At 34.2% G+C, this 56623-nt stretch carries 60 protein-coding genes and 2 tRNA genes (1 of these 62 cut by a window edge); 29 read left to right on the top strand and 33 right to left on the bottom strand.

Annotation, left to right across the window (positions count from 1 at the left end; all coding sequences use genetic code 11):
* From PHR76_RS06580 to PHR76_RS06560, 5 genes are all read right to left on the bottom strand, one after another.
* On the bottom strand, positions 1-745 hold the 5' portion of the coding sequence (locus PHR76_RS06580) for a tail fiber domain-containing protein (RefSeq protein ID WP_300059892.1). It extends 632 nt beyond the left edge of the window; 745 of the gene's 1377 nt are visible here — the first part of the coding sequence; the start codon lies at positions 743-745; its stop codon lies beyond the left edge, outside the window.
* Positions 746-749: 4 nt separating this feature from the next.
* Positions 750-1226, bottom strand: a complete 477-nt coding sequence (locus PHR76_RS06575) for a T9SS type A sorting domain-containing protein (RefSeq protein ID WP_300059890.1) — start codon at positions 1224-1226, stop codon at positions 750-752.
* Positions 1227-1295: 69 nt separating this feature from the next.
* On the bottom strand, positions 1296-2939 hold the full coding sequence (locus PHR76_RS06570; RefSeq protein ID WP_300059887.1) for an ELWxxDGT repeat protein: 1644 nt from the start codon (positions 2937-2939) through the stop codon (positions 1296-1298).
* 38 nt (positions 2940-2977) lie between these two features.
* Positions 2978-3484: a hypothetical protein gene (locus PHR76_RS06565; protein ID WP_300059884.1), complete on the bottom strand. Its 507-nt coding sequence runs from the start codon at positions 3482-3484 to the stop codon at positions 2978-2980.
* 39 nt (positions 3485-3523) lie between these two features.
* Positions 3524-4366 carry a DUF4412 domain-containing protein gene (locus PHR76_RS06560; RefSeq protein WP_300059881.1) on the bottom strand — a complete coding sequence of 281 codons (843 nt, stop codon included), beginning with the start codon at positions 4364-4366 and terminating at the stop codon, positions 3524-3526.
* A 67-nt stretch (positions 4367-4433) separates the two neighbouring features.
* Here PHR76_RS06560 and PHR76_RS06555 point away from each other — a divergent pair, with 67 nt between their 5' ends.
* Positions 4434-4988 carry a sigma-70 family RNA polymerase sigma factor gene (locus PHR76_RS06555; protein WP_300059879.1) on the top strand — a complete coding sequence of 185 codons (555 nt, stop codon included), beginning with the start codon at positions 4434-4436 and terminating at the stop codon, positions 4986-4988.
* Between the two features lies 1 nt (position 4989).
* Positions 4990-5724, top strand: coding sequence for a CDC27 family protein (locus tag PHR76_RS06550; protein WP_300059876.1), 735 nt, complete (start codon positions 4990-4992; stop codon positions 5722-5724).
* Here PHR76_RS06550 and PHR76_RS06545 read toward each other — a convergent pair.
* Both PHR76_RS06545 and PHR76_RS06540 read right to left on the bottom strand, forming a co-directional pair.
* Positions 5704-8766, bottom strand: a complete 3063-nt coding sequence (locus tag PHR76_RS06545; protein ID WP_300059873.1) for a CHAT domain-containing tetratricopeptide repeat protein — start codon at positions 8764-8766, stop codon at positions 5704-5706. The genes PHR76_RS06550 and PHR76_RS06545 overlap by 21 nt on opposite strands.
* Positions 8767-8941: 175 nt before the next feature.
* Positions 8942-9514: a DUF3109 family protein gene (locus PHR76_RS06540; protein ID WP_300059871.1), complete on the bottom strand. Its 573-nt coding sequence runs from the start codon at positions 9512-9514 to the stop codon at positions 8942-8944.
* Positions 9515-9639: 125 nt separating this feature from the next.
* On the opposite strand from PHR76_RS06540, the gene PHR76_RS06535 reads away from it, so the two are divergent.
* The 3 genes from PHR76_RS06535 to PHR76_RS06525 are packed head-to-tail and all read left to right on the top strand — an operon-like array spanning position 9640 to position 11064.
* A complete protein-coding gene (locus PHR76_RS06535; protein WP_300059869.1) occupies positions 9640-10215 on the top strand; it encodes a MarC family protein in 576 nt (191 codons plus the stop codon).
* Positions 10216-10253: 38 nt separating this feature from the next.
* Positions 10254-10451: a hypothetical protein gene (locus PHR76_RS06530; protein WP_300059867.1), complete on the top strand. Its 198-nt coding sequence runs from the start codon at positions 10254-10256 to the stop codon at positions 10449-10451.
* Positions 10452-10455: 4 nt separating this feature from the next.
* Complete coding sequence (locus PHR76_RS06525; RefSeq protein ID WP_300059864.1) at positions 10456-11064, top strand: NAD(P)/FAD-dependent oxidoreductase; 609 nt, start codon at positions 10456-10458, stop codon at positions 11062-11064.
* Positions 11065-11075: 11 nt separating this feature from the next.
* On the opposite strand, the gene PHR76_RS06520 is transcribed toward PHR76_RS06525, so the two are convergent.
* The 3 genes from PHR76_RS06520 to PHR76_RS06510 are packed head-to-tail and all read right to left on the bottom strand — an operon-like array spanning position 11076 to position 13731.
* A complete protein-coding gene (locus tag PHR76_RS06520) occupies positions 11076-12653 on the bottom strand; it encodes a S41 family peptidase (protein ID WP_300059929.1) in 1578 nt (525 codons plus the stop codon).
* A 37-nt stretch (positions 12654-12690) separates the two neighbouring features.
* Positions 12691-13119, bottom strand: coding sequence for a dCMP deaminase family protein (locus tag PHR76_RS06515; protein ID WP_300059861.1), 429 nt, complete (start codon positions 13117-13119; stop codon positions 12691-12693).
* Positions 13120-13137: 18 nt separating this feature from the next.
* Entirely contained in the window at positions 13138-13731 is a 594-nt protein-coding gene (locus tag PHR76_RS06510; RefSeq protein WP_300059858.1) for a HupE/UreJ family protein, read from the bottom strand.
* A gap of 174 nt (positions 13732-13905) precedes the next feature.
* Between PHR76_RS06510 and PHR76_RS06505 the strand changes: the two genes are divergently transcribed.
* A complete protein-coding gene (locus tag PHR76_RS06505) occupies positions 13906-14337 on the top strand; it encodes a TerB family tellurite resistance protein (protein ID WP_300059855.1) in 432 nt (143 codons plus the stop codon).
* A gap of 39 nt (positions 14338-14376) precedes the next feature.
* Here the strand turns inward: PHR76_RS06505 and fbp are convergent, their stop codons facing one another.
* On the bottom strand, positions 14377-15381 hold the full coding sequence (fbp, locus tag PHR76_RS06500; protein WP_300059852.1) for a class 1 fructose-bisphosphatase: 1005 nt from the start codon (positions 15379-15381) through the stop codon (positions 14377-14379).
* Between the two features lie 113 nt (positions 15382-15494).
* Between fbp and PHR76_RS06495 the strand changes: the two genes are divergently transcribed.
* From PHR76_RS06495 to PHR76_RS06480, 4 genes are all read left to right on the top strand, one after another.
* Positions 15495-15971: a GNAT family N-acetyltransferase gene (locus PHR76_RS06495; protein ID WP_300059849.1), complete on the top strand. Its 477-nt coding sequence runs from the start codon at positions 15495-15497 to the stop codon at positions 15969-15971.
* A 27-nt stretch (positions 15972-15998) separates the two neighbouring features.
* The gene (locus PHR76_RS06490) at positions 15999-17252 is read left to right on the top strand and encodes an aspartate kinase (protein ID WP_300059846.1); all 1254 of its coding nucleotides are present in this window, start codon (positions 15999-16001) and stop codon (positions 17250-17252) included.
* Positions 17253-17384: 132 nt separating this feature from the next.
* Positions 17385-20792 carry a hypothetical protein gene (locus PHR76_RS06485; RefSeq protein WP_300059791.1) on the top strand — a complete coding sequence of 1136 codons (3408 nt, stop codon included), beginning with the start codon at positions 17385-17387 and terminating at the stop codon, positions 20790-20792.
* A gap of 72 nt (positions 20793-20864) precedes the next feature.
* Positions 20865-21395: a hypothetical protein gene (locus PHR76_RS06480; RefSeq protein ID WP_300059788.1), complete on the top strand. Its 531-nt coding sequence runs from the start codon at positions 20865-20867 to the stop codon at positions 21393-21395.
* A 102-nt stretch (positions 21396-21497) separates the two neighbouring features.
* Here PHR76_RS06480 and PHR76_RS06475 read toward each other — a convergent pair whose 3' ends face one another.
* The 3 genes from PHR76_RS06475 to PHR76_RS06465 form a co-directional block, all read right to left on the bottom strand.
* Positions 21498-21854 (bottom strand): hypothetical protein, encoded by a 357-nt coding sequence (locus tag PHR76_RS06475; RefSeq protein WP_300059785.1) that lies wholly within the window; start codon positions 21852-21854, stop codon positions 21498-21500.
* Positions 21855-22013: 159 nt separating this feature from the next.
* Positions 22014-22571: a hypothetical protein gene (locus PHR76_RS06470; protein ID WP_300059783.1), complete on the bottom strand. Its 558-nt coding sequence runs from the start codon at positions 22569-22571 to the stop codon at positions 22014-22016.
* A 378-nt stretch (positions 22572-22949) separates the two neighbouring features.
* Positions 22950-23023, bottom strand: a tRNA-Ala gene (locus tag PHR76_RS06465).
* Between the two features lie 180 nt (positions 23024-23203).
* On the opposite strand from PHR76_RS06465, the gene PHR76_RS06460 reads away from it, so the two are divergent.
* Genes PHR76_RS06460 through PHR76_RS06450 form a run of 3 tightly spaced genes read left to right on the top strand, consistent with a single transcriptional unit; the run spans position 23204 to position 24628 of the window.
* The gene (locus PHR76_RS06460) at positions 23204-23380 is read left to right on the top strand and encodes a hypothetical protein (RefSeq protein WP_300059780.1); all 177 of its coding nucleotides are present in this window, start codon (positions 23204-23206) and stop codon (positions 23378-23380) included.
* 33 nt (positions 23381-23413) lie between these two features.
* Complete coding sequence (locus PHR76_RS06455; protein ID WP_300059777.1) at positions 23414-23863, top strand: 6-carboxytetrahydropterin synthase; 450 nt, start codon at positions 23414-23416, stop codon at positions 23861-23863.
* Positions 23864-23872: 9 nt separating this feature from the next.
* Complete coding sequence (locus PHR76_RS06450; RefSeq protein ID WP_300059774.1) at positions 23873-24628, top strand: UDP-2,3-diacylglucosamine diphosphatase; 756 nt, start codon at positions 23873-23875, stop codon at positions 24626-24628.
* On the opposite strand, the gene recJ is transcribed toward PHR76_RS06450, so the two are convergent.
* The 4 genes from recJ to PHR76_RS06430 form a co-directional block, all read right to left on the bottom strand.
* A complete protein-coding gene (recJ, locus tag PHR76_RS06445) occupies positions 24629-26326 on the bottom strand; it encodes a single-stranded-DNA-specific exonuclease RecJ (RefSeq protein WP_300059772.1) in 1698 nt (565 codons plus the stop codon).
* A gap of 93 nt (positions 26327-26419) precedes the next feature.
* Positions 26420-26845 carry an OsmC family protein gene (locus PHR76_RS06440; RefSeq protein WP_300059770.1) on the bottom strand — a complete coding sequence of 142 codons (426 nt, stop codon included), beginning with the start codon at positions 26843-26845 and terminating at the stop codon, positions 26420-26422.
* 32 nt (positions 26846-26877) lie between these two features.
* Positions 26878-27555 (bottom strand): 16S rRNA (cytidine(1402)-2'-O)-methyltransferase, encoded by a 678-nt coding sequence (rsmI, locus tag PHR76_RS06435; protein WP_300059767.1) that lies wholly within the window; start codon positions 27553-27555, stop codon positions 26878-26880.
* Complete coding sequence (locus tag PHR76_RS06430; RefSeq protein WP_300059764.1) at positions 27556-28479, bottom strand: hypothetical protein; 924 nt, start codon at positions 28477-28479, stop codon at positions 27556-27558. It lies immediately after the preceding gene.
* Between the two features lie 102 nt (positions 28480-28581).
* On the opposite strand from PHR76_RS06430, the gene PHR76_RS06425 reads away from it, so the two are divergent.
* From PHR76_RS06425 to PHR76_RS06410, 4 genes are all read left to right on the top strand, one after another.
* The gene (locus PHR76_RS06425; RefSeq protein ID WP_300059761.1) at positions 28582-29199 is read left to right on the top strand and encodes a thymidine kinase; all 618 of its coding nucleotides are present in this window, start codon (positions 28582-28584) and stop codon (positions 29197-29199) included.
* A gap of 4 nt (positions 29200-29203) precedes the next feature.
* Positions 29204-31648, top strand: coding sequence for a bifunctional UDP-N-acetylmuramoyl-tripeptide:D-alanyl-D-alanine ligase/alanine racemase (locus PHR76_RS06420; RefSeq protein ID WP_300059758.1), 2445 nt, complete (start codon positions 29204-29206; stop codon positions 31646-31648).
* A 67-nt stretch (positions 31649-31715) separates the two neighbouring features.
* Positions 31716-32123: a large conductance mechanosensitive channel protein MscL gene (mscL, locus tag PHR76_RS06415; protein WP_300059755.1), complete on the top strand. Its 408-nt coding sequence runs from the start codon at positions 31716-31718 to the stop codon at positions 32121-32123.
* Positions 32124-32255: 132 nt separating this feature from the next.
* Positions 32256-33245 (top strand): aspartate-semialdehyde dehydrogenase, encoded by a 990-nt coding sequence (locus tag PHR76_RS06410; protein ID WP_300059752.1) that lies wholly within the window; start codon positions 32256-32258, stop codon positions 33243-33245.
* 176 nt (positions 33246-33421) lie between these two features.
* Here the strand turns inward: PHR76_RS06410 and PHR76_RS06405 are convergent, their stop codons facing one another.
* Together PHR76_RS06405 and PHR76_RS13135 are read right to left on the bottom strand one after the other, a co-directional pair.
* A complete protein-coding gene (locus PHR76_RS06405; RefSeq protein ID WP_300059749.1) occupies positions 33422-33712 on the bottom strand; it encodes a helix-turn-helix transcriptional regulator in 291 nt (96 codons plus the stop codon).
* 2 nt (positions 33713-33714) lie between these two features.
* Positions 33715-33912, bottom strand: coding sequence for a type II toxin-antitoxin system RelE/ParE family toxin (locus PHR76_RS13135; RefSeq protein WP_366143574.1), 198 nt, complete (start codon positions 33910-33912; stop codon positions 33715-33717).
* 681 nt (positions 33913-34593) lie between these two features.
* Here PHR76_RS13135 and PHR76_RS06395 point away from each other — a divergent pair.
* Both PHR76_RS06395 and PHR76_RS06390 read left to right on the top strand, forming a co-directional pair.
* Positions 34594-34968 (top strand): DoxX family membrane protein, encoded by a 375-nt coding sequence (locus PHR76_RS06395; protein ID WP_300059746.1) that lies wholly within the window; start codon positions 34594-34596, stop codon positions 34966-34968.
* A 48-nt stretch (positions 34969-35016) separates the two neighbouring features.
* Positions 35017-37125: a prolyl oligopeptidase family serine peptidase gene (locus PHR76_RS06390; RefSeq protein WP_300059743.1), complete on the top strand. Its 2109-nt coding sequence runs from the start codon at positions 35017-35019 to the stop codon at positions 37123-37125.
* An 80-nt stretch (positions 37126-37205) separates the two neighbouring features.
* On the opposite strand, the gene mtgA is transcribed toward PHR76_RS06390, so the two are convergent.
* Positions 37206-37886, bottom strand: a complete 681-nt coding sequence (gene mtgA / locus PHR76_RS06385) for a monofunctional biosynthetic peptidoglycan transglycosylase (protein WP_300059740.1) — start codon at positions 37884-37886, stop codon at positions 37206-37208.
* Positions 37887-37990: 104 nt separating this feature from the next.
* Complete coding sequence (locus tag PHR76_RS06380) at positions 37991-39103, bottom strand: FAD-dependent oxidoreductase (RefSeq protein WP_300059737.1); 1113 nt, start codon at positions 39101-39103, stop codon at positions 37991-37993.
* Positions 39104-39208: 105 nt separating this feature from the next.
* On the opposite strand from PHR76_RS06380, the gene PHR76_RS06375 reads away from it, so the two are divergent.
* Positions 39209-41113, top strand: a complete 1905-nt coding sequence (locus PHR76_RS06375; RefSeq protein WP_300059734.1) for a S9 family peptidase — start codon at positions 39209-39211, stop codon at positions 41111-41113.
* A gap of 62 nt (positions 41114-41175) precedes the next feature.
* Here the strand turns inward: PHR76_RS06375 and accC are convergent, their stop codons facing one another.
* From accC to pdxA, 6 genes are all read right to left on the bottom strand, one after another.
* The gene (accC, locus tag PHR76_RS06370) at positions 41176-42522 is read right to left on the bottom strand and encodes an acetyl-CoA carboxylase biotin carboxylase subunit (protein ID WP_300059731.1); all 1347 of its coding nucleotides are present in this window, start codon (positions 42520-42522) and stop codon (positions 41176-41178) included.
* 86 nt (positions 42523-42608) lie between these two features.
* On the bottom strand, positions 42609-43100 hold the full coding sequence (gene accB / locus PHR76_RS06365) for an acetyl-CoA carboxylase biotin carboxyl carrier protein (RefSeq protein ID WP_300059728.1): 492 nt from the start codon (positions 43098-43100) through the stop codon (positions 42609-42611).
* A gap of 22 nt (positions 43101-43122) precedes the next feature.
* Entirely contained in the window at positions 43123-44121 is a 999-nt protein-coding gene (locus PHR76_RS06360; RefSeq protein WP_300059726.1) for a beta-ketoacyl-ACP synthase III, read from the bottom strand.
* 162 nt (positions 44122-44283) lie between these two features.
* On the bottom strand, positions 44284-44478 hold the full coding sequence (gene rpmF, locus PHR76_RS06355) for a 50S ribosomal protein L32 (RefSeq protein WP_290857986.1): 195 nt from the start codon (positions 44476-44478) through the stop codon (positions 44284-44286).
* Between the two features lie 9 nt (positions 44479-44487).
* Positions 44488-45027: a DUF177 domain-containing protein gene (locus tag PHR76_RS06350; protein WP_300059720.1), complete on the bottom strand. Its 540-nt coding sequence runs from the start codon at positions 45025-45027 to the stop codon at positions 44488-44490.
* Positions 45028-45111: 84 nt separating this feature from the next.
* Positions 45112-46161 carry a 4-hydroxythreonine-4-phosphate dehydrogenase PdxA gene (gene pdxA, locus PHR76_RS06345; protein WP_300059718.1) on the bottom strand — a complete coding sequence of 350 codons (1050 nt, stop codon included), beginning with the start codon at positions 46159-46161 and terminating at the stop codon, positions 45112-45114.
* 57 nt (positions 46162-46218) lie between these two features.
* Here pdxA and PHR76_RS06340 point away from each other — a divergent pair, with 57 nt between their 5' ends.
* The gene (locus PHR76_RS06340) at positions 46219-46809 is read left to right on the top strand and encodes a riboflavin synthase (protein WP_300059716.1); all 591 of its coding nucleotides are present in this window, start codon (positions 46219-46221) and stop codon (positions 46807-46809) included.
* 17 nt (positions 46810-46826) lie between these two features.
* Here the strand turns inward: PHR76_RS06340 and PHR76_RS06335 are convergent, their stop codons facing one another.
* The 3 genes from PHR76_RS06335 to PHR76_RS06325 all read right to left on the bottom strand — a co-directional run bounded on the left by PHR76_RS06335 (position 46827) and on the right by PHR76_RS06325 (position 49262).
* Positions 46827-47090: a hypothetical protein gene (locus PHR76_RS06335; RefSeq protein ID WP_300059713.1), complete on the bottom strand. Its 264-nt coding sequence runs from the start codon at positions 47088-47090 to the stop codon at positions 46827-46829.
* A gap of 226 nt (positions 47091-47316) precedes the next feature.
* The gene (locus tag PHR76_RS06330) at positions 47317-48585 is read right to left on the bottom strand and encodes a HAMP domain-containing sensor histidine kinase (protein ID WP_300059710.1); all 1269 of its coding nucleotides are present in this window, start codon (positions 48583-48585) and stop codon (positions 47317-47319) included.
* Positions 48582-49262 (bottom strand): response regulator transcription factor, encoded by a 681-nt coding sequence (locus PHR76_RS06325; protein WP_300059707.1) that lies wholly within the window; start codon positions 49260-49262, stop codon positions 48582-48584. The genes PHR76_RS06330 and PHR76_RS06325 overlap by 4 nt, the downstream gene beginning before the upstream one ends.
* A 131-nt stretch (positions 49263-49393) precedes the next feature.
* Here PHR76_RS06325 and PHR76_RS06320 point away from each other — a divergent pair, with 131 nt between their 5' ends.
* Together PHR76_RS06320 and PHR76_RS06315 are read left to right on the top strand one after the other, a co-directional pair.
* Positions 49394-51352, top strand: coding sequence for a sulfatase-like hydrolase/transferase (locus PHR76_RS06320; protein WP_300059704.1), 1959 nt, complete (start codon positions 49394-49396; stop codon positions 51350-51352).
* Between the two features lie 63 nt (positions 51353-51415).
* Positions 51416-52153: a phosphatase PAP2 family protein gene (locus PHR76_RS06315; RefSeq protein WP_300059701.1), complete on the top strand. Its 738-nt coding sequence runs from the start codon at positions 51416-51418 to the stop codon at positions 52151-52153.
* Between the two features lie 59 nt (positions 52154-52212).
* Here PHR76_RS06315 and PHR76_RS06310 read toward each other — a convergent pair.
* Positions 52213-52286 (bottom strand) — tRNA-Ile (locus PHR76_RS06310).
* 153 nt (positions 52287-52439) lie between these two features.
* Here PHR76_RS06310 and PHR76_RS06305 point away from each other — a divergent pair.
* From PHR76_RS06305 to nadD, 6 genes are all read left to right on the top strand, one after another.
* Positions 52440-52796: an ArsC/Spx/MgsR family protein gene (locus tag PHR76_RS06305; RefSeq protein WP_300059698.1), complete on the top strand. Its 357-nt coding sequence runs from the start codon at positions 52440-52442 to the stop codon at positions 52794-52796.
* Positions 52789-53670 carry a DMT family transporter gene (locus PHR76_RS06300; RefSeq protein ID WP_300059697.1) on the top strand — a complete coding sequence of 294 codons (882 nt, stop codon included), beginning with the start codon at positions 52789-52791 and terminating at the stop codon, positions 53668-53670. Before PHR76_RS06305 ends, PHR76_RS06300 begins: the two co-directional genes overlap by 8 nt.
* Positions 53671-53765: 95 nt before the next feature.
* The gene (locus tag PHR76_RS06295) at positions 53766-54626 is read left to right on the top strand and encodes a YicC/YloC family endoribonuclease (RefSeq protein WP_300059694.1); all 861 of its coding nucleotides are present in this window, start codon (positions 53766-53768) and stop codon (positions 54624-54626) included.
* 78 nt (positions 54627-54704) lie between these two features.
* Positions 54705-55277, top strand: coding sequence for a guanylate kinase (gene gmk, locus PHR76_RS06290; RefSeq protein ID WP_300059691.1), 573 nt, complete (start codon positions 54705-54707; stop codon positions 55275-55277).
* Between the two features lie 79 nt (positions 55278-55356).
* Complete coding sequence (locus PHR76_RS06285; protein WP_366143573.1) at positions 55357-55575, top strand: four helix bundle protein; 219 nt, start codon at positions 55357-55359, stop codon at positions 55573-55575.
* A gap of 72 nt (positions 55576-55647) precedes the next feature.
* Positions 55648-56229 (top strand): nicotinate (nicotinamide) nucleotide adenylyltransferase, encoded by a 582-nt coding sequence (gene nadD, locus PHR76_RS06280; protein ID WP_300059688.1) that lies wholly within the window; start codon positions 55648-55650, stop codon positions 56227-56229.
* Between the two features lie 92 nt (positions 56230-56321).
* Here nadD and PHR76_RS06275 read toward each other — a convergent pair.
* A partial coding sequence (locus PHR76_RS06275; protein ID WP_300059685.1) for a T9SS type A sorting domain-containing protein occupies positions 56322-56623 on the bottom strand: 302 nt, incomplete at its 5' end.

Below are 56623 nucleotides of genomic sequence, written 5' to 3'. Positions count from 1 at the left end.
TGTTTAATTTTAGTGCAAAAGAACCATTGGCCAAATTTCTATCTCCTGTGGTGTTATCTTTAAGTGCTTCAAACCCATTGGCCACATTTCTTTCTCCTGTGGTGTTTGATTTTAGTGCAGAAGTACCATAGGCTACATTATCTCCCCCAGAAGTATTAGAAGACAAGGCAGAATTACCAAAAGCCGTATTGTTACCTCCAATTCTACCAGAAATTATATTATTTCTTTTAAAAACCACATCGTTATTGTCTGTTGTTCCAATAAAATTGGTTGCGGGGTTAGTACCAGTATTTCCACTTAAACCCCAACTTGGCGTACCACTATTTTTGGCATATAGGGCATAGGGTACACTTAGTAGCTGACTTGTGCCAACGATGGAATAATTGGTGCCTCCAGTGGGGTCGGTTTCTGTTTTTATAAAATAAATGCCGTTTGACCAATTGATGGAAGCAAAGGTTCCTGTTATAGGAATGCCAGCACCAATTTCTACCGTTATTAATCCGTTGCTATTTGTAGTAGGATTGGGGTTATAAATTTCTTTGTAAACTTCTGTTCCCGTTGCCGAACCTTGTAAAATGCTTACTCGCATACCGATGGTTTGGTTGATTAATAGCGTATTGGCAGCGTTGCGAATTACAGCTTGGTAACTCATTTTTTCTGGTGTTTGTGCAAAAGAAGTCGTTAGTGAACCATAAATGACGAGCATTACTACTGTTTTTACGAAATTTTGAATACTATTTTTCATACTGTTAATTTTTAATGATTTTAAATGTTTTGAGATTATCTTGGTTTTTGGTTATTTTTAAAAAATAAAGAGCAGCAGGCAAGTTTACCATTTCAATCTGCGTTTCATTTTGGTTTATTTGTCCGTTTAAAATGATTTTACCAATGCTGTCATACAATTGATAGTGTATGTTTGAAATGTCGTATTCTTTTATTGTTAAGCTTAGGTTTCCAGACGTTGGATTGGGATAAACGCTAGCAACTAATTGAATTTGTGGTACCTCATCCACGTTTAAGGCATTGATTTCAAACGGTTGTTGTAGGCCTTGTGTGGCACTCGCGTTTGTTCCGCTAAAGGATTTGTAGACAATTTGCCCAACCGTATATGTCGCTAATCCCGAAGTTCCCGTCGCTGTATTACCAGAAACAACACTATTGCTTTGAGCCAAAGCAGCGTTTGTTCCGTAAATAAAAAAAAAGAGAAGTAGTATGTTGTTTTTCATAACTATAAATTTTTTAACCATTCGGTATATTTTTCACCAAAAACGGTACTGTTTTTTTCTTACTTTAGATTAGTTGTTTTTTATAAATTTTAAAGTCGTTGTCTTTCCTGTTTCCTCTTTTATAGAAATAAAATACAAGCCATTTGCAAGATGGTCTACAGGAATTTGAAGATTATCATTGGTCTTTTCATAAGTAGCCAACGGTTGTCCTAAACTTGAATAAATAGTGATATCCTGCTTTTGATTGGCTTCATAATGAACCGTTAGGTAGTCTTTGACTGGATTGGGATAAATCTTGAGTTGGTTTGCCCAACTTAATTCTGAGGTTGATAAGGGAGCGTCTGTAACCTTCCATAACTCTATACCTGCAGCGTTATAGTTTGCGTAGAAATACAACGCATCATTGTAAACAATTAAAGGAGTATAAATAGTAGTTATTGGTGCGTAATTAGGGTTAGCAGGACTAATTTTTATGGTTCCAGAAGTGCTGCCATCCGTTCTCCAAAGCTCTCGTCCGTTGGTGTGATCCTCAGCCGAAAAATAGAGCATATTGTTATATTCAGTAAATGGTGATGGAGAAGAATAACTCACTCCTGGACTAATATCTTTCACGAGATTCGTACCTGCAACCGTGCCGTCTGTAGCCCAAAGTTCTCTTCCGTTGCTTTGAGTTATTGCAGAAAAGTATATTTTGTTGTTAAATACTGATAGACCAGCAGGTTCTGAGCCTGATACACCAGGTCTAAGGTCTATCACTAGTTGAGTTCCGCTTTCAGTACCGTCGGTTTTCCAAAGTTCTCTCCCCGTAACACCATCATTAGCCATAAAGTACAACTCCCCGTTAAATTCTAAAACCTCAGAAGGAACTGAAGAGCCACTCGGATTAATGTCTTTCAATAATTGCGTTCCGTCGGAAGTTCCGTCGGTAAACCAAAGTTCCGATCCTGTAGTCCCATCATTAGCCGTAAAATATAGCTTTCCTTGATATTCTACAAAATTAGCACCTTGTAATGAATTGCTTACCCCAGGATTAATATCCTTCAATCGCAATGTGTTATCAGAAGTTCCATCAGTAACCCAAATTTCACGACCATAAGTGAAATCTTCTGCTACAAAATAAAGCAGTCCGTTAAGTTCGGCAAAATCAGAAGGCCCTGAGCCTCCACCATCTGCAAGATTTATATCTTTAAACATTTGGGTACCAGCAGCAGTTCCGTCGGAAACCCAAAGTTCATAGCCTGAGGTTCCAGAGGTAACCGCTTTAAAGTAAATTCTATCGTTATATACATGAAATCTTTCAGGTATTGAATGATACGGTCCTGGATAAATGTCTTTTACTAATTCTGTACCATCAGTGGTACCATCAGTCGCCCAAAGTTCGATTCCGCTGACAGCACCATCATGGGCTCGAAAGTACAGTTTGCCGTTATATTCTGTAAATTCACTAGGAATTGAATGAGCTACTCCTGGTTCCCTAATGTCTTTTACTAATTCAGTGCCATCAGCGGTGCCATCGGTCGTCCAAAGTTCTCTTCCATGTACGCCATCATCCGCACTAAAGTAAAGTTTGCCATTGTATTCTGTAATTCCTTCAATACTTGCATTGCCCAAGGGATTAATATCTTTTACCAATTCAATATTATATTGGGCGGATAGCAATAAGCCTGAAAGTAAAAATGTTATATTTAAAAAGAAATTGGTTTTTGTTTTCATGGTTGTATAAATTTTATTTATTTTAGATTTGAACCTTATTATTTCACACTAAAGGAAAATTTAAGCGGTTTTATTTCTCCTTTTACACCTTCAGAACTTGAAACCATTTCTAGCGTAATGTCATAATCGCCTTTAGGAAGTGCCATGTCCATTCGTTTAGGCGACAATTTTGGAATAGGCATGATTCCTACTTTTTGGATACCTGGAATTAAATCAAACGCTTCAATAGGAACATACATGTCTCCTGGCAACCATGGCCATCCACCACGAGTGCTTTGATGTATGGTTTTGCCATTTAATTTTATGGTGGTTTTTAAGTCAAATAACACGACATTTCGTTTGTTAACTTGGTCTGCTTTAAATGAAAAGTTGATTTTGTAACTCCCTTCTTTGAAACTTTTAAAAAGGTCGACTACAGTTGCTTCTTTAATAACTGATTTTGCTGGAAAACCGCTGAGCGAAACTTGACCCGAAATTGATTGGGCAAAAAAGTTGCTAGAAAAAAGGATAAAACTTAAAATAAAAGTGATTTTTAAAATTTTCATGATTGTCTGTTTTTTAGATTTCTATTTTTAATTTGAACATTACATAAATTTATAACCCGCGGTCTCAAACATAAAGCTAGTAGGTTCAAGCAAGGTGCATTCGATTGTGCCAGAAGTGTTTTTCTTGCCTTTGTTCACCTTATCTTTCATTTCCATGTACATCATGGTTACTCTTTCGCCTTCTTTAAAATGATCTTTTATCGCTTTTGGAACTCTGTCTGTATCTGTTTTAAAAACATCATTAAAACTAATAGGCCCATCCTCTGCGAAATACATTATGAAAACATATTCATCACTTTCCATCTTTTTCCCTTTGCAGTCATAGCCTAAAAAAGTTTTATTAGGCAAATCGGAAATCCTGTAACCATCATAATCAACGGTTTCTTGCTCTATTAGGTCGTCTCCATCAATGGAAGTAGCGGTGGCAATTTTATTTGCACCCATATTCATAAACATGTAATTAATATTTGTTTCGCCATCCATAATCATAAAAATTTCTTGTCCTTGATTCATTTTAATCCCCATGTAGGTTGCTCCTGGTTTTAAAAAGTAATCCATATTCAAATTGGTTTTGCTCTGAATAGTAGTCATTTTTAACTGGTATTGGTACTCAAACTCAAAGCTAGCAGGAACATTTTGTGGAGTAATTTTTTTGCTTTTTTTATTCCCTCCAAATTGTGGTTCTAAAATTTTTTCCAAGGTTTTATCCAAGGTCTTTTCGGTTTTTTCGGCAGCTTTATCGGAGGTTTTTTCGATAACTTTTTGCTCTACCTTTTCTTCTAAATTCTTTCTTAATTTATCTAAAAATTGAGCATTCAAATTATTCCCACAAAAAGCAAAAATCAGCACAGTAAAAATTAAAGTTTTGAATTGATTTTTCATAATAGTATATTTGTTAGTATACATTAGTATTTTGGAAATTATAAATGTTAACACGAATTCTAAAAAAATGGAAAAAGATTTAATCAAAGCTTTTCAAATTAATGATGAGATAGTTTTGAAGAAACTTTATATGTCTTATAAAGTTTCCTTTTTAATTTTTGCTAGAAAATACAATTTAGAAAATAGCGACTTAGACGATGTGTTTCAGGAATCATTTATTATTCTTAGAAATCACGCTCTTTCGGGGAAATTAGTAACGGTTAACAGCAGCATGAAAACGTACTTGTTTGGCATTGCTAAAAATTTAATTTTCAACACTTTAAAGAGAAAAACACTTTCCACTCCACATCTTGAAGAAAATAATATCCCGCTTGTTGAAATAACGGGAAGCACTGAATTACTTGACGAAGACTTGACTCCAAATCAAAAAATTTTACGCCATTTTTTTAATCATTTGGGCGAAAAATGCAAAGACGTGTTAACATTATCATTTTATAGAGGACTAACTAATGAAGAAATTGCAGTTTTTAAAAATTATGAAAACGAAGCTGTCGTGAGAAGCCACAAATCTCGCTGTTTAAAAAACTTAAAAGAACTAATAAAACAAGGTAACAAGAATTAAAATGAAAGATAAATTAATCGAAAAATACTTGTTTAACACCCTAAATGATGAAGAAACGAAGTTATTTTTAGAATTAAAAAATAACGATGCTGAATTTAGAGAAGCGTTAGAATACCAAGAAAATCTGAAACAAGTTTGTAAAATTGAAGATGATTTACAATTTAAAAAAATGATTGCTTCTTTTGAAGAAGCAATAAAAAAAGAAAATAATCGCAATCCGTTAAACCACTCTTTTTATTATAAGATGGCTGTCGCAGCGGTGCTTGTTATTTCTTTAGGTTTTTTTATCACTACTTTCTTTTTCAAAAAAGAAGAACCCAAAGCTCTTTTTGCTACTTATTTTGAGGTGTCTAAAAACGTAAGTTATCCCATTGTCCGTTCTTCTCCAGAAGAAAATCAATTGACCACCGCTTTTATTGCTTATGAAAATAAGGATTTTACACAAGCTTTAACTTTGTTTGAAGCGTATTTTGAAGAAACAAAAGACACTACTATTTTGTATTATCAGGCTAATGTTTTGCTTGCTTCAGACAAACCCGAGCAAGCTATAGAACTTTTAAATATAGTAGAACATTCATCTAGTAATTTATCTTCCAGAACACATTGGTATAAAGCATTGGCTTATTTAAAGAGCAACAAACAAGCAGAAGCCATTTTGGAATTAGAAATTGCAGTAAAAAATCAAGAAGAATTTAAAAAAGTAGAAGCTCAAAATTTACTTAAACAATTGAACTAGTTTTTTTCTATAAAAAATCAAAATAATACTAAAAACGATTACAAGTAGTAAAATCCATTTATAATCAAAATCGTTTTTTACTAAGGCATCCGTATTTCCCGAAATCACAAAACCAGACCAGTAATACGGATGTTTTAGCAATGGGTCTGCGGTGTTTTCAAGATAATCAAGTTTTGCGTTTTTTAGTGCTTCATCTTTTGTTTCGCCCAGACTTAAATGCCTATAAAAATAACGCATCATTTTTGCAGTAGCTTCGTCATCCACTCTCCATAAACTCATAACTGTACTCGGAATTCCAGCATAATTAAAAGCCCTAGACAAACTTATAACACCCTCACCGTTTTCATAAAAACCATTTCCGGTATCACAAGCACTTAAAACAGCAAGATTGGCTACCAATGTTTCATTATACAGTTCTGAAATAAATAATTTAGAATTAGTTTTTCCATAAAAATGTAAGGATGAAAATTCCGGATATTCTTCATTGCTGTCAGAATGCATGGCTAAATGCAGGACGTTATATAAATTGGCTTGCTTTAAAAAATCAATTTTTCCTGCATTTACATACGCTTTTCCGTTAAAAACACTAAGAATAGCATCTATTTCGGATGCTGTTTGGGGCAATTTAGCATATTCATTAGACGCTGAAAAAGCTCCAATGGAAACAGTAGAATAAGATGGTATAATGGCTCGTTGTTCCTGATAAAGCAATAAAGAAGAAGCATAACTAATTAATGGAGCTTTTTTATCTAACAAAAGAACTTCAAAAGGCAAATAATGTAGAGAACCATCGGGTATGATGGTAAGTTTATCAAAAGCTTGATAATTGATTTGATCTAACAAAAGTGAATGTAACTTTATAAATGATTTTTGATAATTTGGCTTTCTATCTTTCAAGAAACTCAAGCATTCATTGACTTGGTTTTGAATTGTTTTTTTATCATTTAGAGCGATTAATTCCACTTTGTTTTTAGAAATTAAAAAAGCATAAACATTTCTGTTTGTTATACTATATTTCAAAATAGCTTCATTCTTTTTTAAGTCGTTTTGAAGCAGTTTTAAATCAAATTCTTTTAAATTAAATTGATAATAATTGGGATGTTGTTTTTGAATTAACGCTTGAATTTTAGACAGTTCATTCTTTAAATCATATATTTTTCCTTTCCAAAGCATGATTTTATCTTCCTCTTCTTGATTGGATTCTAAAATTTTATTTTGATAAAAATTAAGCTCCGAAATCAATCGTTCCTCCTCATTTAATTGAGCTTCTGGGATTTTAATTTTTAACCGTTTATTGTTAAAATTAAATTTAGACCAAATGAGTTTAGAAGCGTTATTTTCCATGCTATTGACCACTTCCGTTAAATCAGTGTTTTTATTTGCCGCTAAACAAGACATCAAACGTTCATTAATTTCGTTATTGGTTTGAAATAACAACTCATTATAACGCTCTCCTAAATACAATTGATTATATATTTTTGAAGCAATCATATAACGATGCAATGCCTTTTTATGATGGTTTTCCTGTTTATCAATCGTGAACAGTTTCATATAAAAATCACCCATCGCTATAAATCCTTCTGTAGTTTCAAATGAAATCAACGGTTTTAAATCGTCAACAGTCAGGTTTTCTATATTAGATTTTGAAGATTTTGCTAAAAGCTCAAAAGCAGTATTAAATAACGTTTCTGCTGTTTTTGTATCCTTAAGTGCTGCTGCTGTTTTTGCTTTTAAAATTGTTAACTTGAAATTCTCGGCTAAAGTGGCTTGTGTTTTTGACAAGGCTAAGTCTTTTAAAAAGAGCTGTGCTTCTTCAAAACGTTTCGAATCAACCAAAAGTTCGGCTTTATATAATTTATAGGGAAATACCTTGGTAAAAAATTGGTCTTTATACGCTTCTTGAAATTGAATTGCTTGATCAATTTTTGCTAAAGCCAAACTCGGATTTTTCACTTTATAAATCGAAGCTTCATATTTTAGCGTTTGGCTAATCGTTTTAATTTCAAAATTTAATAATTTTTTTGAAGGTTTAATATTATCATTAATGGCTTTTGCATAATATAATAGTTTAATTGTGTCTTTTTTTCTGCCATAATGCAACATTAAATTCTGCCATTCTTTTAACCTATATTTATATTTCTCCTCTTGATTATTCATAAAACTAATCTGTGGTTTTACTTTTATTTTTTCTTTAATTTTGTTTTGTTTCAACAAATACTCTTCTGCTTTTTCATAATCACCATAATAAGAATACCACTTAAAAAGATTGCTATAACAAATATATAGATGGGCCATATCTTCATCATTATTAAGTTGCTCCCAAATATCTTTAGCTTTTAATAAGTTGAAAAGTTCCTCTTTTCGCAAACCCATTTTTTTATATTGTACCGCAATATTATTATAAGACAAAGCAACATCTGTAGTTTTTTCGCCAATGTTATTGATGTACATGTCTTGTGAGATTTTATAGTTTTCAATGGCTTTTGAATAATCGCCTAGTTCAGCGTATATATAACCAATATCATGAATTAAATCGACAAATTTTTTATCATTCTTGGTTAGGGTGTCTTTAAGAATTTGCAAACCTAATTCTGCTTCAACCAACGCAAGTTTCCATTTTCCTGTATACCCAAATTGATGATAAATACGGCTTTGGATATTGTATTTAAACAACTTATCCGGATGAGCAACTTTTTCATATTCTGATTTTGCCAATTTTGATTTTTCAATGGCTAATTTAAAATAGTTATCATAAGCACGCTTTGAAATAGAGTCGTTTGGATTATGATAATTATACGCCATTTTTTCATAAAGACAGGATTCTGTCAAATGAAGTTTAGCATTTAAAAAAGAATTATACGATTTATTTGAGGAAGAATAGTTAGAAACGGCTTGTTTTCTTAGTTCAAAAGCAAGTTTATAATCTCCATTATCATGAAGGGAATCTGCTTTTAAAGTAAGCTCATCCCTTTTAATTTTGGACTGTGAAAAACCTGAAAAAATAAAAAAATAAAAAATAAATATATAATAACAACTTTTCATTGGCAATGAATTTTACATCATTATTGCCAAATTACTAATAAAATTAGTACAAAAAACATTTAAGCTTATTATATTATAAATTTATAAAGAGAAAGCGAATTGTATAATTTATAAAAAAGATTTAATTAACGCTCTAAAAGCCTAAAGAAATTGGCTAAAACAGTATGTTGAATAATCACATTCGCTTGTTGTGTTCTTCGCCTACTTTTTCGAGTTCTTGGTACCAAGCTTCGCCAAATTTTCGAATTAACGCTTCTTTTACAAATTTGTAAACCGGAACTTCTAACTCTTTTCCTAAAGCACAAGCTGGACTACAAATATCCCATTTATGGTAATTAACTGCCGAAAAATCAGAAAATTCTTTTATCCGAATTGGATATAAATGACACGAAACTGGTTTTTTCCAATCTACAATGCCTTGGTTATAGGCTTGTTCAATACCGCAAAGAGCGGTTTTCCCATCAAAAATAACGTAGGCACAATCTTGTCCGTTAATGAGTGGTGTTTCAAATTCTCCATCTTCGCCTTTTACCCAAGTTCCTTGTGCTTCAATTGCGGCAATGCCTTCTTTGCGAAGAAAAGGTTTTACTTTGGGATAAATTTCTTCCAAAATTTTTGTTTCATCTTGACTCAAAGGTGCTCCTGCATCGCCATCCACACAACAAGCACCATGACAAGCAGTGAGATTGCATACAAATTCTTTTTCTAGAATCTCTTCCGACACGATGGTTTTTCCTAATTGAAACATTTTAAAAGGTGCAAAGTTTAAAGGGACAAAGGTACAAAGGTTTCCGAGAAACTGATTGTTATAATTAATGGTATTTTATGTAAAATCCGTTTTAAAACTTTAATTTTGCACAAAATTAGGAAAACATGGGTTTTGATTTAAGAGAAATATTTACAGCTACCATGGTGCTTTTTGCGGTGATTGATATTATTGGAAGTATTCCGATTATTATTGATTTACGATCAAAAGTAGGCCATATTCATTCTGAAAAGGCGTCGATTGTTTCTGGAATATTAATGATTGCTTTTTTATTTGTAGGCGAAACCATTTTAAGTTTAATCGGTATCGACATTAATTCGTTTGCCGTTGCTGGTGCTTTTGTCTTGTTTTTTCTTGCTTTAGAAATGATTTTGGGTATTAAATTGTACCGTGATGAAAACTTGGAATCCAGTTCTATTGTTCCCATTGCTTTTCCGCTCATTGCCGGTGCTGGAACAATGACTACTATTTTATCCATTCGAGCAGAGTTTCAAACCATTAACATCATTATTGCCATTGTTTTAAACATCATCTTAGTATATGGTGTTTTGAAATCGTCGGCTCGAATTGAGCGATTTCTAACCAAAAACGGATTAAGTGTGATTCGAAAAGTTTTTGGCGTCGTGCTTTTAGCAATTGCTGTTAAATTATTTGCTGCTAATGTTAAAGGCCTTTTTGCTTAAGTTGATTTCTAGTACTTTTGTGTCATTAATTTGAGACGATGAAAATTTTTACAACTATATTATTTGTCTTAGCGGTAGCTCTGATTGTTTTCAATATCACACAATTGGATTACTCAAACTTACTTGAACAAGACAGTGTCATTGCACTCATTGGAATTGTAGCTTCTTTTTGTGCTATTTTAATTCTACTCATTTTCAGGATGTCAAAATCTATTGAAGACAAACTAAAAGACTAACGTCATGTTTGATTTGCTAATCATTGGCGGTGGCGTTTCTGGTGTTTCATGTGCCTTAATTGTAGGCTCTGCCAATCAAAAGCCATTTGCTTCTTCTAAAAAAATCGGATTGATTGCTCACCAAAAAGCCTCCTCACTTCAAGAAGCCTTATTTAATAATGCATACGGAATTACTCCAGGAAAATTAGGAAGTGAATTATTAGTAGAAAGTTTGGAACATTTGCAAACTACTTATCCGCATATTCATCAAATTCAGCTTGAAAAAGTTTTAAAAATAGAAGGTGAATCAGGTCATTTTTCAGTTTTCACGAATAAATCAGTTTATCAAACCAAGTTAGTTGTGATTGGAATTGGAGCTGGAAATCCGTTTACAATTGATGGTTTAGAAGAGTTTGTAATGCCGCATCAAAAAGCAAATCCAGCAAAAAACAGAATCCAACTGCAAAATACAGACCACTTGGTTAAAGACGGCGTTTACGTTTGCGGAACCTTAGCGGGTTGGCGAAGTCAGTTAATGATTGCAGCAGGAAGTGGAGCTTCTGTCGCCACAGATATTTTGACGTTATGGAATGAAGGCAATCCGGTTCAAGTGCATGATAGCATTAAGAAATAAATTTTTAGTCACTACAATTTATTTTTCTGCTCCAACACTTTCAAAATCATTGGGTCATTTTTTAAAATAATTCCAAAATATTTTTCATCATCATATAATTGACGAGTAAATTCGGCGATAAGGTAATTGTTGACCATTTCTTTGTGAGTGTCCAATGAAAAAATCATTCCACTTTGACCTAAATAGTCTTGAAACCGCTTCACATAATCGGAATTCGCTTTCATTTTTTGATAAAACGTTTCAAACGGAACTTTTTCAAATTCTTTGCGATTTTTGTCTAATTGTTCAAAAACAAAATAACTCACAACACCCGATTGCATCAACATTTGAAGGGCTTCGTTTCCATGTTCTCCCTCTAGAGGAACAAATACATCGGGAATAATACCGCCACCGCCAAAAACGGTTCGCCCTTTTAACGTTTTAAATTTTAAACTATCGGCCACTTTAATACTGTCTTTTTCATATAATTCACCGTTATAATACCGTTTTTCAAATTCATGAAAATAATCGGCTTTATCTTCCATATAAGGTTTTTGAATAGACCGACCAGACGGCGTATAATACCTCGCTACCGTTAATCGAACAGCAGAACCATCGCCTAAAGACATTTCACGTTGTACTAATCCTTTGCCAAAAGAACGCCGACCTACAATCAAGCCACGGTCGTTGTCTTGGATGGCACCCGCCAAAATTTCTGAGGCAGAGGCAGAATTTTCGTTTATTAAAATAACAACTTCACCTTGTTCAAAAAGGCCATCACCCGATGCTTTGGTTTTGTCAATTCGGCCTTTTTTATTTTTTGTAGAAACGATGGGAGCATTTTTAACTAAAAAATCATCGGCAATTTCAACCGCTTGCTCCAAATAGCCGCCACCATTATCTCGCAAATCCAACACTATCGTTTTAGCTCCTTGTTTTTTTAATTTCACTAAACCTTTACGGTATTCAGAAAATGTAGATTCGGCAAACCGATTAATTTTAATATAACCTACCGTTGGCGAAATCATTAAGGCAACATCGACACTTTTAATTGGAATGACATCTCTTTTTAAATTGATTTTTATTTTTTTGTTTTCACTTTTTCGATAAATCATAAGCGATAAATCGGAGCCTACTTCGCCTTTTAGTTTTGAAAACAAGGAATCATTGGGTAATTTTTTTCCGAATAACTTGTCATTGTTGGCATACAAAATGCGATCTCCCGCTTTGATACCCGCTTTTTCTGACGGACCTCCAACAATCGGTTTTATGACAGAAACGGTGTCTTTATACATATAAAAATTGACGCCAATGCCTACAAATTCTCCCCGCATGGATTCGCTTACGCCATTCAATTCGTTTTTAGAAATATAAACCGAATGCGGATCCAGTTTTTCTAAAATACCATTCACAGTCAAATCAACGATGCTATCCGTATCGATTTCATCAACATAATCGCGTTCAATGAATTCGATTAAACGATTTAATTTGTTTTTATAAGTACTTCCAGCCACAGAGGTCGTGGCCGAAAAATAATTTAATTTTCCACCAATCAACACTCCTAAGGCAATTGCCGAAAAGAGTACTAAAGGCCAATATATCTTTTTGATTTTCACGTTTTTTTCCTTTTCAATTGGAAAATGAGTATTATTCTAAATCAGAAATTAATTCTACGGCAACACCTGCTTTTATCAAAAAAGCAATACCACTATCATCTTTATAACCTTCGTGATAAACCACCCTTTTTATTCCCGATTGATGAATGAGTTTACTACATTCTTTACAAGGCGAGAGCGTAATATAAAGCGTTGCTCCATCGCAGGATTGTGTTGAGCCCGCTACTTTTAAAATTGCATTAGCTTCTGCATGCAACACATACCACTTGGTTGTACCACTTTCATCTTCGCAACAATTTTCAAAACCAGAAGGTGTGCCATTATAACCATCTGAAATAATCATCCGATCTCTCACAATAATCGCACCAACTTGTTTTCGCTTGCAATAAGACAGCCTACTCCATTCTTTTGCTATGCGGAGATACGCTTTGTCATATTTATTTAATTTCTTTTTATCCATTTTTTATAGTAGTTCTTTTTAAGGACGCCAAATATCGCTTTCAATAATCATCGGCAAAACTACGCCAATCACAAAGGCTGACATGACCAAAATCCAATCTCGTTTTGAGAATCGGAAAAATGTTTGTACGATATACGAAAGCAGTAAAACGAGTAGCACCACAATTAATTGTGCCACTTCTATCCCTAAAGCAAATTCTAATAACGGCATTAATTTTTCTGAATTACTTCCCGGTAAAATAGATTTGAAATAGTTTGAAAAACCCAATCCGTGAATGATTCCGAAAAACAAGGTGATGAAAGCGACAAAGGTCATGCTTTCGTTTTTATTTGATTTCCCGGCCGTTAAAAGTCCGAAAAAAGCGGTAATTAAGATGGTAATCGGAATTAAAAATTCAACCAAATTAGCTTTGATAATAATCACTTCATATACCGATAAAATTAGAGCGACCGTATGTCCCAACGTAAAAAGTGAGACTAAAATCAAAACTCTTTTCCAATCTTTAAAAGCGTAGGGAATCGTTAAGGCAATAAGAAATAAGACATGGTCATAACCATTCCAGTCCAAGACATGTTTAAGGCCTACATTAAAATATAACCAAAATTCAGACATACTATATCAATTTACAATTTAGGGAATCCAAACTTACGATTAATTTTGAAATGGTTGGAGCGGATACCTTTAAAATGATGTTAAAGATTTAGTGAATTATAAAAGAATTTTGTCGAATTACACCTTTCAAATTAGAAATAAATTTATATTTGTAGACAATTTTAAACTAAAGTTATGTCATTTTCAGATTTATTCGATAGCGGATTTAAAAACAGAAACAAAGGCCATTTTTCTGCCATTGTTCGGGTAGCCTTGAGTGATGGTGACATTACTCCTGAAGAGCGAGAATTCATTGATAAGTTAGCCAAAAATTTGGAGATTTCAAAAGAAGAATATGAGGAAATCATGGAAAATCCTTCTAAATATCCTATCAATCCTCCTTATTTATATATCCATCGACTAGAAAGATTGTACGATTTGGCTAGAATGGTCTATACTGACCATGTTTTAGGACCAAAACAAAAAGAAATTTTAATCCGATTTGCATTGGCTTTAGGATTTAGTCCCGGAAATGTGAATTATATTGTAGACAAAGCATTGTCGCTTTTGGTTTTAAATGTCGACTTAGACACTTTTCTCTTTGAGATGCAAAACATGAATAAATAATAAAAAAGCTCTGAAAATTCAGGGCTTTTTTATCTCTTATTAATACCGTGCCATAAACTCTTCGGCTTTTTCTACCATTTTTAAGCTGCCGCAAAAGAAAGGAACTCGTTGGTGCAATTCAGTAGGCAAAATTTCCATAATTCGTTGGTAACCATCCGAAGCTTTTCCGCCCGATTGTTCTGCTATAAAAGCCATTGGATTACATTCATAAAGCAATCGCAATTTCCCTTTCGGTGCTTTTGAACTGGTTGGATAAATATATATGCCGCCTTTTATCATATTTCGATGAAAATCAGAAACCAAACTTCCAATATAACGAGAAGTATAAGGTCGATCTTCTTCCTCTAACTGACAATATTTTAAATAATCTTTTACTCCTTTCGGAAAGTGTACGTAATTTCCTTCGTTAATAGAATAAATATTTCCTACTTCCGGATAACTCATATTTGGATGAGAAAGATAAAACGTTCCAATCGCTGGATTTAAAGTAAATCCATTCACGCCATGACCTGTTGTATAAACCAACATTGTTGACGTACCATAAATTACATAACCCGCAGCCACTTGATTAATTCCGGGTTGTAGAAAATCTTCTGTTGTCACTGGAGTTCCAACTGGTGTAATTCTTCTAAAAACAGAAAAAATAGTTCCCACAGAAACATTCACATCAATATTAGACGAACCATCTAGCGGATCCATGAGCACCACATATTTATTATTATGGCTTTTATCTTTACCGGCCACAGTAATAAATTCGTCGTTTTCCTCAGAAGCAATTCCACATACAATTTCGCGGTTAATTAGGGTTTGAATAAAGACTTCATTGGCATAAACATCCAATTTTTGCTGGTCTTCCCCTTGTACATTTTGTTCGCCAGCTGCCCCAACAATATCCACTAATCCGGCTTTATTTACCTTATAGTTGACAACTTTTGCGGCTAATCGAATTGAATTGATAATTCGAGATAACTCTCCTGTTGAGTACTGAAATTCTTCTTGTTTTTCGATGATAAACTCACCGAGCGTTCTATTTCTTTCTTCCATGCGAAAACGTTGTAGTTGTATTTGTGGCACAAATATCGAAATTTTTGTGATAACATTCATAAATAGTTTAAAATGAATTTAGAATTGTATTTTTGTATCAAATAGTTTGCCTAATGCTTATCCGAAAAGGAACACCCGAAGACATGTCCGCTGTTTTGGAATTAATCCAAGAATTAGCGACTTTTGAAAAAGAACCAGACGCCGTGGTAGTCACGGTAGCCGACTTAATTCGTGACGGTTTTAGCGAAAATCCGTTATTCTATATTTTTGTTGCCGAAGAAAACAGCGAAATCATAGGAATAGCTTTATATTATTACCGTTTTTCTACATGGAAAGGAAAAACTATTCATTTAGAAGATTTAATCGTCAATGAAAAGCACCGTGGAACTGGAGCAGGATTGGCTTTGTATACGGAAATTATCAAACAAGGAAAAAAAGATAACGTTCGACGAATTGAATGGAATGTGTTGGATTGGAACGAATCGGCGATTCAATTTTATCAAAAAACTGGGGCAAAAGTGCTCGAAGATTGGCGAGTAGTACACATGGACGAAGAGGGAATTGCTAATTTCACTCGACTTACTATTTAATTCTCTTATCCTAATACTTTCTTATCAATGAAACTATTCAAATTTGGTGGAGCATCAGTAAAAGATGCCGATGGCATTAAAAACGTATTTTCCGTTTTAGAAAAAGTGGGACATGAAAACGTGTTGTTAATTATTTCGGCCATGGGCAAAACGACCAATGCGTTGGAAGTGGTTATTCAAAATTATTTTGAAAAATCAGACGCCTTGAATGCTTCTGTACAAGAAGTTCGAAAATACCACAATCAAATCTTAATGGAACTTTTTGAAGAAGATAATCATCCGGTTTTTAGTGCGGTCAACGCTCATTTCAAAGAGTTAGATTATTTTTTAAACCACAACAAATCACCTAATTATAATTTTGTTTATGACCAAATTGTCAGTTTTGGCGAATTGATTTCCACCACCATTGTCAGTTTTTATTTTAATTATCGCGGATTAAAAAACAATTGGTTGGATGTTCGTCAATTTATAAAAACCGATGCAACGTATCGTGATGCGTTGGTTGATTGGGAGCAAACACAAAAATTAATTACAAAACAGATAAAGAAAAAAAACTTATACATCACGCAAGGATTTATAGGTTCTGACGAAAATAATTTCACCACTACCTTAGGTCGAGAAGGCTCCGATTATACCGCCGCTATTTTTGCCTATTGCTTAAATGCAGAAAGTGTGACTATTTGGAAAGATGTTCCTGGTGTTTTAAATGCTGACCCAAGGTTTTTTGAAAATGCGATTTTGCTGAACCAAATTTCCTATCGAGAAGCAATTGAACTCGCCTTTTATGGAGCAAGTGTTATTCATCCAAAAACGCTTCAGCCGTTGCAACGAAAGGAAATTCCGTTATTTGTCAAATCGTTTCTCAATCCGATGTTGCCGGGAACAAAAGTCTATAAGCATGCCGATTTAGAACCGCATACTTCCTGCTTTATTGTCAAAAAAAACCAACTCCTGATTTCCTTGTCATCCATCGATTTTTCATTTATTATGGAAGAACACATCAGTGAAATTTTTGCTTTATTCCATCAATTCAAAATGAAAGTGAGTTTAATTCAAAATAGTGCTATTAGTTTTTCAGTCTGTTTAGAAGATAAATTTGGAAATTTTACAGAACTTAAGTCAATACTCGCCAAAAAATTTAAAGTTTCCTATAACGAAAACGTTTCTTTATATACCATTCGTCATTTTACTGAAAAAGCAGCTCAAATGGTAGAAGAGAACAAAACGGTTTTAGTGAAACAAATCAGTCGCGAAACCATGCAAGTGGTCACCAAAGAGTAAAATTGATTTATTCTTTTACCGATTTCTACTAAAAATAAAAAAAACACTCTTTTCAAATTAGTTTGAAAAACAGCGACTCAGAATACTTACAGTAATAAATACTACTTTTGCCGTTTTAGAGTTATTCTATTTATGTTTCAACGATTGGCTTTAGGGGTTTTTCTACTATTTTTTTCTGGGCTTTATGCTCAAGAAATCGAAACACCTTATAAAAAAAAGAAAATCGTTGCAACAAACGATACCATTTCACTTGAAAAAATGAGTATCAATCAGGCTTTCTTCAAATTGTTAGATAGACAAGGAAATCCGATTGACACCACTTTTTACAAGGTTGATTATCAAAAAGGAACGCTGAAGTTTAAAAACAATTTCACTTCAAACGATACGCTGGTTGTTCGTTATCTTATGTTTCCAGATTATTTAACTAAGACCTATCAGATTTATGACGAGAGCAAAGTGGTGCCCAATGCCCGCGGAAATGGTCAATTATACTCACTTTCTAAAGAGCGATTAAACAACTTTAAACCCTTTGACGGACTCAACACTTCAGGAAGTATAACCCGAGGCGTCACTGTCGGGAGTAATCAAAATGCGGTAGTTAATTCTAATTTAGACCTCCAAATATCTGGAAAACTATCGGACAAAGTAAGTTTACGAGCTTCTATCCAAGACAGTAATATTCCATTGCAAGAAGGCGGTTATTCGCAAAAATTAGATGAATTTGATCAAATCTTCATCGAAATAGCGGGTGAGCAATGGAACATTCGTGCTGGTGATTTATTCCTAGAAAATCGGCAATCGCGTTATTTGAATTTTAACAAGAAAGTACAAGGGATTTCTACGCAATTTCAATTTGGAAAAGAAGGGAATAAAACCTCTGTTTTTACTTCGGGAGCTTTGGTAAGAGGACAATATGCCAAAAGTTCGTTTACCGGAAAAGAAGGTAATCAAGGACCGTATAAATTGCGAGGAAATAATGGCGAAGCATACGTGTTAGTTATTTCTGGTTCCGAACGCGTTTTTGTAAATGGAATTTTGCTCACACGGGGCGAAAACAACCAATATACCATCGATTATAATGCAGGCGAAGTAACCTTTACCTCACTATATCCTATTACTTCTGAAATGCGAATTTCGATAGAATATCAGTTTTCAGACCGAAATTTCACGCGATTCATTACCTATGGCGGCGTTATGCATGAACGAGATAAATGGAGTGTAGGTGGATTTATCTATTCAGAAAATGATGTGAAAAATCAACCCTTACAACAAAATCTTTCAACAGAACAAGTTGCTATTTTAAAAGAAGCAGGCGATGACACTTCACAAATGATTGCTCCTTCCGCTTATGTTGATAGCTATTCTGAAAATAAAATTTTATATCGAAAAGTACTATTTTCTGGTGTAGAAGTATTTGAATTTTCTACCAATGAAGCGGATGAATTATACAATGTCCGATTTACTTTAGTAGGAAATAACCAAGGAAATTATGTGTTAGTCAACAGCCAAGCCATCGGCCGAATCTTTGAATATATAGAGCCAATCGGTGGCATCCCGCAAGGAAATTATGAACCGATTATTCGTTTAGTCGCTCCAACTAAAATTCAAATTGCTACGGTGATGGGAAAATACAATCCGTCTGAAAAAACACTTTTTGACTTTGAATTAGGATTAAGCAACAATGATTTAAACCTTTATTCTTCGTTAAACGATGAAAACAATCAAGGTTTTGCAGGGCGGTTTAACGGAATGCAACGCTTATTTTCAAAAACCTCCACGTTAGATGCGTTTGCAAATTATCAATTTGTGCAAGCTGATTTTCGAACGATTGAACGTTTATTTACAATTGAATTTAACCGTGACTGGAATCTGAATACAACCACTTTTGGCAATCAAAGCTTATTAGTTTCTGGTCTTAGATGGAATGCCAACGAAAAAGGATTTGCTCTTTATCAATTTGAAAAATTAGATTTTAAATCGAATTATACAGGTTTTCGACATACGTTGGATGGGCAATATAAATACCAGAATTGGCTGGCAACAAGTTCGAATAGCTTCTTGAAAAGCGAAGGAACTTATTCTAATTCTACTTTTCTTCGCAGTGAGTCGCACGTGAAATACCATTGGAAAAAAAATTGGGTTGGAGGAAGTTTTCGAACAGAAAATAATGAAGAAAAAATTAATGAAACTCAGTCGTTATCGCAGCTGAGTCAGCGTTTTTCTGAATTTGGTAGTTTTGTGGGTCGCGGTGACTCCACAAAAGTTTTTGTAGAAGTGAGTTACCTCCATCGCATCAACGACAGTTTACAAAATGGCTTTGTACAACGGGTGAATCGGTCGAATTCCTATTATTTAAATTCGCGTTTGTTGCAAACTGAAAAAAGTGATTTATCTGTTTTTATTAATTACAGAAACTTAGTTTTTGAAGACCCTTTGCGAGAAAATGCTCCTTCATTAAATTCACGCATACTGTATAATGATCGCTACTTCAACCAATTGCTACAGTTGACAACCGTTTATGAAACAGCGGCAGGAACCTTGGCTCAACAAGAATTTACCTATCTTGAGGTTGAGCCCGGTCAAGGCGTTTATATGTGGAATGACTATAACAACAACGGCATACAAGAACTTGCCGAATTTGAAGTTGCCCCTTTTCCAGACCAAGCCAAATATGTTCGCGTTTTTCTGCCCAATCAAGTATTTGTCAATACATTTCAAACCAAGTTTTCTTTGGCATTGACATTTAATCCGATGCAATGGCAGAATAAATCAGGAATTCAAAAATTCTTATCCTATTTCTATAACCAAACCTCTTATCTAATTGATCAAAAAACCTTTAGAGATACCAATTTTAATTTGAATCCTTTTGCGAAGGAAGACTCCGAATTATTAGGTTTAAATAATAGTTTTATGAACAGTTTGTTTTATAATCGCGGCAAACAGAAGCACTCGACCACCTATACATATGTTGAAAGCAGCACTCAAAATTTACTGTCACTCGGTTTTCAGCAAGCAAGAAATCAATCACATCAACTACAATACAACCATTTAGTTCAAAAAAGTTGGTTATTTACCGTGAATAGTAGAACTATTTTATCGGAATCGGAAGTAGAAAACTATGAAAATCGCAATTTTGAAATTAAAGGCTATTTAGTAGCTCCAAAAATTAGCTACCTCTTTTCTAAAAACATCAGTTTGGATGTTTTTTATGAATACCAATCTAAAAAAAATCAATTTGGTTTATTTGAAACATTGATGCAAAACCGTTTAGGAACTTCATTTACTTATGCGGGAGAAAAGCAATTTACGATGAATGGTGAATTTTCTTTATATGAAAACACGTTTGAAGGCGATGCTTTATCGGCGGTTGGTTTTCAGATGTTAGAAGGGTTACAACCCGGAAGAAATAGTACGTGGCGGTTGTTAGTTCAGAAAAATTTAACTAGTTTTTTAGACATTAATGTAAACTACCAGGGTCGGAAAAGCGAAACTAGTTCGGCTATTCACACTGGAAACATTCAATTACGAGCTTATTTTTAGGATACTTTCTGCGATTTTTGTTTTCGGCATTTTTTCTTATATTTGAAAAAAGAAAAAATAAATACTATGAAAATGAAAACGTTATTATCACTTTGTGTCGGTTGTTTGTTTATAATGACAGCCTGTCAAGAAAAAGAAACGGCTCCTGTAGCAGCTCCTACTGCAAATACTGAAACGGCAACTCCGGTGGCTCCTGCTTCACCGCAAGCAACTGCTCCAGAAACGCCGGCCGCACCACAAGGAGAAGCACCAAAACTAAATCCCGCTCATGGCCAGCCTTTTCACCGTTGTGATATAGCGGTAGGTGCACCCTTGGATAGCCCAGCCAACACGCCCCAAACTGCTCCGCCAGCACCACAAGGCGAAGCTCCAAAATCATTTTTTAAAACGGTTCAAAGTGAGCAGAAAAGCGAATCAACGCCCACTATGAATGCTACTCCGGCTCCAAAAGCTACACCGGCTCCAGTTCAAACAACACAAACAACAACTGCTCAAACTACAGCTTCAGAAGCCAATACGCCGCGACCAAAAAATAATCCCGCACATGGCCAACCGCATCATCGTTGTGAAATTAAAGTAGGTGATCCGTTACCAGAAATATAATCGTTAAAACAACAAAACCGCAACTGTAAAATTTGCGGTTTTGTTCGTTTAAGCGTAAAGGTATTAATGTCTTAACTGTATTTTGAATGTACTTTGTAACTGTTATTTTTTACAACAACCGTCAAGATTTTCGTAGGCAACAACATCTGCCTTCATCTCGTCGGCATCGTAACCTAATTTAGAAATAGCCAATTTAATAGCGTTTAAATCTGTTTTCTGACCATTATAATGAACCGTAATAGTCATGTTTTTATCATCCAGTTGATACATTTTAAGGCCTTTTATTTTTAACATTTCCGAATCAAATAATTGACCACATGTTTCACATGCTTGGCAATGATCACAATGAATTGTTGTTTTAATTACTGCTTTTTCGTTCTTTTTACCGTTTTGAGCTATACCATTTTGAATAGAAAATAAAGCAACAAGAATTGTAAAAATAATTTTTATCGATTTCATAATTTTGTTTTTTACAAATATAGTTTTTTGTTTAGTAGTGGCTACAAAGTTAGAAAATATTTCTAGAGCACACAACTAGTTGGGAAGTGGAGACATCGGAGGGATTTTATAAAAAAAAACCTTGAAATACCAACTTAGTTTCAAATTTACTGTAAAAAACTACTCCCTTTCATTTTCAATAGCTCTTCTTTTCAATAGTTCCGAAAAAATAAAAACGGGGTCGTCTCCAGTTTCTAATAAACTATCAAATGCCCAAATGATATCTTTTGTAATTCCAAAATGCTTTCTTGTATCAAAATCAATCTCTCCTGGATATAAAGAATAAATTAATACATCTCTAGAATATTCAAATGAAATATAGTTATACTTCAGACAAACTTTTACAATACCAAAATTTAATAAATTATTAAAATGCGATGCTAAAATCAAAATAGCATTAGTTCGTTCTTCATCAAAACTTGGAAGGATAATAGAACTATAAGATAAAGTAGAAGTTTCTACATTGAATTCAAATTTAACAGTTCGAGATTCATTAAATATGAAATCGCATATTACTTGTTTTCGATAATCATATTGTCCATATTTCAATCCCGAGTTTTTATAATAATTGGTTAATTCAACCCATACATAATCTGCTGTTTTACTACTATTGACCAATCGATAAATGCTTCGGATTGTTGTTTTAATTTTGTAAAAAAAACCGCATTTTTTATTCATAAATGAGGTTTTAATATATTTATAAAAAATGGATAATAGTGTCCAAATAATGACGAAGAAAATTATTTTAATCAGAATCATATTTTCGTTTTTTAAGGTTAATAGTAAGGGTTGTAAAATTAATAAGGATTAGAATTAAAAAAGCAGTTTTTAAAACAATTCTATTAATTTCTCAGAATACTATTTCTAATAGAGCTATAATATATGATTCTGTCTTTTTTAAAAGTCATTTCATAAGTGGTTCGGCTTAAGGCAATGGATACATCATCAATATTTGTATATCCAGTTTTTAAAATTTAGACAATGTTTAAAACAACTCGATAATTATGCCCCTAAAAAACAAAACCCTTAAAAACATGTCGTTTTTAAGGGTAAAAGTGGAGAAGATGGGGCTCGAACCCACGACCTCTTGGCTGCCAGCCAAACGCTCTAGCCAACTGAGCTACATCCCCAAGGCGAGGGCAAATATATAAATTTATTATCACAATTTGAAAATTAAAAAAAGTAAAACCGAGAATTGTTTTTGCTCATTTCATGATTTTTAAATAGAAGAGAAAGCCATCTCAACAGAATTGTATATTTTTACCTAAAATTAAACCTCATTCACCAAACCAATTTAGAAATCTAACGACATGAACGCACTTATTTTTCTAATTCAAGCAATTGATGTTGAAGAAAAACTAAAAAATGCTCCCGATAGTGGCTATCAAACTGGACTAATAATAGGCTCCTTTATTCCTTTTATTCTCTTGATTGGTATTGCCTATTGGATGTATTATGCCGCTAAAAAAAGAGGGGAAAATGAGTAGGTTTTCTTACCTTTACAGCCAAATTTAATGCAAATGACAAAAATCAGAATAACCAAACAATTTAGTTTTGAAACAGGTCATGCCTTATATGGCTATGATGGAAAATGCAAAAACGTACACGGTCATAGTTATAAATTGTCGGTTACTGTTTCGGGAACGCCTTTAACAGATGCTACACATGTAAAATTTGGTATGGTGATTGATTTTGGAGATTTAAAAAAAATAGTGAAAGAAGAAGTGGTCGATCAATTTGATCATGCTACCGTTTTTAATCAAAACACACCACATGTCGAATTGGCAAATGAATTGAAAAACAGAGACCATCATGTGATTTTAGTCGATTATCAGCCTACGAGCGAAAACATGGTGATTGATTTTGCCGAAAGAATAAAAAACCGTTTGCCAGCCAACATCGAACTTCATTCCTTAAAATTACAAGAAACGGAAAGCTCTTTTGCAGAATGGTACGCATCAGATAATTAAGTCGAATTCATGAATTCAACATTGCCTACAAAAATCTATTTTGCCTCCGACCAACATTTTGGAGCTCCCACTCGAGAAGCTAGTTTTCCGCGAGAGCAGAAATTTGTAGCTTGGTTAGACGAAATTAAAAAAGATGCCACTGCCGTTTTTTTATTGGGCGATTTATTTGATTTTTGGTTTGAATATAAAACAGTTGTGCCTAAAGGATTTATTCGGGTTTTAGGAAAATTAGCAGAACTTCGCGACCTCGGAATTCCTATTTATTTTTTTGTAGGAAATCATGATTTATGGATGACTGATTATTTTCAAAAGGAACTTCAAACTCCTGTTTTTCATGACAATCAAGAATATACGTTTGAAGGCAAAACCTTTTTAATTGGCCATGGCGATGGAAAAGGACCAAATGACAAAGGCTATAAACGAATGAAAAAAGTATTTATTCATCCATTTTCAAAATGGCTATTTCGTTGGTTACATCCAGATATCGGAGTGAAACTAGCTCAATATCTTTCGGTCAAAAACAAATTAATTTCTGGCGATGAAGATGTGAAATTTTTGGGAGAAGAAAACGAATGGTTGGTTTTATATGCCAAGCGAAAGTTAACTCAAAAACACTATAATTACTTCGTTTTTGGACATCGTCATTTACCGATGAAATTAAGCGTTGGCGAAAATTCAGAATACATCAACCTAGGCGATTGGATTGGCTATTTTACCTACGGCGTTTTTGATGGAAAAACATTCGAATTAAAAACCTTCAATTAATTAACGCAAATCTTTAGCTCGAAATTGCGTGGTTACCGTGCCGTTAAACTCATTTTCATCAATGCAGTAAACCAAATCAAATGGTTTTCGTGCTTCTGTAATTGACAGCTTATTTCCCAATCCAAAACCAATCACACCATAGCCTTCACTATTGGCATCTGTAGACGATTTTACAAACAACTTTAAATGTTCCTCTTGTTGCCCAATTTTTTTGCCATAACCGGTATCAACGACTTGTTTTGTCAAAAAAACGGGAGCCATATTTTCTGGACCAAAAGGTTCAAATTGATTTAGCAATCTGATAAACTTTGGTTGAATAGCATCAAGTTCAATGGCCATATCGATGGCAATTTCTGGCGTTAATAAATCCGGATGAATGGTTTGTTGAACCACTTTTTCGAAGGCTTCTTTAAACGCTAAAAAATGTTCTTCTTTCAACGTCATTCCGGCGGCATATTTGTGCCCGCCAAATTGTTCTAAATGCTCTGAACATTGCTCTAATGCGGCATACAAATCAAAATCCTGAACCGAACGAGCGGATGCCGCTAATTTATCGCCACTTTTTGTAAAAACAACGGTGGGCCGATAATAAGTTTCTATTAATCGAGAAGCAACAATTCCTATCACTCCTTTGTGCCAATTCTCTTGATAAAGCACTGTTGTAAACCGATTTCGCTCGTTGTTTTCCTCTATTTGATTAAGTGCTTCTAGAGTAATTTGTTTGTCTAAATCCTTTCTGTCCGAATTGTAGCCTTCTATTTCCGTCGCAAATTGTAACGCTTGTTCTAAATTATATTCCGTCAACAAGGCTACAGCCTCATTTCCGTGTTTTATTCGTCCCGCAGCATTAATTCGTGGAGCAATAATAAAGACGACATCGGTAATCGTCAACGTTTTTTTCTTGACATTTTGAATTAACGCTTGGATGCCGGGTCGGGGTGTGGAATTAATTACAGTTAAACCATGTTTTGCTAAAATTCGGTTTTCTCCGTTCATCGGAACAATGTCTGCTGCAATCGCCGTAGCTACTAAATCTAAATAGGGAAGTAATTCTTCTACAGATTGTCCTTTTTTTTGTGTCAATGCTTGAATGAGCTTGAATCCGATACCACAACCACAAAGTTCTTTATAAGGATAAGGACAATCCGCTTGTTTTGGGTCTAACACCGCCACGGCATCAGGCAATTTTTCGCCAGGCAAATGGTGGTCACAAATGATAAAATCAATGTTTTTCTCTTTCGCATAAGCGATATGGTCAACTGATTTTATACCACAATCTAAAGCAATAATCAAGGAAATACCATTATCTTCTGCATAATCAATTCCTTTAAACGAGATGCCGTAGCCTTCTAGATAACGGTCAGGAATGTACGTGTCAATATTTGGCGAAAGCTGTTTTAAAAAACTAGACACCAAAGAAACCGCAGTAGTTCCATCGACATCATAATCACCAAAAACTAAAATATTTTCATCGGTTTCTAAAGCTTCTTCTATCCGCTTGACGGCTTTATCCATCCCTTTCATTAAAAAAGGATCATGTAAATCGTTCAAACTGGGTCTGAAAAAAGTCTTAGCTTGCTCGAACGTTTCAATGCCACGTTGCACTAACAAGGTGGCAATTATTTCATTTACTTGAAGTTCGTTTTGTAGTTGTAGAACTTTCTGTTTTTCTGGCTTAGATTTTAAATTCCATCTCATAATAATACTGAATTTTGATGTTTGGCGTATAGGATTGATTCACAAAGATATAAAATTTTCTTTGTGCAATTATAAAAATAAACTGTTATGAAATTAAACCGAATGAAAGAAAGTCTTTGTTTCTATAATAGCAAATTGACGAAACATTTCCATAACGCCACAATACTTTTCTATCGATAAATCTACCGCTCTTTGCAGTTTCGCCTCTTCAAGCGTAGGACCATAAAAATGATATTCTACCGTTACTTTATCATATATTTTTGGATGTTCCTCTGTAAGATTAGCAGTAGTTTCAATTTTAAAATCACGTACTTCTAACTTCATTTTTTCGAGCAACGAAGCAACATCTAAACCAGAGCAACCTGCTAAAGCAGCTAACATCATTGCTTTTGGACGTAAACCTGGGCCTTCGCCTCCATTTTCTTCACCGGCATTGATTAACAGGGTTTCTCCGCTTGGATTAGTCGCTTCAAATTGCATTTTCCCTTTCCAGGTTGTCGTTACTTGCGTTGTTGCCATGCTTCTCTATTTTAAAATGAACTACTCTATTTTTATTTCACACTCTTTCCGCCCACTACCACCACAATTTCTCCTTTGGCTGGTTTGGCCTCAAAGTGTTTTAAGACTTCTTCTGCGTTTCCTCGAACGGTTTCTTCATGCATTTTAGATAATTCTCGTGAAACCGAAAGTGGTCTATCAGAACCGAAATACTGTGCAAATTCGGCTAATGTTTTGTTTAGTTTGTGTGGAGAAACATAAAAAATCATCGTTCTATTTTCTTCCGCCAAAGCTAAAAAACGGGTTTGTCTTCCCTTTTTGTCGGGTAAAAATCCTTCGAAAACAAATTTATCATTTGGCAAGCCGCTGTTGACTAATGCGGGAACAAAAGCCGTAGCTCCAGGCAAACATTCTACTTCAATATTATTTTCGACACAAGCTCGGGTTAACAAAAAACCAGGGTCAGAAATAGCAGGCGTTCCTGCATCCGAAATCAACGCAAGCGTTTCGCCCGCTTGCATTCGTCGCACTAAATTTTCAACGGTTTTATGCTCGTTATGCATGTGGTGACTTTGCATCGGCGTTCCAATCTCGAAATGCTTTAATAATTTTCCGCTATTTCGGGTATCTTCTGCTAAAATATAATCAACTTCTTTGAGCACTTTTATGGCTCTAAAAGTCATGTCTTCAAGATTACCAATTGGCGTTGGAACCAAATACAATTTACCCATTTATGCAAATTTTTTCTCAATCAGATTCATAAAACGGGAAGCATAGTCTTCTTTCCCTTCCCAATTATTATAATCGGGTTTTACCATTTCTTCCATAAATTGTTGGGCTTCTTCAAATGAATCATACGTATTTACTTGAGAAACTACGCGGTTAAAATCTTCATTGCTTCCAGCAAAAAGGTGTTTTACAAAGGCAATTCTGTCATTTAAACCGATGTTGATTCCTTTTATCAACGTATCATTTAAGGAATGAGACTTGTGTTCTGTTTTTTGAACAACCGTTTCTACTTTTGATTCAAAAGTCGTTTCTATTGTAATTTCTGGCTGACTCGTTTCTTCTACTTTTTCAAAAAATATATCGGCTACTTTTTCTACTTCTTTTGGAACATCATTCACTTTTACAAATTCGGGTTCCTTATAACCAGAACCTAACAAGTCTTCAAATGAAATTTGTTTTTGTTGCGTAGTTGCAATAGGTTTTTCTTCTTCGGCTTCTTCCGACAATTCAAATATTGGACTAAAAAGAGGTTCTTCTTTTTCATGTTCCACATTTTCATGCTCTACAACAGCTTCAATTTCTACTTTTTCTTCTACTTGTTCATTTTCAATTTCAACTTCGTCAACAAGAATTGTGGTTTCTTCAACTACTTCATTTACAGAAACTGGTTCTTCTTCCGTTTCAACTTCTGCTTTAGCAAGTTCAATCGGTTTTGAAAAATCCATCGCGTTAAGCTTTTCAACCAACTCATCCTCAGAAATTTCTTCTTTTATCACATTAATATGTTCTTCATAAAAGCGAAGAACGGCTAATTTTTCATATAATTTCTGAGCTTCTTGATGTAATAAAACAACATCTTCTTTTCCTTTTAATTTCAAAACTCGGTGTGCAATGCTGATTAAATCGGCTTCTAACTTTTTCTTCATAACTTTTAAAATTATATTGAGTATAGCGTTTAGAATTTTATAAATTTGTTACAGTTACAAAATAACATAAAAATATGTTGTTCACCGCTAGAAAAGTATAAAATGTTTCTTGAAAATACCGTAAATCATAAAGAACAATTTGGTTGGATAGAAGTTATCTGTGGTTCTATGTTCTCTGGAAAGACCGAAGAACTGATTCGCAGGCTCAAAAGAGCTCAATTTGCCAAGCAAAAAGTAGAAATTTTTAAACCCGCTATTGATACGCGTTATCATGACGAGATGGTTGTCTCGCATGATTCCAATGAAATTCGTTCCACTCCGGTTCCTGCCGCAGCCAATATCAGAATCTTAGCTCAAGGGTGCGATGTGGTTGGGATAGACGAAGCTCAGTTTTTTGATGACGAAATCATTACGATTTGTAACGATTTAGCCAATTCTGGCATTCGCGTCATTGTGGCCGGTTTAGACATGGATTTTAAAGGCAATCCGTTTGGGCCGATGCCGGCTTTAATGGCCACAGCAGAATATGTAACCAAAGTACATGCGGTTTGCACACGAACGGGGAATTTAGCAAACTATAGCTTCCGAAAAACATCTAATGACAAACTCGTGATGTTAGGCGAAACCGAAGAATATGAACCGCTAAGTAGAGCGGCTTATTATCATGCTTTACGGGAACAAGCCGAAAAAAAGATTGACGATCAAAATAAACTAAAATAAAACTGTGAGCATCTTATTAAAAAACATTTTTTCGCTTTTAGATGCTACCTTTATAGGGAATCATCCAGAAAATACCATTGAAAATGTTTCCATCGACAGCCGTTCTTTACACCATAATCCGCAAACGTTATTTTTTTGCTTAATCGGACAAAACAATAACGGCCACGATTATATTGAAGAATTGATTGAGAAAGGAGTTCGGAACTTTGTGGTTTCTCAACAGATCACAACACAAAATCCAAATGTCAACTTTTTAGTAGTCAAAAACACCTTAAAAGCCCTACAACAATTTGCTGCTTTTTATCGCAAAAAATTTAATTTCCCGGTTATAGGAATCACCGGAAGCAATGGAAAAACCATCGTAAAAGAATGGTTGAATTTTTTATTAAGTCCAGAATATACGATTATTCGAAGTCCAAAAAGTTATAATTCACAAGTTGGTGTTCCGCTATCGGTAATTGGGATTAATGAACATCACAATTTAGGCATTTTTGAAGCGGGAATTTCTACCGTAAATGAAATGGAAAACCTCGAGGCTATTATTCAGCCTACCATTGGGGTTTTAACCAATATTGGCTCTGCACATGATGAAGGTTTTGGTCATTTGGGCGAAAAAATTAAAGAAAAATTAAAGTTATTTCCGAATGTGGAAGTTTTAATTTATAATAAAAACAAATCCATTGATGCTTTTTTAGACCCCAAAATCAATACTTTTTCTTGGAGTTCGAGCGATAAAAACGCAGCCGTACTCATTCATCATAAAACAATCAAAAACGAAACAAATTTAAATATAACGTACCAAAATACGTGTTTCAAATTTAAAATTCCTTTTTCCGATGACGCTTCTATCGAAAATGTAATTCATTGTTTAATGGTGCTTTTCTATTTGAAATATGATTTTGAAACCATTCAACATCGTTTATCGCTTTTGTATCCCATCGAAATGCGATTAAAAGTAAAAAAAGGCATCAATAACACCACATTAATTGATGATAGCTATAGTTCCGATTTTCAATCTTTAAAAATTGCCTTAGATTTTTTAGAAAGCCAGAAACAACATCATAAAAAAACCCTTATTTTATCGGATATATTTCAAAGCGGATTAGAAAATGACGATTTGTATACTCGTTTATCGTTAATGATTATTTCGAATAAAATTAATAGAATCATTGGCATTGGCGAAACAATTTCTCGCTATCATACCAAATTTTTAAATGGGACTTTTTTTAATTCAAAAGCTGAATTTTTAGAGCAATTTGACCAATTAAATTTTGACAATGAAACTATTTTAATTAAAGGAGCTCGTCATTTTCATTTTGAGGAAATCGTTTCTTTATTGGAAGAAAGAACACATGAAACGGTTTTAGAAATTAATTTAAATGCCCTAACGCATAACCTTAATTATTATCGGGCGAAGGTCAAACCAAATACCAAAATTATGGTGATGGTCAAAGCATTCAGCTATGGAAGTGGTGGATTAGAAATTGCTAAACTTTTAGAATATCAACGGGCTGATTATTTAGGTGTAGCTTTTGCTGATGAAGGAATTACACTTAAAGGTAATGGAATTAACTTGCCAATTATGGTGCTAAACCCAGAAAATTCCAGTTTTGAATCGATTATCCAACATCAATTAGAACCTGAAATTTATAGCTTTAAGGGATTGCATTCTTTTTTAAAAATTGCTAAGCAAAAACGATTAATCGATTTTCCAATTCACCTTAAAATAGATACTGGCATGCATCGTTTAGGTTTTGAAGAGCCACAGGTTTCAGAGCTAGTTACTATTTTAAAAAACAATAAAACAGTTAAAGTAAAAAGTATTTTATCCCATTTGGCCACGAGTGATGAAGAAGCAAATCGAGAATTTGCGTTAGAACAGATTGAAAAATTTGACCGAATTTCTTCTCAACTACAAACGGAGCTGGAAATTTCGCCTCTTCGACATATTTTAAACACGTCGGGAATTTCTAATTTTCCAGAAGCCCAATACGATATGGTACGTTTAGGGATTGGTTTATATGGATTTTCAAATCAATCAAATGAGCAAATTTTTCTAGAACCTGTTGGCACTTTAAAATCTATTATTTCCCAAATCAGAACCATTCAAGCTGGAGAAAGTATCGGATATGGACGTCGATTTATTGCAAAAAATGAAATGCGAATTGCAACCATTCCAATTGGATATGCCGATGGTATTAGACGAAGTTGGGGCGATGGCATTGGCTACGTGCTCATTAAAAAACAAAAAGCAACGATTTTAGGAAGTATTTGTATGGATATGATGATGGTGGATGTTACAACTATTTCTTGTGTAGAAGGAAACGAAGTCATTATTCTTGGTGAAGACCCGTCTATTCTCGAAATGGCCAAAAAATTAGACACAATTCCTTATGAAATCTTAACAGGAATTTCGCAACGCGTGAAGCGAATTTTCTATCGTGAATAAAAAATATTTGCAAAAATTAAAATTTTAACTAACTTCGTGAAACAAAAACCTTTAATACCTAAGATTTATGCTAAAAGAATTTAAAAATTTTATTATGACTGGCAACGTCATTGAATTTGCAGTTGCCGTAATTATGGCAGGTGCTGTAGGTGCTGTAGTCAACGGGTTTGTCAACGATATCGTCATGCCGTTTGTGGGCTATTTTTCTGGAGGGGTTGATTTTGCTGATAAGAAAATCATTTTAACAGAAGGAGTAGCAGCAAGCGAAGGCGTTACAGAAGTAGTTGAAGTTGCCATTCGTTATGGAGCTTGGGTTAATACGCTTGTAAACTTAGTCATTGTTGGTTTAATTATGTTTTTAATTATTAAAGCTTACAACAAAATGAAAAAACCTGTAGTAGAAGCTCCGGCTGCTCCAGCAGGTCCGACACAAGAACAACTATTAGCTGAAATTAGAGATTTATTAAAAAAATAATTAATCCGCTACAATACATATTCTCACTAAACTCTCGTTTGAACGGGAGTTTTTTTTATGAATTTTTTCTTAAACCAAATTAATTCAGCTGATTATTCTTTACTTTTGTAACTTAATTCTAGACAGATCAATATGAAAGTTGCCGTGATTGGGGCCACCGGAATGGTGGGCGAAGTAATGCTTCAAGTGTTAGCAGAACGTAATTTTCCAATAACCGAATTAATCCCTGTGGCTTCAGAGAAATCCATTGGAAAAGAAATTGATTTTAAAGGTAAAAAATACAAAGTCGTCAGTTTAGAAACGGCGATTTCTTTACGTCCAGCAATTGCTTTGTTTTCTGCTGGAGGAGAAACCTCTTTAACTTGGGCTCCAAAGTTTGCAGAAGTGGGCACAACGGTCATTGACAATTCTTCCGCTTGGCGTATGGATTCTACTAAAAAACTAATTGTTCCAGAAATTAATGCCACTTCTTTAACTAAAGATGATAAAATTATTGCAAACCCAAACTGTTCAACCATTCAAATGGTAATGGTGTTGGCTCCCTTGCATGAAAAATACAAAGTAAAACGCGTGGTGGTTTCTACCTATCAATCCATCACTGGAACGGGCTTGAAAGCAGTTCGTCAATTGGAAAATGAATACCAAAATAAACTTGGTGAAATGGCTTATCCCTATCCTATTCACCGCAATGCGATTCCGCAATGTGATGTGTTTGAAGAAAACGGATATACGAAAGAAGAAATGAAATTGGTTCGTGAAACCCAAAAAATTTTAAACGACAAATCCATTGCCATCACGGCAACAGCTATCCGAATTCCTGTAGTAGGAGGTCATAGCGAATCGGTAAATATCGCTTTTGAATCCGATTTTAATGTGGGTGAAATTCGAACTTTATTGCATCATACGCCAGGGGTCACTGTTCAAGATAATTTGGAAACCAAAACCTATCCAATGCCCATTTATGCACAAGGAAAAGACGCTGTTTTTGTTGGCCGTATCCGTCGAGATGAGAGCCAGCCCAATAGCTTAAACCTTTGGATTGTAGCCGATAATTTAAGAAAAGGAGCAGCAACAAACACCGTTCAAATTGCCGAATACCTGGTGGCTCATCAATTAGTTTAACAAGTATTTAGTACAAACAAAATGTGCTTTTGATTTTAGCTTAAAACAACGTTCGGCGGCTACACGAAGTGCAGGGCTTCGGAACTACTATTGTTTATATTTAATTTTATGTTTCATGCGAAACGGTGATTCCACTAATTCCTTGCATTTTGTGTAACCGCTGTTAGCAGATGTAGTTATAATTCTATTTGGATTTTCACCTTACCACCAAGACCTATTTCCACAATATCGTACAAAGTTTTCAGCGTTAAGTTACTTCCGTTATTTTCTATTCTTGAAATATATTCACGTTTTTTATCAACTAATTCTCCAAGTTCGGTTTGCGTTAGTTGTTTTTCTTCACGCGCTTTTTTTAAGAGTAATCCAATCTTAAAACCTTGGAATTCTCTTTCAAGTTCGTCACGTCTTACAGTTCCTTTTTCACCGTAAACATTGTTTTTAATTTCTTTCCAGCTTTTAGTTTCCATAGTTATTTAGATTTTTCTGTATAATATTTACTCATTAATTTCAACGCATTTTCAATTTCATTTTTAGGTGTTTTTTGCGTTTTCTTTTGAAAGCCATTAAGTAAAATAACAAGTTTTCCCTTATCAAAGAAGCAAAACACACGCCAAATGTTAGAACCTTGTTGAATTCTTGCTTCATATAATCCATTTGTTCCTTCCATTGACTTTAAATAATTTGAAGGAATTCTTTCTAAAGTTTAGATAGCCTCAATTATTTTAAATATTTTATCCTGAACCTTTTTCGGTTGTTCAAGAAGAAATTCTTCAAAGTGATTTTCGTATGCTATAACTTCCCGCACTTTCATTTTTTAAAGGTAACTTAAAAGTTACAATATTTCCATATATTTCTTATGGTTTTTGATTTTACCGATATTTTAAAAACTATATCTGATAACTCTCTTATATAAGTAACAGAATTAATTCTCGTGTTTCAAGCTCTTTATTTTCACTTCGCAGCTATCGAGAGGAATAACGCCAAGCTATCCGTTAGCTTCTAATCTAAAACAGCTCCATAACGCAACTAATGTAAAAGCAAATGGAAATCCCATCAGACTTCAATATCAGTTAGAAGCGGAGAACAGTTCTCCAATCCGAGATGTATTAGTAGTAACGCTACTACACATGCCTAAAAAATAAAGTTGTAGTTAGTAGAGTTGATGTTTCTAATGCTAGCGAATTTAGAGAAATCATCGTTTGTTTCCAATAAGTTTTAAATAAATAAGTTTTAAATCCCAAACAAAACAAGGCTTTTGATTTTTTTATGGTGTTTTATCATTTTTTTTAAAATATAAATTAGTAATTTAGTTATTTTTATAACTATTTACTAACCAAAACTAACTTTTATGAATTCAAAATTTACTTACTTAATGCGAATACTTTTAGGCATCATCCTTTTAGTTTTTGGTCTCAACAAATTTGTTCAGTTTATTCCTTCCTCAGAGTTGCCTGAAAACGCAACTGCTTTTATTACTTCATTGGCAACAACGGGTTATGTACTTCCGGTGGTGGGCGTTTTAGAAATACTGATTGGATTACTATTACTTACCAATAAATGGGTGCCTTTTGCCTTAGTTGTGCTGGTTCCAATTTCTGTAAACATTCTACTTTTTCATTTGTTTTTAGACATTCCAGGCATTAGCGGAGCGTTACTCGTTACAGTTTTGAATGGAATTTTAATGTATAAATTGTGGCCAAAATACAAACCGCTTTTTAACTAAATTCTAACATTTCATTGGTTATATTTGTGAATATCAATTTATTTACAAATGAAAAAAATCATCCCTATGTTTGCGATAGTTTGTGTTTTTTCTGTTCAAGCACAATCTAAGAAGTCAACGTTGTCTTATCCTGAAACAAAAAAAGAAACCGTTTCAGACACTTATTTTGGAACATCTATTGCTGACCCTTATCGTTGGCTAGAAGATGACCGCTCGGAAGAAACGGGTGCCTGGGTAAAAGCTCAAAATGAGGTAACGTTTAATTACCTTAGTCAAATTCCATTTCGTATTCAGATTAAAGAACGAATGGAAAAATTATGGAATTACGAACGTATTTCTGCTCCTTTTAAAGAAGGTGATTATACTTATTTTTTCCGCAATAATGGGTTGCAAAATCAATCGGTTTTATACCGAAAGGATAAATCGGGAAAAGAAGAGCTTTTTTTAGACCCTAATACTTTTGCCAAAGACGGCACCACTTCATTAGGGAATTTAGAGTTTTCTAGAGATGGTTCATTAGTCGCCTATTCCATTTCGGAAGCAGGAAGCGATTGGAATAAAATCATCATTATGGATGCGGTATCTAAAAAAGTATTAGAACAGCCTATTGTTGATGTCAAATTTAGCGGTATTTCTTGGTTAGGAAATACTGGTTTTTATTATTCAAGTTATGATAAACCAGAAGGAAGCGAGTTATCGGCCAAAACCGATCAACATAAATTATATTTTCATAAATTAGGAACTGCCCAGAAAGAAGATAAAGTCATTTTCGGACAACAAGAAAAAAGACGCTATGTAGGCGGTGGCGTATCAGAAGACGAACGCTATTTAATTATTTCTGCAGCCAATTCCACTACAGGAAATGAACTGTATATTCAAGATTTGAGTAAATCAGACAGTAAATTAGTTTCAATCGTAAACAATTTTGAAAGTAATAATTCTATCATCGACAATGTTGGCTCTAAATTATATATTGTTACCAATTTAAATGCTCCAAACCAAAAAATCGTAACGGTCGACGTTTCAAATCCTACTCCCGAAAACTGGAAAGAGTTGATTCCAGAAACCGATTTTGTTCTTGCACCATCCGTTGGTGGCGGCTATCTTTTTGCCAATTATATGAAAGATGCTATTTCACAAGTGATGCAATATGATTATGACGGAAAATTTATTCGAAAAATAAGTTTACCCGGAATTGGAACAGCTGGTGGATTCAGCGGCAAGAAAACAGCCAAAGAACTTTATTTTTCGTTTTCGAATTACCTTACTCCAGGTACGATTTTTTCGTTTGAACCAAAATCAGGAACTTCAAAAGTGTACGAAAAACCTAAAGTTGATTTCAAATCGGATGAATACGAAAGCAAACAAGTGTTTTACACTTCCAAAGACGGCACTAAAATTCCGATGATTATTACACATAAAAAAGGATTGAAACTAAACGGAAAAAACCCAACAATCCTTTATGGCTATGGTGGCTTTAATGTAAGTATTACACCTAATTTTAGTGTTACGAATGCCGTTTGGATGGAAAATGGCGGAATTTATGCCGTGGCAAATTTACGTGGCGGTGGCGAATATGGTCAAAAATGGCATACCGCTGGAATACAGCAAAAAAAACATAATGTATTTGATGATTTCATTGCGGCAGCAGAATATTTGATTGCTCAAAAATACACCTCATCTGATTATTTAGCGATTCGTGGCGGTTCTAATGGTGGATTATTGGTGGGAGCGGTCCTGACGCAACGACCCGATTTAATGAAAGTTGCTTTGCCAGCGGTTGGTGTTTTAGACATGTTGCGATACCATACTTTTACAGCGGGTGCTGGATGGGCTTATGATTACGGAACTGCTAATGACAACGCCGAAATGTTTGCCTATTTAAAAAATTATTCTCCTGTTCATAATGTTAAAAAAGGCGTCAATTACCCTGCTACCTTAGTGACCACAGGTGATCATGACGACCGCGTGGTTCCAGCACACAGTTTTAAATTTGCTGCCGAATTACAAGATAAACAAAGCGGAGAAAACCCAGTTTTAATTCGAATTGATGTAAATGCCGGACATGGGGCAGGAAAACCGATATCAAAAACTATTGAAGAAAATGCAGATATCCAAGCATTTACTTTATACAATATGGGAATCAAAAAGATTTAAAAATTGGATTTAAAAAAATAGGAAACCGTTAATTCTCAACGTAAAATACTGAGAATTAGCGGTTCATTTTTTATACTAATTTAATACGCAATCTTGCCTAGATAGCTCATTTGCTTCATTATAAAATTCTTTCGTTTATTGATATAGGAAGAAGAGTTTGATGCTTTAAATTTTCTAGGATTAGGGAGAATCACAGCAATTCCTGCAGCTTCACGCGGTGTTAAATTAATCGCATCTTTTCGATACCAAACCCGAGCCGCTTCTTGAGCACCATAAACACCATCACCCATTTCGATGCTGTTTAAATAGACTTCCATGATGCGTTCTTTTCCCCAGACAAACTCAATTAAAACGGTAAAATAAGCTTCCAAGCCTTTTCGAAAATAACTTCGTCCCGACCAAAGAAAAACATTTTTAGCGGTTTGTTGTGAAATGGTACTGCCACCACGCAATTTCTTGCCCTTTTTATTGGCTTCCATTGCTTTTTCAATTGCTTCAAAATTAAAACCATTGTGTGTGAGAAAAGTTCCGTCTTCACTCGCAATTACGGCTTTTTGAAGGTTGGTCGAAATCTCCTCTAACGGAACCCAATCATGGCTACACACCATCGGTTTGCCATCTATTTTTTGTTCTACCGAACGAATAATCATTAACGGAGTAATTGGAACTGGTACAAATTTATAAACGATAACCATGAAGATGGAAATGCCAAAAAACCAAAGTGCTACCTTTCCTAAAAAACGGAAAATCTTTTTTATCATCATACTCAATTTTGTTGGTCAAAAGTAAGAAGAAAATAGAAAAACACTCCTTTTTACAAAACTATTTAATTAACTACTTCCAATTAAATTTTCTAAGAAAAAAATTATAGCAAATCTGCTAATTCTTTACCTACTAAACTACCAATCGCAACACCCATTCCGCCCAAGCGAACGCCACAATAAACATGTGTTGACAGTTGCTTAACAATAGGGGTTTTTTGTTTGCCAACACCCATAATTCCGCTCCAGCGATGTTCAATTTCAAATTTTTGATTTGGTAAAATCACTTCTTGAAGTAATTTTTCTAAATGGTTTTGTATTTTTTCTGTTTGAGTCAATTCGATTGTAGTTTCACCATCAAAATCTAAATTTCTTCCCCCTCCAAGCAAAATACGATCTTCAAAATTTCTAAAATAATAATAGCCTTTGTCCAAATGAAACGTTCCTCTGATGTCTAAATTCGAAATAGGTTTTGTAATCAACACTTGGGCTCGTGCTGGTTTTACGTCTCCATTGGTTAGGTCGGAGGCAAAACCATTCGTTGCAAAGAAAAGTTTATTGGTTTGAAAAGAAAAGTCAGCTAGGATAACTTCAACACCTTTATTTTTTTCAACATAGGAAAGAACTGTTTGTTGATTTAGAATCAGAACATCATTTTGAACTGCCATTTTCAACAACGCTTGCATCATGTTTCCCGTATTTAATTGGGCTTCAAACGGGTTGAAAATCAGCTGTTCTTTTGTTTTTTCAAATCCAAAATTATTCTGTTTTACAGAAAAAACAGTCTCATTAAATAGGGGTTGTAGCAATTCGTTGACCAATGGCAATTTTTGCAAACAAGTTTCATAAGTGGCTTCCTCCTCTTTTAAAAAAAGCTCATAGCCTCCAAAAATTTGTAAATCTAAAACCGTATCTCCCAATCGTTTCCGAAGCAATTGCAATCCCTGATACCGTCTTTGAATTAAATCAAAAACCTCTTGTTCGCTATGTTCATTTAAATCATCTAAAATTTCTGACATTGAACCAAAACAAGCAAAACCAGCATTTTTAGTACTCGCTCCTTGGGGCAAAACTCCTTTTTCTAAAACTAAAATTTTAGCGGTTGGAAATTTTTCTCGTAGTCGCAAAGCACAATGTAATCCAACAATGCCACTACCTACAATAGTATAGTCAACTGCTGTAAACCAATTTTTATGCTCCCAAAAACTCAATTGCATTGAAGAAATATTTAATTAAAAATAGACATCCTAACCCAAAACCAGTCTATTATTTGTTTAAAAATACAAACAAAATCGGTACATTTATGCTTTAATTACAAGACAATGAAAAAAACAATTTTAATGCTCAGTTTGATTATGAGTGCAAGTTCGCTTTCGGCACAAAAAACACTAACTCCCGAAATGCTTTGGCAGCTTGGTCGAGTTTCTGCTTTAGGAATTTCTACTGATGGAAAAAACATCGTTTATCAAGTTTCTATCCCTTCTATCGAAGAAAATAAATCGACTACAAAATTTTATACGATTCCCCTCTCGGGAGGAAATGCAGTTGAAATAAAAGAAACTGAAACAAATTTAAAAGACAAAAACGTTTCGTCAAACGGGAAATTCAAACTTTCTCACGAAGAAATTAAAGTTGCCAACGTTTTGGGAAAAGATCTATATCCAGAACTAGAAAAGGCAAATGCTCAAGTATACAATGGTTTAGATTATCGTCATTGGGACACTTGGCGTGACGGAACCTACAACCACGTAGGCTATTCTGAAATTGGAAAAGAAAAATCTTTTATTGATATTATGAAGGGTGAATTATATGATTCACCACAAAAACCATTTGGCGGCGATGAAGATTACATTTGGTCTCCAGACGGAAGAAATATTGTTTATGTTGCTAAAAAAGAAGTGGGAACGGCCTATGCAACGTCTACCAACACCGATTTATACGAATATAGTTTAGAGCAGAAAACAACAAAAAACCTAACCGAAAAAAATTTAGGTTACGATACCAACCCTTCTTTTTCACCGAATGGCGAATTGACTTGGTTACAAATGAAACGCAATGGCTATGAGGCCGATAAAAATGACCTTATTGTTCGATTTAAAGGTTTCGATATGAATCTCACTGCCAATTGGGACGGTACAGTCGATGGTTATAAATGGAGTCCGGATGGTAAAAAAATCTATTTTACTGCTGCGATTGATGGAACCAAACAACTGTTTGAAGTTAATTTTCCAGGCGTAACCCGAATTGCCGTCACGGTAAAACAAGTCACCGATGGACCATTTGATGTCAGTGATATTGTTGGTTTTTCAGAAGGCAAAATCATATTAACTCGTACGGATATGAACCATGCAAAAGAAATTTTCTCATATGATATTAAGAAAAAAACGTGGGTTCAAATAACACAAGTAAACACCAAAACCTATAACGAACTGCGTTTACCAACCTATGAAAAAAGATATGTAACCACCACCGATAATAAAAAAATGTTGGTTTGGGTCATTCTTCCTCCAAATTTTGATAAAACTAAAAAATACCCAACGCTATTATATTGTCAAGGTGGACCACAAAGTGCGTTAACTCAAACCTATTCTTTTCGTTGGAATTTTTCGTTGATGGCTTCACAAGGCTATGTCATCGTTGCTCCGAATCGCAGAGGAATGCCTGGTCATGGCGTAGAGTGGAATGAACAAATTAGCAAAGATTGGGGCGGACAAGTTATGGATGATTACCTTTCTGCTATTGACGACGTTGCCAAAGAAACTTATGTAGACAACGCGAGAATAGGTGCGGTAGGAGCTAGTTATGGCGGTTATTCCGTATTTTATTTAGCTGGAATTCACAACAAACGATTCAAAACATTTATTTCACATTGTGGAGTATTTAATCTAGAAAGCATGTATGGAACCACAGAAGAAGTGTTTTTTACAGACTGGGATAGCGGTGGTCCGTATTGGGAAAAAGAAAATGCGGCTGCACAAAAAACCTATACTCAATTCAATCCGATACATTTAGTTTCAAAATGGGACACTCCTATATTGGTTATTCAAGGCGGAAAAGATTATCGGGTACCAATTGGTCAAGGGCAAGAAGCTTTTCAAGCGGCACAATTACGCGGTATTAAAAGCCGGTTTTTGTATTTTCCAGAAGAGAACCATTGGGTTCTAAAACCACAAAATGCGATGGTATGGCAACGCGAATTTTTTGGTTGGTTGAAAGAGACCTTGTAATTTATTTATAAAAACAAAAATCCCAAGTTGGCACTTGGGATTTTTTTTACTATATTTTGAGTTTATTCAGGGTCATTCATTTTAAAAGACTCCATGAATTTGGTTGTGTAATTTCCAGCCACATAATCTGGTTCATCCATCAATTGACGGTGAAACGGAATGGTAGTTTTAATTCCTTCAATATAAAACTCATCCAAAGCTCTTTTCATTTTACTAATTGCCTCTTCTCTTGTTTGAGCGGTCGTAATTAGTTTTGCAATCATCGAATCGTAATTCGGCGGAATCGTATAACCCGCATACACATGCGTATCCAAGCGAACTCCATGTCCACCAGGTGCATGTAAAACAGTAATCTTTCCTGGTGATGGACGAAAATCGTTATACGGATCTTCTGCATTAATCCGACACTCAATTGAATGCAATTTCGGCAAATAATTTTTGCCTGAAATCGGAACACCTGCCGCCACTAAAATCTGCTCACGAATCAAATCATAATCAATGACTTGTTCTGTAATGGGATGTTCTACTTGAATTCGCGTATTCATTTCCATAAAATAGAAATTACGGTGTTTGTCTACTAAAAATTCAACCGTTCCTGCTCCTTCATACTTGATATATTCTGCTGCTTTTACGGCTGCATCACCCATTTTTAAACGTAATTCGTCGGTCATAAATGGAGACGGCGTTTCTTCTGTCAGTTTTTGATGACGACGTTGAACCGAACAATCTCTTTCAGATAAATGACAAGCTTTTCCGTAGGCATCACCCACAATTTGAATTTCAATATGCCGTGGTTCTTCAATAAGTTTCTCCATATACATGCCGTCATTGCCAAACGCTGCTGCCGATTCTTGACGAGCACTTTCCCAAGCTTTTAACAAATCTTCTGCCTTCCAAACTGCTCTCATTCCTTTTCCACCACCACCAGCAGTTGCTTTAATCATGACTGGATAACCCATTTCTTTGGCAATTTCTTGAGCTTGTTCAAAAGATTCTAAGAGTCCTTCAGATCCTGGAACACAAGGCACACCCGCTTCTTTCATCGTGGCTTTAGCTGTAGCTTTATCCCCCATTTTTTCAATCATTTCTGGAGAAGCTCCAATAAACTTGATGCCGTGTTCTTGACAAATCTTTGAAAATTTGGCGTTTTCAGACAGAAAACCATAACCCGGATGTATTGCATCGGCATTCGTGATTTCTGCTGCCGCAATGATATTAGACATCTTTAAATAAGAGTCCTTACTTGGTGGTGGTCCAATGCAAACCGCTTCATCCGCAAACTTCACGTGAAGGCTTTCTGCATCGGCTGTAGAGTAAACCGCCACCGTTTTGATGCCCATTTCTCGACAGGTTCTAATCACACGAAGTGCAATTTCTCCTCGATTAGCAATTAATATTTTTTTAAACATCTTATTAAATTTTAAAATTACAAATCCCAAATCCCAAAATCCAAAAAATTGGAATTTGTATTTTGTTTATTGGAATTTCAAAAGAATTATGATGGATCTACTAAGAATAAAGGTTGGTCAAATTCTACTGGCGACATGTCATCGACTAAAATTTTAACAATTTTACCTGAAATTTCTGCTTCAATTTCATTAAATAATTTCATCGCTTCAATTACACAAACAGGATCTCCTTTAGAAATTGTAGCACCAACTTCTACAAACGGAGCTTTATCTGGAGCTGGTTTGCGATATAACGTGCCAATCATAGGTGATTTGATCATCACATATTTAGAGTTTTCCTCTGACTCGGCTGCTACTGCTGGAGCAGAAGTTGGAGCTGCTGCAGCTGGCATTGGTTGTTGTGGCATCATCTGTGGCATTTGTTGACCAGCAGGATAATGATGGAAATAGGAAGCTTCTGCTGCTCCTGCTTCTGTAGTTTTGATGGTGATTTTAAAATCATCCATTTCTAATTTTACTTCTGTAGCTCCTGATTTGGCTACAAACTTGATTAGGTTTTGAATTTCTCTAATATCCATAATATTTTTAGTTTAGTTTTATTTATTTTTTATCGTAAGCCCATTTTAAGTAGATTGCTCCCCATGTAAATCCACCGCCAAAAGCAGCAAAGATAAGGTTATCTCCTTTTTTAAATTTGCTTTCAAAATCATTTAATAATAAAGGTAAAGTTGCGGAAGTGGTATTTCCGTATCGTTCAATATTAATTAAGACTTTACTTTCATCAAGCTTCATTCGGTTAGAAGTAGCATCAATAATTCGTTTATTGGCTTGATGGGCCACCAACCAATTGATATCATCGTGCGATAAATTATTGCGTTGCATAATTTTTTCACTCACATCGGCCATTCCTGAAACAGCATATTTAAAAACGGTTTTCCCATCTTGATAAACGAAGTGTTTTCTTTGATCAACCGTTTCTTGTGAAGCAGGTAAAATAGAACCACCAGCTTCAATTTTTAAAAATTCTCTCCCGATTCCATCACTTCGAAGGAATTCGTCCTGAAGACCAAGTCCTTCCGTATTTGGTTCAAACAAGACTGCTCCAGCTCCATCACCAAAAATGATGCAGGTAGCACGGTCAGTGTAATCAATGATAGAGGACATTTTATCCGCTCCAATTAAGAGTACTTTTTTATAACGTCCGGCTTGGATATAGGCTGCGGCAGTAGACATCCCGTATAAAAAGCTTGAGCAAGCCGCTTGTAAATCATAAGCAAATGCATTCACTGCTCCAATTTGGGTAGCCACATAAACGGCTGTTGTCGCAACAGGCATATCAGGTGTTGCTGTGGCCAAAATAACTAAATCTATTTCGGCAGGATCGAGATTTTTTTTCTCGATTAAATTTTGAGCAGCTTTTATAGCTAAAAAAGAAGTCCCTTTTCCTTCTTCCTTTAATAATCTTCTTTCTTTTATTCCCGTTCTAGAAGTAATCCATTCATCATTAGTTTCCACAAGGGTTTCCAACATTTCATTAGACAACACGTATTCAGGAACATAAGCACCAACTGCGGTGATGGCGGCTGTTATTTTACTCATAGGGTTTGCTATTTTTTCTTTTGTCCATGAAGGATAAAAGAGGTGGAAATTACAAAAAAAAATCTAAACTTTGTCGATTTTAAATGCTTATTTCGTTAAAATATAGGTATAACAAAAAACTCTCAACAAGTGAGAGTTTATCTTTATGCTATAAAAAAAGTACTAAGCAACCGCTTCAGTTTTGTCAATCACAACTTGGCCTCTGTAATACATTTTACCTTCATGCCAGTAAGCTCTGTGGTATAAATGTGCTTCGCCAGTGATTGGACAAGTAGCAATTTGAGCTACTGTTGCTTTATAATGAGTTCTTCTTTTGTCTCTTCTAGTTTTCGAGGTTTTTCTCTTTGGATGTGCCATTTTACTATATTATTTATCCGTTAATAGTTTCTTTAATTGATCCCACCGTGGGTCTGTTTCTTCTGTTTTCTTTTCTTTCTTCGTTTCTTTGACTGTCAATTCTTGCAGTTTTTCGATAGCTTCTGATTGTAATGTTCCGTCTTTTACACCGGGATGAACTCTTTTTAAAGGAATGGACAAGACAATCATTTCATAAATGTATTGTGCTAAATCAATTTGAAATTCGCCATGAGGTAATATCAATATTTCTTCATTTTCATCATTAAAAGCATCTCCAAATTGCACAATAAGGTTGATATTTCCTTTTATAGGCAAATCAAATACTTCATTGGTCAAATCACAAGGCACCTTAATGGTTCCTTTGTGTTTGAAGTGTAACTCTAACAAGGTTGCTTTTTTTTCTAAAACAACCGTTGTTTTGATGCTACAGCTTTCAAAATCATCATATTCAAAGCGATCAAAGAACTTTTTATCTATTTGAAAGTCAAATTGATGTTTTCCTAGCTTTAATCCGACAAACGGAATTAAAAATTCATTAGATACTTTCATCTCCTCAACAATTTGTCCCAAAAATTGGGTTTGCAAAGATATAAAATTATCGCAAATCCAATACAGTTATAAACATTTTTTTGTTTAAAACTGTTTTTCTTTTGTTTTTAGGGGGTTTTCGGTAATTTGAGCATACTCAATTCTGGCTTTATAGATATCTATTGCTAAATAAACTGCTTCTTTAAACGAATTATTATCGGCTTGGTTTTTTCCCGCAATCTCAAATGCAGTTCCGTGATCGGGTGATGTTCGGATTTTATCTAAACCCGCAGTGTAATTTACGCCATGTCCAAACGAAAGTGTTTTAAACGGAATCAATCCTTGATCGTGATAACAAGCAATAACCGCATCAAAATTTTCATGTGCTTTTTGTCCAAAAAAACTATCAGCTGCATAAGGACCAAAAACAAAAGTCCCTTCGTCAAACATTTTTTTAAGTGTTGGCCGAATCACCTCATCATCCTCTTTACCAATTACGCCTTGATCTCCACAATGTGGATTAAGTCCTAAAACTGCAATTTTTGGTTTGCTGATTTTAAAATCTTGAACCAATGTGTGCTTAATCGTTTTAATTTTTTGACGAATTAATTTTTCTGTCAAATGTTTTGAAATTTCTGAAACGGGCACATGATCAGTTAATAAACCCACCCGCAAATTATCATTTACCATCAACATAAGGGCATCTCCTTCTAGTTCTTGATTAAGATAATCGGTATGTCCAGGAAATTTAAATTCTTCCGATTGAATATTGTATTTATTAATTGGAGCCGTGACCAATACATCAACAATTCCTTCTTTCAAGGCTTGGGTTGCGGCTACGAAAGACTTAATTGCATAATTTCCAACAATTTCATCGGCAACGCCATATTCTAAATTAAAACTTTCTTTCCACAAATTGAACACATTAATTTTTCCCGGGACAATTTGTTCCAATTTATCAATGCCATGAAGTACCGCTGTAGATTCAAAGCTTTTACGAAGAAAGGATAATATTTTTACATTGGCAAAAATCACAGGCGTGCAAAGCTCTAACATTCTCGCATCTTCAAAAGTTTTGAGTACCACTTCACATCCAATGCCGTTTAAATCGCCAATTGAAATTCCAACCAAGATATTTTCTGCTTTTTTAACCATGTCTTCCCGTAATTTATTGCTACTTTTGAAGTGCAAATTTAAGAAAATAAAACGCAAATGTTTACAGGAATCATAGAAACTCTTGGAATCATCCAAGATATTCAACGTGAAGGCAGTAATCTTCATCTATCTGTCTCTTCTTCTATTACCCCTTCTTTAAAAATTGATCAAAGTTTGGCACACAACGGCATCTGTTTAACCGTAGTGGCAATTAAAGAAGAAATGTATACGGTAACCGCCATTCAAGAAACAATTGATAAAACAACAATTGGTGATTGGAAAATTGGTGATATTCTAAATTTAGAACGAGCAATGAAGCTCGATGCCCGACTTGACGGCCATCTTGTTCAAGGTCATGTTGACCAAATTGGGCATTGCATCGCAATAAAAGAATCAGAAGGAAGTTGGTATATTACTTTTGAATATGATCCAGCTTGGAAAAACATAACCATTGAAAAAGGTTCGATTACAGTAAATGGTGTGAGTTTAACCGTAGTGAATTCTAAACAAAACGAATTTAGTGTCGCAATTATTCCATATACTTACGAACACACTAATTTTAAAAACTTTCAGATTGGGAGTAAAATTAACTTAGAATTTGATGTCATTGGCAAATATGTCTCTCGATTATATCAATTTAATCGATAACAAAAAAAAACTCTGAATTACTTCAGAGTTTTTTTTAGTTGAATATTTTTGAATTTATAAAAAGCAATCAGTAAACCCACAACAAAAAGAACTGGTATCCAATTATCAATTGGTGTACCTGGTGGTGGTGGCGTTGGTGGTGGTGGAGCATTTTGTGCTTGAACAGTATAACCTGAAATAAGCAAAAGGCAAACTCCTATTTTAACCAAAAATTTATTTGGGACAATTCTCATAGTGTGTAAAAGTAAATAAATTTTCTTTGTAACAAAATATTTTGACAAATAAAGTAAAAATCTCTATAAAACAAAAACTAAGTTGTTATTATTTTAAGCTCTTTCTACCAAATTCATAAATCATCGCCAAAAGTACATAATTTTTGATAATCTTAACACTTTGCAAAGTTATATTAACGTAAAATATATCTTTTTGGTTTGTTTTTAAAAAAAATTTTGAATTTTAAAATTATTTAATCGTATTCTGAGTCATTTTGTTCAAGTCAAAATTACCTTAATTCTTTTTTTGTTGAAAAGAAAAATGATGTAAACCTTCTTTAAATGAATAGTTTATTTTAATTGCATTCATTTCTGCAATTTCCTTGACAATCGCAAGTCCGAGACCAACTGAATAACTTTCGTGCGATTTCTTTTCAAAACGTTCAAAAATCAATTGCTCATTTAGCGGATTTGACTCACCCGTATTCGCTATACAAAAAATAGTGTTTTCTGTAAAAATCTTAATTTTACCGCCACGAATATTATGTCGAATAGCATTTAGAATCATGTTGTTTAGTAATATATAGGATAATTCTTCGTTTATAAAAAAGGCAAAATTAGAAGCAACTTTAATTTCTATTTCTAACTCTTTACTCAGCATGTATTCCTCTTGCTGTTCTATAATTTTAGTAATAATCGGCAGTAAAAAGACTTCGGTATCCGTTTCAAATTGACCATTTTCAATTTTAGACAACAGCAATAACGATTTGTTAATTTTACTCAATCGGCTTGTAGCATCGTCAATTGAGGCCAACAATTTCATTTCATATTCTGCTAAATTTTTTGACTGTAGCAGTAAATCAATTTTCGATTTGATAATTGCAACTGGTGTTTGAAATTCGTGCGAAGCATTTTCTGTAAATTTCTTTTGATTAGAAAAATCCAAAATCATTTTATCGGTCATCAACTGAATGGCTTTGTTTAATTCTTGAAATTCGTCAATAGATGTTTCTTTGAATACTACTCGATTTCCTTCTGAAACCCTGAATTTCTTTACACTTTTTAAGGTTTCAAAAAAAGGATTCCAAATACGTCTAGAAATTCTAAGATTAATGTAGATTATCGTGAGTAACAACAAAACTAAAAGACTCATGAATACAAAAAAGATAACCTCCAAAATTTCATGGATTTCGATAGAGCTTTTCCAAACTTGAATCCGGTAATTTTTAGCATTAATTCGCACACTTTTTTGCAGTGTTTTATAGGAAATATATTCAGATTCCGTTTCTGAAAACACTAAGGTGTCTGAAAACCGAGGTTCAATCAATTCATCGATTGCAATTTCTTTAATAAATAACTCTCTGTTTTCTTGAAATACACCTAAAATTAAGGAATCACCTTCTTTTAATTGTTTTTCAACCACTCGCATCCGCGAAGAAAGTAAGGCTTTATTGCTTTCTCCAATTTCATGCAACATAAACCAATAGCTAAAAAAAGCAGAAATTATAAAAACAGGCATCGCAAATAAAATATAATAACGACTCGTTTTAGTAATTAATTTCATACTTCTGTTTTAAATGAATAGCCAATACCATAAACAGATTTGAGGTAATCTGTGCAATGAGCTTCGATTAATTTTTTTCGTAAATTTTTAACATGATTGTAAATAAAATCAAAGTTATCAAATTGATCGGCATTATCGCCCCAAAGATGTTCTACCAATGCGTTTTTTTGAATTACCCGATTTTTATTGATGATGAAATATTCTAATAAATCAAACTCTTTACTTGTTAAAACAACAATTTTTTGATGTACTAAAACTTTTCGTTCTTCTGGAAAGAGTTCAATTTCGTTTAGTTTTATTGAAGCAGTTCCTTCAAAATTATTTCTCCGAATTAATGCTTTGATGCGAGCATTTAATTCTGCCAAATAAAAAGGTTTAGGCAAATAATCATCAGCTCCTAAATTTAATCCATGGATTTTATCGTCAACAGCGTTTTTGGCAGATATAATAATAATACCTGTTTTTGGTCTTCTGTTTTTTATTTCTTTAATCAAATCTAAGCCAGAACCACGCGGAAGCGTAATATCAACCAAAACACAATCATATTCATACAGGTGGATTTTTTCATAAGCTTGGTCATAATTGGTGGCAAATTCTACTAAAAATTTTTCCATTTCTAAATATTGACCAATGCTTTCTTGCATTTCAAGCTCATCCTCAATTAGGAGTACTTTCATTTTTTTATAAATTAATTTATCAAAAATCGGTCTAGAAACTGTATCAATTCTATTTATTTTAGTAAAGTGGTATCAAAAATACAGATTTGATACAGATTTGAGGTTGAATTTTGCTCTCAAATTTATAATGCATGAAAAATCTTTTTCAATTTAATAACCGTTATGCTTTATTAAAAGCGGCTAACCTATGGTTTTTACTCTTTTCGTTTTTATTGAGAATTATTTTCATGATTTGGCATTTTAATGAAGTTTCTTTTAAATTGGCTGATTTATGCTTGACTTTTGGATTAGGTTTTTTATTTGACTTGGGTTTGTGTGCCATGATTTCGCTTCCTTTTATCTTTTATATAGCTCTAATTCCAACTAAATGGATTGGAAGTGTTTTTGATAAATCAGTGATTTATTTCTTTTCTACGTTGACTTTGTTTATTTTAGTATTTGTCTTTTTAGCAGAAATTACATTTTGGGAAGAATTCAAAAATCGTTTTAATTTTATTGCTGTCGATTATCTTATTTATACGTTTGAAGTATTGGCTAATATTCAACAATCATACAACTTACCTTTACTGATTGGAACGGTGGTGGCGTTTACCGTTGCGATACTTTATTTTTTTTACAAAAAAAAGACATATTTTAACACATTCACCACAAAAGTATCATTAAAAACGCGTTTGCTAACTCTAGTGATTTGTAGTTTAATCATTGTTTTTTATGTCGCTTTTATTCCGAATAATTTAGCGGAGACTTCCAGCAATCGCTACAATACCGAGATTTCTAAAGCTGGAATTTATTCCTTTTTTGCTGCTTTTCGAAACAATCAAATTAGTTATCAAAAGTTTTATACCACTATCGACAATCAAAAAGCTTTTGGAATTATCAAATCGAAATTAAAAGAACCAAACTCAACGTTTACCTCCGTCAATTATCCAATTCATCGGTTAATTAACAACAAGAAGGAAGCCGCAATAACGCAAAAGAATGTCGTTTTTATTTTAGTTGAAAGCCTAAGTGCTAGTTTTTTGAAGAAATTTGGTAATCAAGAAAACATCACGCCTTTTTTAGACAGCTTGACCAACAATTCCCTGTTTTTTGATAATTTATATGCTACTGGAACACGAACTGTTCGCGGGATGGAAGCAGTAACTTTGTGCATTCCACCAACTCCAGGACAAAGCATTGTTAAACGTCCTGAAAATCAAAATTTATATACCATTTCCAATGTTTTTAAAGCCAAAAACTATCAATCAAATTTCTTTTATGGCGGCGATGGCTATTTTGATAATATGAATGCCTATTTCGGCGGTAATGGATTTGACATTTATGACCGTGGACGAGGAAGTGTTTTGAATGACAACATCAAAACCGCTAGACATAATATTGATGATGATGAAGTAACTTTTGAAAACGCATGGGGCATTTGCGATGAAGATTTATATGACAAAATGATTTCTGTTGCCGATCAATACCATCAAGAAAATAAACCATTCTTCAATTTTTTGATGACCACTTCAAACCATCGGCCTTATACTTATCCTTCAGGGAAAATTGACATCCCATCAGGTACAGGAAGAGCTGGTGCTGTAAAATATACGGACTATGCGTTACAACATCTTTTTCAAAAAGCAAGTCAAAAACCGTGGTTTAAAAACACCATTTTTGTAATTGTAGCCGACCATTGTGCAAGCAGTGCTGGAAAAAATGAAATCGATATTGCTAATTATCACATTCCCGCTTTTATAGTGAATGCCCCGGTTGCCAATCAAATTATTGCTAAACAATGTTCACAAATCGATTTGTTTCCCACTTTATTTGGCATTATGAATTGGAAATATGAATCTAATTTCTTTGGAAAAAACGTATTAAACGAATCTTTTGAAGAACGAGCATTGCTCGGCACATATCGAAAACTGACCTTGATGAAGCAAAATAAGGTGCTGATTTTATCAGACCAACAAAAACAAACATTTAATGAATGGGACAAAGAAACCAACAATTTAAAATCGTTACCAATGAATCAAGCTTTTTTGGAAGAGACAATTGCTTGGTATCAAACGGCTGATTTCTTGTTTACAAATAAACTTTTAAAATAGAATAAAAGAGGAAAAAAAACTACTTTTTGTCACCACTCTTGTTCCATTTTAAAGTTTTAAAAAATGTTAAAAAAAATTGCACTCAGCTTACTCTTATTGTCTAACGCCTTATTTTCGCAAGAGCAACTTAAGGATAGTTTAAAAACAAATCCGTTACATTACAAGGCTTTAATTGCTCCAACTATTTTGATAGGCTACGGAGTTATTGGAATTGAAAGTGATTTTCTTAAAGGATTTAATGCCGAAATTAAAGAAGAAGTAAACGAAAATATCGACAAAAGAATTACTATCGATGATTTTACACAATATTTACCTGCTGCTAGTGTTTATGGATTAAATGCAATTGGCGTTGAAGGAAAACATGATTTTAAAGACCGATCAATCATTTTGGCCACCTCTTACCTATTAGTTTCTGGAACGGTTTTAGGTTTAAAAAGCGTCACCAATGTCGAAAGACCAGACGGCTCGTCTAACAATTCATTTCCTTCCGGGCATACAGCAACTGCTTTTGCCGGTGCCGAATTTTTATGGCAAGAATACAAAGATCAATCCATTTGGTATGGTATTGCTGGCTATGTAGTGGCAACCGGAACAGGACTTTTCCGGATTTATAATGACCGTCACTGGCTAACAGATGTAGCTGCTGGAGCAGGAATCGGGATTTTATGTACCAAAACAGCTTACTGGCTTTACCCGAGTATTCAAAAAATATTGTTTAAAAAAGAATCGACGACCAAACTTTCGGCAGCACCATTTTATAACGGAAAACAATATGGAATTGGATTAAATTGTCGGTTCTAAACGATGATACTCAAACCAAAAAACAAAAAGCTTTCCAAATAAATGGAAAGCTTTTATTGTGGTCCCACCTGGGCTCGAACCAGGGACCACCTGATTATGAGTCAGGTGCTCTAACCAGCTGAGCTATAGGACCAGTTTAGAGAGTGCAATATTAGTACTATTTTTCCATTTACTCAAAATTAATTGCGTATTTATTACATCTATGCTCACCACTCTTTTTAATTTAATCTTAATTATCTGATTTAGAAATACTCAAAAAGTGCTTACTTTTGCTAAAATTTTCAAAATGAAAAAAATTTATTACCTCAAAACCTGTGATACGTGTAAGCGAATTATCCAATCTCTTCCAAACTTAGAAGGTTTTGTTTTTCAAGACATCAAAGAAAATCCCATCACGGTAAAACAGTTGGAGGGATTACATAAGCTTACACAAAATTACGAAGTCCTTTTTAGCAAACGGGCAAAACTTTATAAAGAAAGAGGTTTAAAAAATGAAACATTAACCGAACCGGATTATAAACAGTTTGTTTTGGAACATTACACTTTTTTAAATCGCCCTGTGATTGTCATTGACAACCATATTTTTGTTGGGAATAGTCCCAAAACAGTGCAAGCCGCCATTGAATTTTTAAGTCATGAGTAAACGGACTTGGGCCTTACTCGCTGCTACTTTGGTCTCTATCATTTACGGTGTTACTTTTACCATTGCCAAAGATATCATGCCTGCCTTTATCGAGCCTTTTGGCTTTATTTTGCTACGAGTAGGCGGTTCTGTTGGTCTGTTTTGGCTCATTTCATTTTGGGGACCAAAAGAAAAAATTGCAAAAGAAGATTTTCCTAGAATTATTGCTGCCGCTTTTTTTGGAGTTGCCCTTAATATGCTCTTGTTTTTTAAAGGGTTGAGTTATACTTCGCCCATAATGGGAGCAGTTTTAATGGTCACAACGCCTATGATTGTTTTGATTCTTTCAGCTTTTATGATGAAAGAAAGAATGAAAAAATTAAAAATTTTGGGAATCATTCTTGGTTTAGTTGGAACCATTTCACTCATCTTATACGGAAAATCTGTTATCAATGCTCCCAACGAAATGCTTGGAAATCTTTTGGTTTTTATCAATGCCATTTCCTACGGTTTCTACTTGATAATTGTTAAAAAATTAATGGACAAATACAATGCCTTTACGTTTGTAAAATGGATATATACCTTCGGCTTTTTGATGGTTCTACCGTTTGGTTGGAGTGAATTTGATGCCATAAATTGGGCTGTAATTCCAACTGATATTTATTTAAAAATAGGATTTGTGGTTGTTTTCTCCACCTTTTTAACCTATTTATTAAATTTAATTTCGATGCGTGAATTGAAGCCGACAACCGTAGCTGTTTTTATTTATTTGCAACCCGTTTTTGCTACTATTTTTGCCATTAGTTTAGGAAAAGATTCCTTGAGTTGGATTAAAGTCGGTTCGGCCGTTTTAATTTTTATAGGAGTTTATTTAGTCACACAGAAGAAAAAATAGTTTACAGTCGCAGTTTATAGTCACAGTAAAACAGTAAACTGCGACTGAGAACTGTAAACTTTTAATTATCTTTGAAAATATTTTTTACAAAAAACATGATACAATCAATGACTGGTTTTGGAAAGTCAACTTTACAGCTTTCCACCAAAAAAATAACAGTAGAAGTAAAATCGTTAAACAGCAAAGGATTAGATTTAAATGTCCGAATGCCTTCGATTTATCGAGAAATGGAATTGGGCTTACGAACCATCATTGCACAACAACTAGAGCGTGGAAAAGTAGATTTTTCAATTTATATTGAAGTTACAGGCGAAGAAACATCTTCAAAAATAAATGTACCGATTGTAAAAGGTTACATCAACCAAATGAAAGCGGTTATTCCAAATGCTGATGAAACGGAATTGATGAAAATGGCTGTACGAATGCCAGATGCCTTAAAAACAGAACGCGATGAAATTGACGAAAACGAGTGGAATGAAATCATGAAAGTGGTTGTTGAAGCGTTAAAAAATATTGGAACATTCCGCGTAGACGAAGGTAAATCACTCGAAAATGAATTCGTATCAAGAATAGATAACATCCGAAACTATATGAATCAAGCGGTAAGTATGGATGCAGAACGAATTGAAACGGTAAAAACCCGTTTGCGAACAGCTTTAGACGAATTAGAGGCCAATGTAGATGAAAATCGTTTTGAACAAGAATTGATTTTTTATCTTGAAAAATACGACATTACAGAAGAACGTGTTCGCTTAGAAAATCACCTAAATTATTTTATAGAAACCATCGCCGGTACTGAAGCTAATGGAAGAAAATTAGGTTTTATCACTCAAGAAATTGGACGAGAAATAAACACGATGGGTTCCAAATCGAATCATTCCGAAATGCAAAAATTAGTGGTCATGATGAAAGATGAATTGGAAAAAATTAAGGAACAAGTTTTAAATGTTTTATAGCGTAATTAGTGATTAGTGAATAGTAATTAGCCCTCTACTTACTATTCTCTAATTACTATTCACTAATCACTAAAAAAAATGAATAAAGGTAAATTATTAGTTTTCTCTGCTCCTTCGGGTTCAGGAAAAACCACAATTGTTAAGCATTTATTGGCTCAGGCCGATTTAAATTTAGAGTTTTCTGTTTCTTGCACCACAAGAGAAGCAAGAGGCGAAGAAATCGATGGAAAAGATTATTATTTCATTTCTTTAAAAGAATTTAAAAACCACATAAAAGCAGAAGGTTTTGTAGAATGGGAAGAAGTATATCGCGATAATTTTTACGGAACATTAAAAAGTGAAGTAGAACGCATTTGGGCAAAAGGGAAAAATGTTATTTTTGACATTGATGTTGCTGGTGGATTGCGAATTAAATCAAAATTTAAACAAGAAACTTTAGCCGTTTTCGTAAAGCCTCCAAGCATTGACGAATTGAAAATTCGATTAAAAAAACGTTCTACCGAAAGTGATGATAAAATCAATATGCGAATTGCAAAAGCATCGGTAGAATTAGCTACCGCTCCACAATTTGATAAGGTTATTAAGAATTATGATTTGGAGGTAGCGAAAGCAGAAGCCTATCAATTGGTCAAGGAGTTTGTTTGTGAATAGTAAAAAGAGTAATTAGCGAAAAATTAGTGATATAAATTTATCTAAAGATTTATTAATCTGGAAAAAAGGAATTACAATTGTGAAATTAGTATATGTACTTTCAAGTCAATTAAAAAGAGCATCTATTTCTATTCCCTCAACTATTGCTGAAGGTTCTGGCAGAAATACCGATCAATCTTTTAGTCACTTTCTAGATATCGCAAGAGGTTCTTTGCTTGAGATTGAAAATCAGTTAATTATTGCTAAAGAACTAGATTATACTACTAATGAAGAGATATACCGAGAATTATTAAACTAAATTGAAGAAGAATCTAAAATGATAAACGCTTTTTCTAAAACTTTGAAAAACTAATCACTAGTAACTAAAACAATGAAAATCGGACTCTATTTTGGCACTTTTAATCCCATTCACGTGGGACATTTGATTATTGCCAATCACATGGCTGAATATTCTAATTTAGATCAAATTTGGATGGTTGTAACGCCACACAATCCGCACAAGCAAAAAAGCACCTTATTAGACGATTACCATCGGTTAGAAATGGTTCATTTAGCGACAAAAGACTATCCAAAAATCAAACCTTCAGACATAGAATTTAAGTTACCTCAACCTAATTATACAGTAAATACGCTAGCGTATCTTCAGGAGAAATTTCCAACTTATGAATTTTCTTTAATTATGGGTGAAGACAATTTAAATTCCCTTCATAAGTGGAAAAACTATGAAGTCATTCTTCAAAATCATGAAATTTATATTTATCCAAGATTAAAATCAGGTGAAGTGAATGAGCAATTTAGAAATCATTCTAAAATTCATCAAGTTGATGCTCCCATCATTGAGGTTTCTTCAACATTTATTAGAGAAAGTATTAAAAACGGAAAAAATGTTCGAGCTCTTTTGCCAGAACATGTTTGGGAATTTGTGGACCACAATTTATTTTACAAGCATTAAACCACCTTTTGTTTAAATATAAATCATTTTTAAAAATAAAAACCTCCGATTGCTCGGAGGTTTCTTGTTTTAATTGCGATAGTTCGCTTTTCTTATTGTTTTACCACTCGAATAGTTTGGGTATTTTCACCTTGATTAACTAGTACATTGTAAACTCCTGATGGATAACCCTCGCCAATAGTTTGGCTAGATAATCCGTCTACTTTGATTTCTCTAGTTTCTAACAATCTTCCGGTCATGTCATAAATAGCTAGACTTACTGGAGTTGTATTGTTGGTTTTTAAATCAAGTGCAAAACTGTTGTTGAATGGGTTTGGATAAGCCACTGCTTTGAATTCGCCCATTAACATATCTGTTCCAACTGTAGTTCTAGTAATTGGTGTGATTGGTCTTC

The sequence above is a fragment of the Flavobacterium sp. genome, assembly GCF_028689845.1.
GTDB lineage: Bacteria > Bacteroidota > Bacteroidia > Flavobacteriales > Flavobacteriaceae > Flavobacterium.
This window is presented reverse-complemented; position numbering and strand designations above follow the sequence as displayed.

What these genes read in the sequence shown, in the direction of transcription:
- accB (WP_300059728.1), bottom strand. Translation starts at nt 43,100, where the DNA reads ATGGATATTAGAGAAATTCAAAACCTAATCAAGTTTGTAGCCAAATCA.
- rsmI (WP_300059767.1), bottom strand. Translation starts at nt 27,555, where the DNA reads ATGGGTAAATTGTATTTGGTTCCAACGCCAATTGGTAATCTTGAAGAC.
- PHR76_RS06505 (WP_300059855.1), top strand. Translation starts at nt 13,906, where the DNA reads ATGTCATTTTCAGATTTATTCGATAGCGGATTTAAAAACAGAAACAAA.
- PHR76_RS06470 (WP_300059783.1), bottom strand. Translation starts at nt 22,571, where the DNA reads ATGAATAAAAAATGCGGTTTTTTTTACAAAATTAAAACAACAATCCGA.
- mtgA (WP_300059740.1), bottom strand. Translation starts at nt 37,886, where the DNA reads ATGATAAAAAAGATTTTCCGTTTTTTAGGAAAGGTAGCACTTTGGTTT.
- PHR76_RS06440 (WP_300059770.1), bottom strand. Translation starts at nt 26,845, where the DNA reads ATGGCAACAACGCAAGTAACGACAACCTGGAAAGGGAAAATGCAATTT.
- PHR76_RS06405 (WP_300059749.1), bottom strand. Translation starts at nt 33,712, where the DNA reads ATGGAAACTAAAAGCTGGAAAGAAATTAAAAACAATGTTTACGGTGAA.
- mscL (WP_300059755.1), top strand. Translation starts at nt 31,716, where the DNA reads ATGCTAAAAGAATTTAAAAATTTTATTATGACTGGCAACGTCATTGAA.
- PHR76_RS06325 (WP_300059707.1), bottom strand. Translation starts at nt 49,262, where the DNA reads ATGAAAGTACTCCTAATTGAGGATGAGCTTGAAATGCAAGAAAGCATT.
- PHR76_RS06550 (WP_300059876.1), top strand. Translation starts at nt 4,990, where the DNA reads ATGAAAGATAAATTAATCGAAAAATACTTGTTTAACACCCTAAATGAT.
- PHR76_RS06455 (WP_300059777.1), top strand. Translation starts at nt 23,414, where the DNA reads ATGACAAAAATCAGAATAACCAAACAATTTAGTTTTGAAACAGGTCAT.
- PHR76_RS06555 (WP_300059879.1), top strand. Translation starts at nt 4,434, where the DNA reads ATGGAAAAAGATTTAATCAAAGCTTTTCAAATTAATGATGAGATAGTT.
- fbp (WP_300059852.1), bottom strand. Translation starts at nt 15,381, where the DNA reads ATGGAAGAAAGAAATAGAACGCTCGGTGAGTTTATCATCGAAAAACAA.
- PHR76_RS06515 (WP_300059861.1), bottom strand. Translation starts at nt 13,119, where the DNA reads ATGGATAAAAAGAAATTAAATAAATATGACAAAGCGTATCTCCGCATA.
- PHR76_RS06460 (WP_300059780.1), top strand. Translation starts at nt 23,204, where the DNA reads ATGAACGCACTTATTTTTCTAATTCAAGCAATTGATGTTGAAGAAAAA.
- PHR76_RS06480 (WP_300059788.1), top strand. Translation starts at nt 20,865, where the DNA reads ATGAAAACGTTATTATCACTTTGTGTCGGTTGTTTGTTTATAATGACA.
- pdxA (WP_300059718.1), bottom strand. Translation starts at nt 46,161, where the DNA reads ATGGTTAAAAAAGCAGAAAATATCTTGGTTGGAATTTCAATTGGCGAT.
- PHR76_RS06340 (WP_300059716.1), top strand. Translation starts at nt 46,219, where the DNA reads ATGTTTACAGGAATCATAGAAACTCTTGGAATCATCCAAGATATTCAA.
- PHR76_RS06425 (WP_300059761.1), top strand. Translation starts at nt 28,582, where the DNA reads ATGTTTCTTGAAAATACCGTAAATCATAAAGAACAATTTGGTTGGATA.
- PHR76_RS06330 (WP_300059710.1), bottom strand. Translation starts at nt 48,585, where the DNA reads ATGAAATTAATTACTAAAACGAGTCGTTATTATATTTTATTTGCGATG.
- PHR76_RS06380 (WP_300059737.1), bottom strand. Translation starts at nt 39,103, where the DNA reads ATGCAATTGAGTTTTTGGGAGCATAAAAATTGGTTTACAGCAGTTGAC.
- rpmF (WP_290857986.1), bottom strand. Translation starts at nt 44,478, where the DNA reads ATGGCACATCCAAAGAGAAAAACCTCGAAAACTAGAAGAGACAAAAGA.
- PHR76_RS06410 (WP_300059752.1), top strand. Translation starts at nt 32,256, where the DNA reads ATGAAAGTTGCCGTGATTGGGGCCACCGGAATGGTGGGCGAAGTAATG.
- PHR76_RS06575 (WP_300059890.1), bottom strand. Translation starts at nt 1,226, where the DNA reads ATGAAAAACAACATACTACTTCTCTTTTTTTTTATTTACGGAACAAAC.
- PHR76_RS06305 (WP_300059698.1), top strand. Translation starts at nt 52,440, where the DNA reads ATGAAAAAAATTTATTACCTCAAAACCTGTGATACGTGTAAGCGAATT.
- PHR76_RS13135 (WP_366143574.1), bottom strand. Translation starts at nt 33,912, where the DNA reads ATGGAAGGAACAAATGGATTATATGAAGCAAGAATTCAACAAGGTTCT.
- PHR76_RS06430 (WP_300059764.1), bottom strand. Translation starts at nt 28,479, where the DNA reads ATGAAGAAAAAGTTAGAAGCCGATTTAATCAGCATTGCACACCGAGTT.
- gmk (WP_300059691.1), top strand. Translation starts at nt 54,705, where the DNA reads ATGAATAAAGGTAAATTATTAGTTTTCTCTGCTCCTTCGGGTTCAGGA.
- PHR76_RS06560 (WP_300059881.1), bottom strand. Translation starts at nt 4,366, where the DNA reads ATGAAAAATCAATTCAAAACTTTAATTTTTACTGTGCTGATTTTTGCT.
- PHR76_RS06295 (WP_300059694.1), top strand. Translation starts at nt 53,766, where the DNA reads ATGATACAATCAATGACTGGTTTTGGAAAGTCAACTTTACAGCTTTCC.
- PHR76_RS06485 (WP_300059791.1), top strand. Translation starts at nt 17,385, where the DNA reads ATGTTTCAACGATTGGCTTTAGGGGTTTTTCTACTATTTTTTTCTGGG.
- accC (WP_300059731.1), bottom strand. Translation starts at nt 42,522, where the DNA reads ATGTTTAAAAAAATATTAATTGCTAATCGAGGAGAAATTGCACTTCGT.
- PHR76_RS06320 (WP_300059704.1), top strand. Translation starts at nt 49,394, where the DNA reads ATGAAAAATCTTTTTCAATTTAATAACCGTTATGCTTTATTAAAAGCG.
- PHR76_RS06490 (WP_300059846.1), top strand. Translation starts at nt 15,999, where the DNA reads ATGAAACTATTCAAATTTGGTGGAGCATCAGTAAAAGATGCCGATGGC.
- PHR76_RS06530 (WP_300059867.1), top strand. Translation starts at nt 10,254, where the DNA reads ATGAAAATTTTTACAACTATATTATTTGTCTTAGCGGTAGCTCTGATT.
- PHR76_RS06565 (WP_300059884.1), bottom strand. Translation starts at nt 3,484, where the DNA reads ATGAAAATTTTAAAAATCACTTTTATTTTAAGTTTTATCCTTTTTTCT.
- PHR76_RS06360 (WP_300059726.1), bottom strand. Translation starts at nt 44,121, where the DNA reads ATGAGTAAAATAACAGCCGCCATCACCGCAGTTGGTGCTTATGTTCCT.
- PHR76_RS06510 (WP_300059858.1), bottom strand. Translation starts at nt 13,731, where the DNA reads ATGTCTGAATTTTGGTTATATTTTAATGTAGGCCTTAAACATGTCTTG.
- PHR76_RS06395 (WP_300059746.1), top strand. Translation starts at nt 34,594, where the DNA reads ATGAATTCAAAATTTACTTACTTAATGCGAATACTTTTAGGCATCATC.
- PHR76_RS06535 (WP_300059869.1), top strand. Translation starts at nt 9,640, where the DNA reads ATGGGTTTTGATTTAAGAGAAATATTTACAGCTACCATGGTGCTTTTT.
- PHR76_RS06495 (WP_300059849.1), top strand. Translation starts at nt 15,495, where the DNA reads ATGCTTATCCGAAAAGGAACACCCGAAGACATGTCCGCTGTTTTGGAA.
- PHR76_RS06315 (WP_300059701.1), top strand. Translation starts at nt 51,416, where the DNA reads ATGTTAAAAAAAATTGCACTCAGCTTACTCTTATTGTCTAACGCCTTA.
- PHR76_RS06375 (WP_300059734.1), top strand. Translation starts at nt 39,209, where the DNA reads ATGAAAAAAACAATTTTAATGCTCAGTTTGATTATGAGTGCAAGTTCG.
- PHR76_RS06540 (WP_300059871.1), bottom strand. Translation starts at nt 9,514, where the DNA reads ATGTTTCAATTAGGAAAAACCATCGTGTCGGAAGAGATTCTAGAAAAA.
- PHR76_RS06450 (WP_300059774.1), top strand. Translation starts at nt 23,873, where the DNA reads ATGAATTCAACATTGCCTACAAAAATCTATTTTGCCTCCGACCAACAT.
- PHR76_RS06525 (WP_300059864.1), top strand. Translation starts at nt 10,456, where the DNA reads ATGTTTGATTTGCTAATCATTGGCGGTGGCGTTTCTGGTGTTTCATGT.
- PHR76_RS06300 (WP_300059697.1), top strand. Translation starts at nt 52,789, where the DNA reads ATGAGTAAACGGACTTGGGCCTTACTCGCTGCTACTTTGGTCTCTATC.
- recJ (WP_300059772.1), bottom strand. Translation starts at nt 26,326, where the DNA reads ATGAGATGGAATTTAAAATCTAAGCCAGAAAAACAGAAAGTTCTACAA.
- PHR76_RS06545 (WP_300059873.1), bottom strand. Translation starts at nt 8,766, where the DNA reads ATGAAAAGTTGTTATTATATATTTATTTTTTATTTTTTTATTTTTTCA.
- PHR76_RS06350 (WP_300059720.1), bottom strand. Translation starts at nt 45,027, where the DNA reads ATGAAAGTATCTAATGAATTTTTAATTCCGTTTGTCGGATTAAAGCTA.
- PHR76_RS06570 (WP_300059887.1), bottom strand. Translation starts at nt 2,939, where the DNA reads ATGAAAACAAAAACCAATTTCTTTTTAAATATAACATTTTTACTTTCA.
- PHR76_RS06475 (WP_300059785.1), bottom strand. Translation starts at nt 21,854, where the DNA reads ATGAAATCGATAAAAATTATTTTTACAATTCTTGTTGCTTTATTTTCT.
- PHR76_RS06390 (WP_300059743.1), top strand. Translation starts at nt 35,017, where the DNA reads ATGAAAAAAATCATCCCTATGTTTGCGATAGTTTGTGTTTTTTCTGTT.
- nadD (WP_300059688.1), top strand. Translation starts at nt 55,648, where the DNA reads ATGAAAATCGGACTCTATTTTGGCACTTTTAATCCCATTCACGTGGGA.